The following is a 57,671-nucleotide window of genomic DNA, read 5'->3' on the forward strand; positions in this document are numbered from 1 at the left end:
GCTGATATCTCATCGCTTTATTAAATCATTAACAGTAAAAAGCCGCCATCGACTCAATTCGATAGCGGCTTTTTTAGTGCTTTAAAAACGATGTTAATCTTGCTGCAGTCGATTTCTCGCCTTTTGATAGAAGTAAGAAACAGTCAGCAAAATGACTCCGATCAGCATAAAGGCAATCACCTTTTGTACTAGCTCGAAGGACGCCATATCCAGTAATAGCACCTTGAGCGTCGATAAGGTAAATAGCCCTGCGGCGAGGCGGATCATATCGGCATTTTGTGGTTTTAAGCTGATAAACATCAACACACTGCCATGGATAACCAATAAAATCGCGCTGAGTGGGGCGGCAATAATGTTATCGAAGCTATAACTCCACATGAAGTAACTTAAGGCGAGTAACAGATGCCAACCCCACTTAAGTCCTTGTAAAGGTAAGATCCGTCTATGCAAGCGTATTGCTGCACCGTGCTGCAAGATAAGCCTTGCTAGGAGTGCCAGTGATAAAAACTCGATTAACATAAACGAGGCATTATCACGATTAAGCCCGAGTGTTAGTTCAAAATGGAACATGATGGGCAACAGGGCTAAGCCTAAAGTGAGACCATAGGCGAGATGGTAGCTTTCCTTTATTGCGGCCTGGATTTCGGCTGCGAGGGTTAACTTCATGCTATGTGAGGCTTGGCTTACACCTCTTTGGATTAGCAATGCAAAATAACCACTTAAGGCTAATGCTGTCATGGCTATTCCTACTAGCTCAGAATGATTAAAACCATAAACGATCACGGCCAATACCAGTGCAAAGTAATAAGGGCTCAATTGCCATTGTAGTTGCAGCAAGGGGCGCCATGTCTCGGGTAACTGGCGGTAGCGGAGCAGGGTGAAGCCCATAAACAGGGCGCCAACGGCTAGCGCCGCGAGTCCTTGCCAAGCGTGAATAAGGCATTGCGAGGCTGTCATCAGAACCGCTAGCCAAGTGAGGATTTTGGCTTCTATGTTCAAACTCTTATGTTTAACAAAGTAGGCTAAACCTAGGCTCATAAAGGTGCTCAGCCAGAGTGCAATAGCGGTATATTCCCAATGGTTGCGGATGACTTTGGGCAGCAGAATAAGCGGCAGCAGCAAATAGCAGAAGATTTGCATCGTATAAGCGGCTTTGGCAAATAAGGCATCTTTATAGTGGCGACGATACCAATAATGGGCCAAGAGTAGGGCGATAAATAACTCAAACCGTGCCAGTTTTGCTATAAGCGGCTGGGCACTAAAGCTAAAACTGCCTGTGAGCGTTATGCCTTCAACAACCTTAAACAGCAGCGGCAATAGTAAGAGCCAAGCAGCAAACTCGCTGAGAACGAGTCTGTCCTTTGCGCTTAAATACAGCAGTAATAGGCTGACCAGTGGCAAGATGGCGAGGTAGTAATCGCTGCTCAGAAGATAAGCCGCGAGGATAATTGTCCCTACATAAAAACCGCTTAATAGCTCTTTTAACACTCTGTTTAGCTGACTTTCTAGGGTCGAAAGTAACGTATGATGGAGTGTTAATAGCCGAATCACTAAGACTAAGGCGGCGCAACTTAAGGCCAGTGCTAACAGTGGAAAGCCAAAAGCTGACAAGGGAGAAATTGGCGCCCCATCGATAAAGCTTGATTCTAAAAGGCTCATGCCCGTCAGTACACTAGACGCATTGAGCCCTAATCCCATCAGCAGCAATACATAGGCTTCGGCGCGAACGGATATCAGTTCTTCTTTGGTGCCAATCCACAACAGTAATAAGGCTTCGAGCAGTAAGACTAATCCGAGGAAATCGTGGCTGAGTAAATACAGTGCGGCAAATCCCGCAAAACTCCCTGCAAAGACTAACAATAAGCCGCTGCGGGCTTTTTCTAGATTGCCTGTGCGCTTCCAATAGAGGGCTGCGCAAATCAGTGCGTTCGCCGCAAAGATTTCCCCTGCGAACTCAGTAAATTGTGTCAACTCTAATAACACAAAGGCGAGCAATGCTATCGGTAGGGGGAGTATGCGATGGCTCAGTGCATTATGTTTTTCATCCTGATGGGTAAACGGTTTGGTAAATAGTAGGCCTGTGATGCCGTAGAGATAAAAGAACGCATTAATACTGATAAGCGCGAGCAGACTGACGCCGCCAACGTCGCTGAGTGGCAATTCAATGAAATGGCTAAAAGTTTCGATGCAGCCTATGTGCAACAGGGCGGTGATTTCCAGTAGCAGCGGCCACTTAAGTTTGCGACTCTGGGCAAGGGCGCCTGCACCAATAAGCAGTAAATAAGGCAGATACAATAGCGGCGCATAGCTTTGGGATAACAGCATCATAGGCGCGGTTGAGCCACCGACTAAGGCGATCACGGCGATCACTTTGGCATCTAAGCGCATCGACAGGCCATAACCCGCCAAAGTGATCAATAACAGTAAGATAAAACTCGCGCTATTGGGTATTAACTCAAAATACGGCCCAATAAAGTACGCGCAGAGATAATTAAGTATGAGTCCGAGTCCGACAATACCTGAGCCAAAATCCGCCATGCCCGCGCGTTTTTGGCGAATAAAAATCCCGCCGGCTATGATAGCGTTCGCGCTGGCAAACCCGAGTAGCGCTTTGCCAAGTTCTGAAAACCAATGGTTGATTGAATATTGCAGTAAATAACCAAAGCCTAAGGTCAGGGTGATGATCCCTGCGACAGTCATTAAAAAGACAGGTCCTAATCCCTTAGCCTGATAATGATGGTAGAAAGATTTGACTTGCTCGTTGACTGCCGCAAAGGGTGCCATGACGGCCGCGAGTCCTTGGGATAACAACTCATCAAATTGACTCGCCGCTTGCACGCTTGCCTGCAATTTGACTTCATCACTCAGCTGTTGATTTTGCGCTTGAGAAAGGTGTTCGGTTTTAGTGGCTTGTTCCGTCGGGGTATTTTTCGTTTTTCTTTGCCAAGGGTCTTCTTGCCAAGATTCTGTTGGTATAGGGCCTTGCTGCCATGGGTTGGGTTCTGCTGGGGCTGGCTCTACGGGAGTGGACTCAAGGGTTGATATTTGTGCCGCATAGGTTAATGTAGGCGCGTTATCGGCGGCGGTGAGCACAGATGCAATCGATGAAGCACTCGCTGCCATATTCAGAGTGGTTTCAGCGGCGTCTTCAGCCGCAATTTGCTGACTTAAGGTCTCGAGCTTAGTGGAGAATTCTGCTAATTGACGACCGAGCGAAGATTGCTGCGATAAATGCAGCGATTGTAACTGTGCCAGCTCAGCTTTTAGTTGGGCAACGTCATCCTTTAACGGCATATCTCATTCCTAAGTGTTTAAGTGCTTAACTCATAAACCTTTGTCGGCAAGAAGTGTACTTGTATGTGTATTTTTCGGCTAGTTGTTGTTGATTTTTAGGAAATCTCCGACTGCTACTTTTCCAACATGTCATTGCTCAGCATAAAAAGATCCCTGTATAAAAAAGAGCCAAACATTGCTGGCTCTCATTTAACGTGTCAATTTCGATGAGGTTATTTTTTCTGTGCCTGCAGGATCACAAATTTACCGTTGGAGGCGACTGTGGTGCAGTTCTTAAATAAGCGCTGTAATTTTACATGGTAAGCCAGATGACGGTTACCGACGATATGTAAGATCCCCCCCTCTTTTAAGCGGCGGCGGGCATCTAAAAACATCTGCCACGCGATATGATCGGTAATGGCTTCACCTTGATGGAAGGGCGGATTACACAGCACCAGATCCGGTTGCACTTCTTCTGGCAGATGCGTCATGCAATCGTCCCAATAGAAGTGGCCTTTATCTGCAGGCAATTGGTTGCGTGCCCAGTTTGCCTTGGCTGATGCGACCGCCATTTCAGAATCGTCGATAAAGTGAATGTCAGCCTCTGGGAATAACTGGGCGGTGCGTAACCCCAGCACGCCATTGCCACAGCCGAGATCAACAATCGACTTAAAATCCCCTTTGGGCAGATTCTCTAGCATGATGCGTGCGCCAATATCGAGTTTGTTGGCGGCAAACACATTACTTAAATTGCTGATCTCAAGTTGATATTCGGGTACGGCCCAAGTCACTTCTTTGGCTAATGGTCTTGGTTTGCCATCACTGACACAGGTGATCACTCGGGTGTTTTTCCACGCTAAGCTAGCGCTTGCGGGGCCTAAATGCTTAGCAAAGATGTCGAGTAAGGCGCCATTAATCGATTTGGATTTGGCGGCCACTAATACACGAGTGCCTGCGGGTAACACTTGCGACAAGCGCGTTAGCTGGTGGGCAAAGTAGCTTAAGTTCTTAGGCAACTTCATCAATACTAAGGCTAAGTTTTCTGGCAAGGTATCGCGGCTTGTAAACCATTGCAGATTATCCATTGGCAACTGATTGCGGCCATGGTTTTGTTCTGTGCCTAAAAAGCTGGTTCTGGCATCGGTTTCAACACACAGTGGCCAACTTGGATTCAATTTAGATAAACCGCAGCTTAAGGCGCCGAAACTGTCGTTGATAATGGCGGTTGGCACGGCGGCTTGCTCTGATTCAATAAGGCTTTTGAGTAAGTGTTCATCGGCGGCATCCCAAGCTTGAAGATTAGATTCCTGCTGAGCCGGATACCGTAAGAGTTCGAGTTCAACACCCGCTACTGAAAATTGTGTTGTCATGTGCCACACTGCGCCAATAAATTTAAGGCGCAGATTATCGCAGATTTCATGGTTGAGTGCGACGGCTCGCATGGAGGACGTCAATGCAGCAAGGTAAGTTAGGGTTTGATACAGAGGGTGATGCTCAAATTAAACCGCCTATCACCTTAGTGCGGGGTTATCTTAATGCTGAGCAGCAAGCGGCGCTAATGAAAGAAGCGCTGACCTATCCCTTAAGTCGCCCTGAAATCCAAGTCTTTGGTCAGTTTCACGCGATTCCTCGCCAGCAAGTGTGGTTTGGCGATTTGGGCTGCGACTATTTATATTCAGGACTGTTTATCCGCGCCTTACCTTGGCCTAAATATGCTCACAAGTTGAGGGATAAGTTAGCGCGGGATTATGGTTTGGAGAGCAATGGGGTATTAGTGAATCGCTACGCCGATGGTAAAGATTGTATGGGCGCCCACAGTGATGATGAACCTGAAATAGCTCAAGGGAGTCATATTGCTTCTATTACCTTAGGCGCCACGCGGGATTTTGTGCTTAAGCATAAGCACAGTCAAACCAAGTACAGCATCAGTTTGCACAGTGGCGATCTACTGATCATGCACTGGCCTATGCAAAGTGACTGGTTACACAGTTTACCTAAACGTTTGAAAGTAAAAGAGCCGCGTTGGAACTATACCTTTAGACAACTCATCGTTAATTTCCATGGTTAATTGCCTCCCGCTAACTGCCTATGGTGAAGCACTGCGAAATATGACTGGATATAAAGTGGTGGGGCATCAACAAATTGAAAGCGTGAATTTGATCTTTTCAATTTGAAGCAGTACTCTGCGGCAACTGGATTTTCCCATTCTGAGACTCGAATATGTCCAATACTCATGTGCAGGGCACTGTGGCTAACACTATTTCGCAGAAATTAACCGAATGCTTCTCGCCGACCCATTTAGAAGTGATTAACGAAAGTAATCGTCACCATGTACCACCGAATTCAGAAACCCACTTTAAAGTTGTGCTGGTGAGCGAGCAGTTTGATGGCTTACGTTTATTAGCTCGTCATCGATTGGTCAACACTCACTTAGCCTATGAGTTAGCCAATGGCGTGCATGCTTTGTCTATTCATACTTTCACTCAAAATGAGTGGGATGCGAATGCACAAGTACCTAATACGCCAAATTGTCGTGGTTAATTAATCGCTCAGTAATACTGTTTAGCTTAGATTTCAAGGCCACTCCTCATCGAGTGGCTTTTTGTTTTAGGCCAACTTAAGACTATTTTTGAGTTTGCCGACCTTAGTTTCTAGTTTCCCTACCTTAGTTTCTGTGTTAACAATATGTTTTATTTTAAGAGGTTGGGTGGTGTGATTGTCGATACCCATCCTGAGTGGATTTCCATGTCAGTTGGATCCATGCGCTCGTTTGACATCAGGGAGACTATTAAAAATGCGTAAGTTAGGGAGTTTGTTTATCTCAGTGCTGCTGATGGGACTGAGCGGTTGTAACCCCGTCTCCAGTGATGCGCAAAGCGTAGCTGCCTCCCATGCCGCAACTGATGTTCCCCACGCTTTACCTGCTATTGAATGGCGTCTTGCGACCTCTTGGCCGAAAAACTTCCCCGGTTTAGGCATGGCTCCTGAGCGTTTTGCGCATTTAGTCGATGAAATGTCTAACGGTCGGTTAAAGATTAGCGTTTATGGTGCGGGTGAGTTGATGCCCGCTTTTGCCGTATTTGATGGTGTGAGTCAGGGTAAAATTCAAATGGCCCACTCCGCTTCTTTCTACTGGAGAGGAAAAGCACCCGCAGCGCAGTTTTTTTCATCGATCCCCTTTGGTATGACCGCGCAGGAAATAAATGGCTGGCTTCACTATGGCGGTGGTATGGAGCTGTGGACTGAAGTGTATCAACCCTTTGGTATTATTCCACTCGCGGGAGGCAATACTGGGATGCAGATGGGCGGCTGGTTTAATAAACCCATCAATACCATTGCTGATTTTAAGGGATTGAAGGTCCGCATGCCGGGCTTAGGTGGTGAAGTGTTGAAACGCGTTGGTGCTGTACCTGTAAATATGGCGGGGCGTGAACTTTATGGTGCATTGCAAACGGGGGCGATTGATGCCGCAGAGTGGGTAGGGCCAGTGAATGATCTTGCCTTCGGTTTACATAAAGTGGCTAAGTACTACTATTACCCTGGTTGGCATGAGCCAGGTTCAAATATGGAATTCTTGATTAATACCGCTGCCTTTGAGAGTTTACCTGAGGATTTACAGGCCATAATCAGAGTTGCTGCGAGAGCCATTAACCAAGATATGCTCGATGAATACACGACCCGTAACGTGACCGCCCTTGAAACGTTAGTGAAGGACGAAGGTGTGGAGCTTAAAGCGTTTCCACCGAACGTCTTGTTGGAGCTTGAGAAAATCTCTAAACAAGTGATTGAAGATCAAGCGAATCAAGATCCCTTAATGCGAAAGGTGTACGATGCCTATCACGCGTATGAGCAAGGCGTGCGCCAGTACCATAAAATATCTGAGGATGCTTACAGTCAACAGCGTCAACACTAAATGATGGTTTCTTTACTGCAAACTGTCACATTAGCATCTGATTTATATGAGATGATTTCATCTTAGATTATCTTGTTATCGGCGTAATTCATTTGGTGTTATGCTTGCAAGCCATAAATAGACAGTTACAGTGGCGTTGATGTCGCCCTGAGAATTTGGAGATCCCTATGCCATTACTTGATAGCTTTACCGTCGACCATACTCGGATGAATGCCCCTGCGGTTCGTATCGCTAAGCATATGAGCACGCCAAAGGGCGATGCCATTACGGTATTTGATTTACGTTTTTGCGCACCGAATAAAGAGATCCTCAGTGAGCGTGGTATTCATACTCTAGAGCATTTATTCGCGGGTTTTATGCGTGACCATTTAAATGGCAGCGATGTTGAGATCATTGATATTTCGCCAATGGGATGTCGTACCGGTTTTTATATGAGTTTGATTGGTGAACCCACAGAGCGCCAAGTGGCCGATGCGTGGTTAGCCGCGATGGAAGATGTGCTTAAAGTGGTTGAGCAGTCTGAAATCCCTGAGCTGAACGAATACCAATGTGGTACGTATGAGATGCATTCATTAGAGCAAGCACAAGATATCGCCCGTAATATTATTGCGGCTGGCGTAAGTGTTAATCGTAATGACGATCTAAAATTAAGCGATGAAATTCTAGGTAACCTGTAATTGTTCGCACTTTTATAGTATGAGAGTGCTTCTTTAGTAAATTCAGTTTCCTGAAGTAAATAAGAGAAAGCGACGAGAGTCGCTTTTTTTTTCATTCAAATTCAGTTATTTTACAAGTTAATAACAAAAACACCGTACGCTAACAAAGTTTTTGGGAGCTTGGTATGCCTAGTCGTTACTTCACTGTATCACTTTGTGCAATTTCTGTATCTCTTGCCTGTTCTAGCACAACGTTCGCCGATGATCTTCACAGTCAAATGCTTGAATTGAACAAGCTCAATGACACATTTCATTCAACGTCTAATCGTTTAGCGTTAGGTCAATTGACTGCTTTGACGGTTTTACCTGCGGATCTTAGTGGAAATCCCGCGAGCATCAGCATGCGTAGCGCGACTCAAGGTATTGCGGTATTACAAGATAGAGTGTATTTCTCCCCTGCGCCGTATTCTGCACCGCAATTACAACTCTTACCTAATCTGCTGCAACAACAGAGTGTTACTGCCACCCCGATGGCAAATATGGCTGTCGGTGGGCAAGGTGCGTTTGGGGTGGTGAGTTATCAAACCTTACCTGTTGCTGAGCAGACCGAGAATAGTAAGGCGACTCTCGAGGGCAATACCGATTCAGACTACAGTGTCGATATGAATTGGGGAGTGAAGCAAAAAGAGTATGGGATGATACTCGCGGTTAATTATGCAGATAATAGCGGCGCCGATCACTTGCTCAATGGTCAAGACACAGACCACCAAACGACAGACATCTTATTTAAAATCAACGCCGCGAGTTTACTCGGCGCCAGAAGTCCACAGGTGACTGAGTTTACCTATCAGTTTCTCGATGATGATAGTTATCGCTCTCAGCTTGGGTTAACACAGGCCGATTGGCAACAAGATCCTATGAGTTTGTATTCGGCCACTGCGGCGGATAAACATCAGGGGCGACATCATAAGTACCAACTGTCTCACCAAGTTACACTCAATGGTGGGCATAAGGTCACCACAGACTTTTACTACCAGTCTTATTCGCAGCAATTAAACCAACTCAATCAATTTGATGGGCAAATGCTCGATGCCCAGAGTCTTGCTGCGTTGGCCGCATTTGAACGTCAGCCGACAGTCGATGGCGTCGAACTGGCTTCTTTACAGCAAGACAATGATTTCAGCTCCTTTGGGGCACAAACTGAATCGGTGAATCAGTATGGTGCCCATCAAATTATCTATAGCGCCCGTTATCATACGGATAAAGCCGAGATGCACCTTGGCGATCAGCAGAGTCTATGGCAGCAGGACTTGAGTGTAGTGAGTGAAGCTCCCAATGCGCTGTTGGCTTATACCGATGATGCGACGGCATTCACTTCGGCCATCGATTCTTTGTTTAATTGGGACGGATTGCAGCTAAAGCTCGCGCTTGCCTATGAACAAGTGAGCGTCAATCGCAAGGTCAATTTAGCTTATGCCGGACTCGAAGCGGCAGATTTTTCCGACAGCGATTGGATGCCACAACTTGGCGTTTTATATCATGCTGGAGATTGGCGCTTTAGTACGGATATTCGACGCTCATGGACCGCCGCGAGTGCGGGTAATATTGAGCAAGAGGCGCAAGTGTCACTGCAATATCAAGTCAGCGCCCAATATGCCAGCGAGCGTTTTAGTGCAGACATCAAAACCTATGTCCAAGATTTTGATAATCTGCATGTCAATTGCGATGCGTATACCCAATGTGCCGACAGTCGATTGTGGGTTCAAGGCAATGTCGTGGATGTGCTGACCAAAGGGGTTGAGCTGAATCTTGGCTATCAGTGGGAACTGGGCAGCGTGCAGTTACCTTTAGCCTTGAATTATCAGTATTCAAATGCCGAGTATCAAACAAATAGCTGCAATGAAATCCAAGGCTGCGTCGTGGCTGGCGATAGGGTGGCTTGGTTACCTGAGCAGCAATTGCATTTTAGTGCTGGAATGAAATATGCCGAATATGAATTGAATGCAAATGTCTTTTATCAATCCGAGCGGGAAATGGGCCAATTTGGTGCTGAATTACAACCTATCGCAGTACAATGGCGGGTAGATTTAGCGGCGAATTATCATTTTAACCGTCACCATGAGATTTATTTTCGGATAGAAAATCTCTTAGATGAGTCATTAGTTACGACAGCATCAAATAGCGGAATTCGATCGGAAAATGGACGTATTAGCTATTTAGGTTATCAATGGCGCTTTTAAATTGAGTTTTATTTTGTTTGAATTTAAATCAATTGAAACAAATAAGATCGATTTCGGCTGCGTTTAGTGGACGTTTCGACTTTTTGCTAAATTAAATCTTTAATTATTAATGCTATAGTACCCAGTGGCCGTAATATTCTCTCTTTCTGATCAGTCACTAGGTCGGAAGGTGAACGCCGTAGCGCATGATTTTTTTCAATCCGTATTTTAGGTTTGAAATCACCTATAATTTTCGTGGCGATGCCAAGTCAATTGGGGTAAAATGCGCGCGACCAGCGTGATTGCGATCGCATTTCTGTGATAAATCTGCGCTAGCTCAATGCAGTAGGTTTTGTTTAAAACCTAAGTATTTAGCAGGAACGCGGCGCATTGTCTTTCCTTCAAACGTAGTGCTTGTGGATATGATTACAATTAAGAAAGGATTGGAACTGCCTATAGCAGGCGGACCAGAGCAAGTTATCCATAATGGCCCAGCCATTAAACATGTAGCTACTTTGGGTGAAGAGTATATTGGCTTACGTCCAACGATGAAGATCAAAGTGGGCGATAAAGTACAAAAAGGCCAAGTTCTTTTTGAAGATAAGAAGAATTTAGGCGTTAAATATACGGCTTTAGCCAGTGGTACTATATTAGACATTAACCGGGGCGCCCAGCGTGTTCTGCAGTCTGTTGTCATTGAAGTGGAAGGAAACGACAGCGTTGCCTTTGCTAAATATGATGCCACTGCACTCGATACGCTCGACTCGCAGTTAGTCCGTGACAATCTGATTGAATCAGGTTTATGGACTGCTTTGCGTACTCGTCCTTTTAGCAAAGTTCCTGCTGTAGACTCTTCTGCTGCTGGTATTTTTGTAACCGCAATAGATACTCAACCTCTTGCCGCTGATCCCGTTGTGGTGATCCGTGAGCATAAAGAAGATTTTGCTAATGGTCTTAAGGTCTTAGCAAGACTTACTGACGGTAAAGTTTACCTTTGTAAAGCGCCTGGCGCTGATATTCCTGCCGCAAACGCCCAAGTTGAAGAATTTGCCGGTGTGCACCCTGCAGGATTAGTCGGTACTCACATTCACTTCTTATTGTCTGCCTCTGCAAAACGTACCGTTTGGCATATTGGTTACCAAGATGTAATAGCAATTGGTCAGCTATTTACGACGGGTGAACTCAATACCGAACGTGTTATTGCGATCGCAGGCCCTAAAGCGGCTAAGCCAAGACTCGTACGCACTGTTGTGGGCGCGAGCATGACTGAATTAACCGCAGGTGAAGCCTTAGATGGCAATGTTCGTCTGATTTCAGGCTCTGTTCTGAATGGTCGTACAGCCGTTGGCCCACAAGGGTATTTAGGTCGTTACCATGTTCAAGTAAGTCTGTTAGAAGAAGGTACAGAGAAAGAATTTTTAGGCTGGGTATTACCAGGCTCAGACAAATATTCTATCACTCGTGCATTCTTAGGACATCTTGCTCCTTCTCGTCTGTTCAGCATGACGACCAGTACAGGTGGTTCAGACCGCGCTATGGTGCCAATTGGTAACTATGAGCGTGTAATGCCATTGGACATTCTTCCTACTATGTTGTTGCGTGACTTGATTTCAGGTGACTTTGACGGTGCTGCTACTTTAGGCGCGTTAGAGTTAGATGAAGAAGATCTCGCACTGTGTACGTTCGTATGTCCAGGCAAGTATGACTACGGTTCATATCTGCGTGACTGTCTAGATACGATCGAGAGGGAAGGCTAATGAGCTTGAAAGATTTTTTCGAACGTATTGAACCCGACTTTGAAAAAGGCGGTAAATACGAAAAGTTTTATGCCCTATTCGAAGCGGCATACACGATTTTTTATACCCCAGGTAAAGTGAACAAGGGCAAAACCCACGTTCGCGATAACCTCGACCTAAAACGTATGATGATTACGGTTTGGGCTTGTGCTTTCCCCGCGATGTTCGTGGGTATGTATAACGTAGGTTTACAAGCTCAATTAGCTTTAGTGGCTGGTTTTGCTACCCCTGACGTATGGCAAGTGAGCTTGTTCAGCATGTTCGGTACCGAACTGACGGCAAACTCTGGCTGGCCTGCGCTGATGTGGTATGGCGCCTGTTTCTTCCTACCTATCTACGCGGTGACCTTTGCCGTCGGTGGTATCTGGGAAGTGCTGTTCGCCTCTATCCGTGGTCATGAAGTCAACGAAGGTTTCTTCGTTACCTCTATCCTGTTTGCTTTAACGCTGCCAGCAACTATCCCATTATGGATGGTGGCGCTGGGTATCACCTTCGGTGTGGTCGTGGCGAAAGAAGTGTTCGGTGGTACAGGGCGTAACTTCTTAAACCCAGCACTAGCGGGTCGTGCCTTCTTGTTCTTCGCTTATCCGTTGAATATGTCAGGTGATACCTCATGGGTTGTGGCTGACGGTTACTCAGGTGCAACTGCACTGAGCCAAGCGGCGTCTGGCACTTTAGATTACGCAATTAACCAAAACTGGTGGGATGCGTTCTTCGGTTTCATTCCAGGTTCAGTGGGTGAAGTGTCTACATTAGCGATTCTGTTAGGTGGTTTGGTCATCATCTACACGCGTATCGCTTCATGGCGTATCGTTGGCGGTGTAATGGTGGGCATGATTGCCATTTCTACGCTGCTTAACGTTGTCGGTAGTGACACTAATCCAATGTTTGCAATGCCTTGGTACTGGCACTTAGTGTTAGGTGGTTTTGCGTTTGGCATGATGTTTATGGCGACAGACCCAGTGTCAGCGTCATTTACTAACCAAGCTAAATGGGCATACGGTATCTTGATCGGTGCAATGGCTGTGTTTATCCGCGTGATTAACCCTGCATTCCCTGAAGGCATGATGTTGGCAATTTTGTTTGCTAACTTGTTCGCGCCATTGTTCGACCACTTCGTGGTTCAGGCAAATATCAAGCGGAGGATTGCCCGTGGCTAGTAATAAAGATTCGTTCGGCAGAACCTTATTTATCGTCGTTGGCCTGTGTCTAATTTGTGCGATATTTGTGTCTACTGCAGCAGTGTTACTGAGACCGACTCAAGCAGAAAATAAACTGCTTGATAAGCAAAAGTACATTCTGGAAGCCGCTGGTCTTATCGATACTAAAGCTGGCAAAGTGACCAAAGCGCAAATTCTGGATACATACGGCAAACACATCGAAGCTAAACTGGTCGATTTGAAAACGGGTGCTTGGGTTGAGGGTGTTGATGCTGACACTTATGATCAACGTAAAGCGTCTCGTGATGTGAAAACCTCATTTGTACCTGAGAATGACATCGCTTCAGTGAAACGTGTTGCTGATAAGGCTGTAGTTTATCTTGTTCGTGACGGCCAAGGTAAATTAACCAGTGTCATTCTGCCAATCCATGGTTATGGCCTATGGTCTACTATGTATGCCTTCCTTGCTATGGATGCTGACCTAAACACAGTGCAAAGTTTAGTCTACTACGAGCACGGCGAAACGCCGGGCTTAGGTGGCGAAGTGCAAAATGCTCAGTGGAAAGCGAAATGGCATGGCAAAAAGTTATTTGATGAGCAAGGTAAACTCGCTATCAGCGTAACGAAAAACCCAACTGTTGCTAGCACTGAGTACGGTGTAGATGCATTATCTGGCGCAACCTTAACGAGTAACGGTGTACAACATTCACTGACATTCTGGTTGGGTAAAGAAGGTTTTGCGAGTTTCATTGAAAAAGCACGCAATGGAGGTCTCAACTAATGTCTGACGCTAAAGAACTGAAACAGGTTCTGACCGGACCTATAGTCAACAACAACCCGATTGCTTTACAAGTACTTGGTGTATGTAGTGCATTAGCGGTAACGAGTAAGCTCGAAACTGCACTGGTAATGGCGTTGGCGTTAACTGCGGTAACTGCGTTTTCGAACCTGTTTATCTCAATGATCCGTAATCATATTCCAAGCAGTGTGCGTATTATCGTACAGATGACCATTATTGCCTCTTTGGTAATCGTGGTTGACCAATTGCTGCAGGCTTATGCTTATCAGATCTCTAAGCAGCTGTCGGTATTCGTCGGTCTGATTATTACGAACTGTATCGTAATGGGTCGTGCCGAAGCCTACGCGATGAAAACACCGCCAATGATGAGCTTTATGGATGGTATCGGTAACGGTTTAGGTTACGGTGCGATTCTGTTAGCTGTTGGCTTCGTACGTGAACTGTTTGGTAACGGTTCTCTGTTCGGTGTTGAAATCCTGCACAAGATCTCTGATGGCGGCTGGTACCAACCAAACGGTCTGCTACTACTGCCTCCGAGTGCGTTCTTCCTGATCGGTGTTTTGATTTGGATTATTCGTACCTATAAGCCAGAGCAAGTTGAAGCAAAAGGGTAAGTGCGATGGAACATTATATTAGCCTGTTAATTCGCTCTGTTTTCATTGAAAACATGGCACTGGCCTTCTTCCTAGGTATGTGTACTTTCTTGGCTGTGTCTAAGAAAGTCACTACAGCCATGGGCCTAGGGATTGCGGTAGTTGTAGTGTTAACTATCTCTGTCCCTGCAAACCAAGTTATCTATCAAGGGCTGCTAGCTCCTGGTGCACTTGCTTGGGCTGGCGCACCTGAAGCTGACTTAAGCTTCTTGAAATTCATTACCTTTATCGGTGTGATTGCGGCTTTGGTTCAAATTCTGGAAATGGCACTGGACAAGTACTTTCCACCTTTGTACAACGCATTAGGTATTTTCTTACCTTTGATCACAGTGAACTGCGCGATTTTCGGTGCGGTATCATTCATGGTTGAGCGTGACTACAAGCTAGGCGAGAGTGTGGTGTTTGGTTTCGGCTCAGGAGTGGGTTGGGCATTAGCTATCGTATTGATGGCCGGTATCCGTGAGAAGCTGAAGTATGCCGACGTGCCTAACGGCCTACGTGGTTTAGGGATTACCTTTATCACCGCTGGTTTGATGGCCTTAGGTTTCATGTCGTTTTCAGGTGTGTCTCTGTAAGAGACACATAACGGCTTCTTGAATTGGACCTTCTAAGGATAAGTTAATGGATATTCTTGGTATTTTTAAATCTACTCCGCTCGAGGTTTACCTCGGTGTGAGTATGTTTACTGCTATCGTCCTCATCTTGGTATTAGTGATTTTATTCGCTAAGTCTAAGTTAGTGGCTAGTGGTGACATCACGATCGGCATTAATGACGATCCTGAAAAAGCGATTACAACCGGTGCGGGCGGTAAGTTGTTAGGCGTTTTGGCTAACAGCGGTATCTTCGTATCGAGTGCGTGTGGTGGCGGTGGCTCATGTGGCCAATGTCGCGTGGTGATTAAGTCTGGCGGCGGCGATATTCTGCCAACGGAACTTGACCACATCAGCAAAGGTGATGCCCGTAAAGGTTGTCGTCTTTCTTGTCAGGTTAACGTTAAGAACGATATGGAAATCGAGCTTGACGAAGAAATCTTCGGTATCAAGAAATGGGAATGTGAAGTTATCTCTAACGATAACAAAGCCACTTTCATTAAAGAACTGAAGCTGCAAATTCCTGATGGCGAGTCTGTACCATTCCGTGCTGGCGGTTATATTCAAATCGAAGCACCTGCTCATCATATTAAATATGCAGATTTTGATGTACCTGCACAATACCGTGGCGACTGGGAACACTTCGGTTTCTTCAATCTTGAATCTAAGGTTGATGAAGAAACTATCCGTGCATACTCAATGGCTAACTACCCAGAAGAGTTCGGTATTATTATGCTGAACGTGCGTATTGCTACGCCTCCACCACGTAACTTGACTCTGCCTTGCGGTAAGATGTCATCTTACATTTGGAGCTTAAAAGCTGGCGATAAAGTGACAATTTCTGGCCCATTCGGTGAATTCTTCGCGAAAGATACCGATGCAGAAATGGTGTTTATCGGCGGTGGTGCGGGTATGGCGCCAATGCGTTCACATATCTTCGACCAACTGAAGCGTCTTCAGTCTAAACGTAAGATGAGCTTCTGGTACGGTGCACGTTCTAAGCGTGAAATGTTCTACGTAGAAGATTTCGACGGCCTAGCGGCTGAGAATGATAACTTCGTATGGCATGTGGCACTTTCAGATCCTCAACCAGAGGACAACTGGGATGGTTACACAGGTTTTATTCATAACGTATTGTATGAAAACTATCTGAAAAACCATGATGCTCCAGAAGATTGTGAGTTCTACATGTGTGGACCTCCAATGATGAACGCCGCCGTCATTGGTATGTTGAAAAATCTTGGTGTCGAAGACGAAAACATCCTGTTGGATGACTTCGGCGGCTAATGTTCATTAGTCCTAGATAGAAAAGTTGCAGATGTTGAGGTTAACCTTTCATCTGCAACTTTTGCATTTAAGGGCCCAAATAAGAGTAGTAGGTCACTATGTTTCAGACCTTAAAGATCAATACCTCAGCGTTAAAGTATTCATTTAACTGGCTAGTCCTCGTGGGACTGGCCTTTTTTGTTTCAGCCTGTTCTAAGCAAAACGAAGTCATTTCGTTGGCCGGCAGCACTATGGGCACGACTTATCACATTAAAGTCGTTCCGAATGAGCAGATGCCGACGGCGCAGTTACTTCAAGCGGAGATTGATTTAGCCCTTGAGCTAGTCAATGACCAGATGTCGACCTATCGGCCTAATTCAGAATTATCCCGTTTCAACCAATTGCCATTGGAGCAAAGTGTTGAAGTCTCACCGGATACCATAAAAGTGGTGCAAGAGGGAATACGTTTATATCAAGTGACGGATAAGGCACTTGATATTACCTTAGGTCCTTTAGTTAATCTGTGGGGTTTTGGACCTGATAAGCGTCCAACGAAAGTTCCGACACAGGCTGATATTGATGCGGCTAAAGCCAAAACAGGGATTAGTGAACTTTCCATTGAAGGCAACCGTCTAAGTAAGCACAACACCTATTTATATGTAGATTTATCATCAATCGCGAAGGGATTTGGGGTTGATAAGATCGCTTCCATTCTTGATAAATACCACGCGACAGGGTATTTAGTTGAAATCGGTGGCGAACTGAGTATCAAAGGTGCCAAAGGTGATGGAAGCTCTTGGCGTGTTGCTATAGAGCAACCGACCAATGATGGCTCTGAAGCCGTACAGCAGGTTATTGCACCTGGTACTATGGCGATGGCGACCTCTGGCGACTATCGTAATTATTATGAAGAAGACGGCCAACGTTTTACGCATATAATCGATCCGCGTACTGGTTTGCCGATAAATCATAAGTTAGCATCCGTGACTGTATTGCATCAAAATTGTATGACGGCCGACGGTTTTGCGACGGCCATGATGGTTTTGGGCACAGAAGCATCATTGGAGCTTGCCAAGAAGGAACACTTGGCGATAATGCTAATCGAAAAGCAAGGCGACGGATTTAAGGTCTATTACAGCGACGCCTTCAAGCCTTTCCTTATTTAGTTTTTGGAGTAAACCATGACCTCTTTTATCGCGGCATTTGTGATCTTGTTAGTCTTCTTTTTGCTCATGTCGATTGGTTATCTCATCAAGCGCAAAGCCGTTGAAGGAAGTTGTGGCGGTTTAGGTGTTCTAGGGATTGAAAAAGCGTGTGATTGTGATGACCCTTGTGACAAACGTAAACGTCGTATGGCCGCTGAAGAAGCACGTCGTGAGAAGTTAACGAAAGACCGCATTATCTAAATAGTCTTGATTCGATCATAGCCTCCGATTTAGGGGGCTATTTTTTGCCTCGTATTTTCTTACACGGGTTAATCATTTGAGATTTATCCTTGGGATTAGAGTGGGATAGCAAGTTAATCTAAGCAGGAATGAGAATGCTTTTCATCATTAAGTGAGTGAAATATAAAGATAATTTGAGTTGGTCGATAAATTGTACTAGGCTAGAAGCTTGATTTAGATCAATCTTTTCACGCTTACCAAGGATAGTAACTTATGAAAGGTCATCCTAAAGTGGTTGGGCAACTGAATCGGGTGCTTACCTGTGAGTTGACCGCCATCAATCAATATTTCCTCCATGCCCGCATGTTTAAACATTGGGGCTTAGAGAAGTTAAACCACGTCGAATACAAAAAATCCATCCAAGATATGAAGCATGCCGATAAGCTCATCGAGCGAGTGCTGTTTTTGGAAGGTCTGCCTAATCTGCAACAACTCGAAAAACTTCGCATTGGTGAACATAGCCAAGAGATGCTCGATTGCGATCTGGCCATGGTGCAAGAGCAGCTTACATTGCTGCGTGATGCGATCAGCTTGTGTGAAGCTGAACAGGACTATGTGAGCCGCGATCTGCTGGAAGATATTCTCGAAGACGAAGAAGAGCACTTAGATTGGCTTGAGTCGCAGCAAGAGCTCATTACGCTAACCGGTATTCAAAATTATCTACAATCGCAAATTAGCGACCAATAGGAGCAAAATATGAAAGGCGATAAAGACGTCCTCGATGCGTTAAATCGACTCCTAACGGGAGAACTCTCGGCAATGGATCAGTATTTTGTCCATGCCCATATGTACGAAGATTGGGGCCTGAAAGAACTCTATGAGCGTATCGCCCATGAGTCAGATGATGAGAAAGCCCATGCAGCCAAATTAGTGCAGCGCATTTTATTCCTCGAAGGTACACCCAATGTTGCCGCCCGTGAGGCATTGAACATAGGTAAAGATGTAGAAGAAATGCTACGTAATGATCTCGCCTATGAATACAAGGTCGCGGACGATTTGCGCAAAGTGATTGCACTGTGTGAGCAGAAGCAAGATTACCAGACCCGCGAAATCCTTGAAGTATTACTCGACGATACAGAGTCTGACCATATGTATTGGCTCGAAAAACAACTTGGGCTTATTGACCGTGTTGGATTGCAAAACTACCTGCAAACTAAGATGTGAGCCTTAGATTGTTAGGTTGAGTAAATACCTAGGTCACTGAGTGTAATGGCCTAGGAAACTCAGTTATTAAGCATGTCTGTTGTTCCTCACACTTGTCTTGTTCTCTTTTCCAGCGCTAGGCCACATCTTATTGGCCCAAATCTATCAGGAATACTTGATTACTGTTTTTATATACAGTATTTTGGCGTTGGAGGAATTCAACGTGCGAAAAATTATTCATATCGATATGGACTGCTATTTTGCTGCAGTGGAAATGCGCGACTTTCCTGAGTACCGTGGCAAGCCTTTAGCCGTAGGCGGCAGTAGCGACCGTCGCGGTGTTATCAGTACTTGTAGTTACGAGGCACGTAAATTCGGTGTACGTTCAGCAATGGCAACGGCTTATGCCTTTAAGTTGTGCCCTGAGCTGATTTTAGTACCAGGCCGGATGCAGGTTTACAAAGAAGTGTCGCTACAAATTCGTGAAATATTTTCCAGATATACCCAATTAATTGAGCCGCTTTCCTTAGATGAAGCTTATTTGGATGTGAGTGAGTGCCAACAATATAAGGGCTCTGCGACCTTGATTGCGCAGGCCATTCGTCGCGATATCTTAGCCGAAACGGGTTTAACCGCATCGGCGGGTATCGCGCCAGTAAAATTTTTAGCTAAGGTCGCCTCGGATCTGAACAAGCCAAACGGCCAATATGTCATTACGCCAGAGACGCTTTCTGAGTTTGTTAAGACCTTAACGCTGCGTAAAATTCCCGGTGTTGGTAAAGTCACCGCCGAAAAGCTCTCTTCGCTCGGGCTCAATACCTGTGGTGATGTGCAAGCTTATTCTAAACCTGAGCTCTTAGCGCGATTCGGTAAGTTTGGTGGCGTGTTGATTGAGCGTTCCCAAGGCATAGATGAACGGGGGATTTCTGCCGACAGAGAGCGCAAATCAGTGGGTGTTGAAACCACATTAGCGAAGGATATTTATAGTTTAGAGCAGTGCCAGCAGGTGATGCCGAGTTTGATCCAAGAACTGTCCTTGCGTTTAAGTCGCAGTGCTAAGGAACGCAAAATACATAAACAGGTGGTCAAACTTAAGTTTAACGATTTCAAGCAGACTACAATTGAGCACCGGAGCGATGAAGTCTCAATTGTAATGTTCTATGAGCTACTCGCACAGGCTATGGAAAGGCAAGAAGGCCGTGGCATTCGTCTATTGGGTATTTCGGTCGGCCTCGCCGATTCTACTCTTGTCGTCGCCACAAGCTTAAACGGCCAGACTCAGTTGGATTTAGCACTCTAGCCGTTTATTGAGTCGATAAGCCGCAGACTCATGCCTGCATTGGCTCAATAAGCCTCGGGTGGATTCGCCAACATAAAATCAATTAACAGTCTGACTCGTAAGGGCAGGTTGTCTCGATCGCGATACATTAAGTAGGCGGTACGCGGAATACCTTGCCACTCGGGCAGTATTTGAATGAGTTTGCCACTTCGTATCTGTTCACTCGCCATGCTGATGGGTATGAGTCCAATCCCAAGCCCCGCCACCACGGCCTGACAGGCAATCGCCATATCATCGACGGCTAATTTGATATTCCCCCTTGGTTCAAACTCGACATTTTGCCCTGTGCTATTGTGCTGTAAACGCCACGTTTTTGTGGGCTTGGCGATGATAACCGGATGCTGATCCAGCTCTTCAATGGATTGCAGCGCATGCCACTGCGTTGCCGATGTGCTGGTGCAAAGTACAAAGCTAATCGTGGTAAGTGGCCTTGCAATCCAATCGGGATCTTTAGGTTCGCCCACTCGAAAGGCGATATCGATGGCGTTTTCACTGACATCGATATTCATGTTCGACAGACTTAAATCGATATCAATATTGGGATAATGCCGTTGGAAGGCGTTGAGTGATTCACCCAGCCAGCGATAGGTTGTATTGATGGGCGCCGAGATCCGCAATTTGCCAACCGCTTGATGTTTATCCGCATGCAACTCACCAGATACCTGGTTTAACTCGATAAATAGCGGGCCGCAGCGTTCGAGATACCGCTGACCTGTGGCGGTAAGATTGACTCTATGGGCGTCTCTGTGCAGTAAACGCAGGCCTAAGGATTGTTCTAACAGATTGATTCGACGGCTTAAGGTTGAAGGTGGAATGCCTAAGTGCTGCGCCGCGAGCTTAAAACTCCCTTGCTGTGCCACTACCCAAAATAAGCGCATATCGTCTAAGGAATAATTAAGTTTCATATTTGGAATTTAAGCTCTCAATCTTGTTGGTTTTAATAATATATGAAACTTATAAACTAAGCTCAATCCCAATTACCTCCCTAGAGTCCGATATGAAATCCCATACACCTTACATGACATTCGTTTGTCTACTGATTTGCGTTTTTAGCTGGGGCAGTGTGTTTCCGATTGCTAAGCGAGTGCTGGAGGAGATGTCAGGAGAATCCCTCGTCTTTTGGCGTTTTACTATTGCGGCTGTGACTCTAGCGTTATATATCGTTTTTACTCGTCAGGCTTGGCCCAAATTGAGTTTGGTGCAATATATTGTCATAGCGTTAGTGGGTGTGATTGGTGTGGGCGGCTTAAATCTGGCGTTATTTAATGGCCTGCAGCATACCTCTGCTGCCAATGGTGCCTTGATTATGGCGCTCAGCCCGCTAGTGACTTCAATCGTCAATGCGCTATTACAACTTGAATGGCTCAGCAGACAACAAGTGTTTAGCTTAGTGGGCGGATTGGCGGGCGTACTGCTAGTGATCACCAACGGTAGTGTGGAGCAGTTGCTCAACTTTAGTTTTAACCAAGGTGATGTGATGATTGCCGCCGGCATGTTGGCGTGGAGTGGTTATACCATTTGTTCGCAACGGGTCGGCCATTGGTTGCCAGTGTTGCCATTTACCTTGCTGAGTATGATAGCTGCCAGTGTGTCTATGTCCGTGGTTGGGCTTGGCCGAGGTGAGTTTCACCCTTGGCTGGAGTTGATGGAACTGTCGGCAACGGCTTTTTCTAGCGTACTCTACATAGGTTTGTTCGCCACTGTGCTCGGTTATCTGTTTTGGATTAACGGTGTTAAGGCGCTTGGCCCCGCTAAGGCATCGATCTTTTTTAATCTCGTGCCCGTTTTTGCAGCATTAACGGCGTTAGCCATGGGGCAGGCGGTGACGGAAATTCAGTTGGTAGGGATGCTGATAGTGATCCTTGCGTTGATGTTACCTATGTTAGTCAACATACGCGCGGCAAGAGGCTTAGTGGTTAAGCGCTGCTAATCTGTGCTAGCTTTGCTGTTTAAATATAAGGGAGCACCTGAATTCAGATAATCACTGCGACAGGTTTATGCTCCCTTATTCGTTTGAGGGGACCTTTCAAACATCACTGATTTACAAAAGGTAACTTATATAAAAGCTTTCACCCTCAAAAATTACAGTTTAAAGCGGCTGACCAGCGCCGTGAGGTTACTCGCCATTGACGAGAGTTGTACGCTTGCTGCGTAGATTTCATCAGTGGTTCGTAGACTCTCCTCCGACTGTTCGGCAATGTGTTGAATATTTTGATGACTCTCGTTGGCCATAGTGGTTTGCGCTTTAGCTGCAAGGGCGATTTGATTATTCATCTCACTAATTTGGCTGACCATTTCTGCAATATGCGCTAAGGCTTCACCGGCATTACTGGCGGCTTCTACGCTTGAGATAGCCTTTTCATTACCGATATTAATCGCTGCCACAGCACTTTGAGTGCCATTTTGCACATTGGCGATCATTAATTTAATTTCTTCGGTGGATTGGTGAGTCTTAGAGGCAAGGGATCGCACTTCATCGGCAACCACTGCAAAGCCGCGTCCTTGTTCGCCCGCGCGCGCCGCTTCAATTGCGGCGTTAAGGGCTAATAGATTCGTCTGTTCGGCAATGGCTTGAATCACCTCAAGCACGCGGCCGATATGTTGGCCTTCCTGTTCGAGTTTATTGATCTGCATTTCTGCCGTGCCCACATCTCCCGCAAGTTCACGAATCACATTGATGGTTTTTTTCACTCTTGCCTGACCGTCGGCGGTAAATACGTCGGCTTGTTTAGCGGCATCGGCGGCATGACTGGCACTGACTGATACTTCTTGCACGGATGCGGCAATATGATCGCTGGCATCGGCGATTCTGTGGGTTGCAGCTTGTTGATCCATCAAGGTATGTTTTGCTGATGCGCTGGTTTTGGCTAGACCTTCGGCAGCGGAGTTGAGCTCTGATGTAGACTGTTTAAATTGCGAGATAATACCGTGTAAGTTATCGAGAAAATGATTGAATGCCTTGGCGAGATCACCAAGCTCGTCTTTAGAGGTTAAGTGGACTCGTTCGGTCAAATCGCCATCACCATCGGTAATGTCGTGGATTTTTGCGAGTAAAACCGCCAGCGGTTTGCTGATGAGTTTAGGCAGTGCAACGATAAAGAGTATACAGATCAAGAGACTGATGGCTAAGGCAATTAACTGCATCTGTTGTCCATGATTGGCATCATCATCTACTTGGGCTATCGCTGCGGTAGTATTACTATTTAAATCATTGATTAAATGATTAATGTTCTGGTGTAGTTGCTCGAATTGCGTTGCTGCTTGACCGAAACTAAGATCAATCGCCGTCGTTCTACCGTTACGGCCATTTTGGGTGCGTTGATTACTGATTTCTGTGGTTGTCGCTCGCCAAGTATCGAAACTGTGATTCAATTCATTGAGCTTATCTTTAGCGAGGGGACTTGTGGTCACATCGGCAAACTTATCAATATGTTCTTTAACCAGAGAGATACTATTAGTGTGCTGCTTTAAAAGGTCGTTGTAAGAGTCTGTGCCCACGTTAACAAACATCAGGCTGCGCTCGGCCACTTGAGCTTGATAAAGCGCTTTATCGGCCTGTAGGAGTTCAGATTGGCTAGGTAAGTATTCAAGCGCGAGTGTATTCGCGCTGTGATTTAAGGCTTTGAGTCCTAAAATACCAGTTGAAGAGGCGAAGATGACTACGCCAGCGAGTAGCAGACTCGGATAAGTCAGTTTCTGATTAACGGATAGATCTTTATACCATTCCATAGTCACGCCCTCCTTGATTGATACACTGAAAAGGTGAGAGCCGCAATAACCTCTGTGGTAAGAGGATGCAGCCCATCACTGGCGTTCTCTGGTAATTAGAGTCCAAATTGATCTAGGTTGATCCCAATCGTGATAGCACCAATTGCAGCATCGCCATCCATCACTGGAATAGAAATTTGTACTAGATAGGCTTGGGAGCTCTCGTCAAATTTGACCGGACCTATGTGTTTATCGCCTTTGCCATTGGCGAATGATTTTTGCCATTTATCCTCATCACCCTGCCAATAATCTGAAGTTTTACTGATCATGGCGACGTTCGCGCCTTGATTGTCCATGAGGAAAATTTCTTGGTAGTAAGGTTTGCTGGCTTCGAAGGTCGTGAGAAACTTGGCCGCTTCGTTGTTCATCAGGGATGACATAAAGTCATCAATACCTGCGGTGGCAATCCATTTTTCATCTAATGTTTTGATTGAATCTAAGCTTTTGCCTTGGGCATTTTGCGCTTTAACGGCATTCACCAGTACCACTTCTCTGCCTAATGGCATCAGTGAATCGGCTAGGTCTATAACGGCTTTGGGGACTTCTTCGGCGAAACTGAGGTTACTGCTGAGCAGTAGTGCAGCGGCTGACAAGATTTTACCAAATTTCATGATCTCTATTCCTTAAGGTCACAGTATTGAAGGGGAAAGCGGTTATCTCTAAAAGCGCGATAAGCAAAAATACGTTAGGGTCAGACAGAACAACTATAGTAGAAAATTCAAGTTATTCAGTTCTTTCATAAAAATTTTATCGATGGCATTTCTACACAAATAGAATCCGCGGTAAAAAATAAGGCCACATCTGACTTGAGCAGATGTGGCCTTGAATTGAGTGAGCTTGGGTAAGGTTAGAACATTAAGCCTTGACTGGAATGCGCTCGAGTACGGCTAATAATAATGTCCAATATTGGCCGACTGTGGTGATGTTTACCATTTCGTCTGGACCGTGTGGATAGCGAATGGTGGGGCCAATCGAGACCATGTCCATGTCTGGATAGGGTTTCTTGAATAGGCCGCACTCAAGACCCGCATGGATCACCATGATCACTGGCTCTTTGTGGTAAATGTCTTGATAGGTTTCGCGCACTATCGCCATTACAGGTGAGCTGTTATCTGGCTTCCAGCCTGGGTAAGCACCGCTTAAATCGATATCGGCTCCGGCTAAGTTGGTCAGCGCAGTTAACATGCCTTCGACTTGAGTACGGCCAGAATCGATCAGCGAGCGGATAAGGCACAGGATAGTGACTTCTTCATCGTTAGTGCTGATAACGCCAACGTTGAGCGAAGTTTCAGTCACACCTTCGACTTCATCACTCATGCGGATCACGCCGTTCGGGCACACATGCAGCAAATCGATCAGGGTATTTTGGCTGTTTTCGCTCATCACACGTTTTGGCGTGGGGATAGTGTTTAACACTAAACGCATATCGGGATCGGCAATGGCGAGTTCGGTGCGGATAAGCGCTTCAAACTCAGCGACTTTTTCGTTTAAGGCGCTGACGTTTTCTTCTGGCAACATAAAGCTGATGTTGGCTTCACGTGGGATCGCATTACGCAGTGAACCGCCGCTAAATTGGGTCAACTCCAACGCTAAATCATCTGCGTTTTCAAAGAGGAAACGCGCCAATAGCTTGTTGGCATTACCACGACCTAAGTGAATGTTCACACCAGAGTGACCCCCTTTTAAGCCAGATAAGTGCAGGCTAAAGGCTGAGTAACTTTGCTCAGAGGCTTGCCACACCATAGGCAGGGTGATTTGAGCATCAACGCCACCGGCGCAGCCCATGTAGATTTCACCTTCTTGCTCTGAGTCGGTATTGATCAGAATATCAGCGTCTAACATGCCAGCCTGTAAACCGAAGGCGCCTGTCATGCCCGCTTCTTCATCTATCGTCAGCAGCACTTCTAATGGACCGTGCTTGATATCATCAGAGCCTAAAATGGCTAAAGCCGATGCCATGCCAATACCGTTATCTGAACCTAAGGTTGTACCCTTGGCTTTAACCCAATCGCCATCGACATAAGCTTCGATAGGATCTTTAGTAAAATCATGCACTTTATCGGCATTTTTTTGTGGCACCATATCGATATGAGCTTGAATAACCACTATTTTACGATCTTCCATACCCGGCGTCGCAGGTTTACGGATGATCAAGTTGCCAACGGCATCCTCAACGACGGCAAGTTGTTTGCTTTTAGCCCACGCTTGAATGTGCTGGCTTAAGGCTTGCTCATGCTTAGATGGATGGGGAATCGCGCAAATTTGTTCGAACCATTGCCATAATGGCTGCGGGTATAACTGACTTAAGGCTGTCACTTGAGTGTCCCTCATAAGGTCTTGTGGGTATAGGGCAAATTTGCGGCCATTCTACCACATTCTGTGCAGCCAAATAATCTCAGCGTCACAGGCTTTTGGTGAGCTGGCAGCCAAAGTTTCCAGTTCGATTTTTTCTGGGAGTGTCGGTACCACTTTTAGATTGGTAATTAAGCGATAGAGCGGGAATAATGCAGGCACAATAATGAAAAAGGATGGGTCATGTTTCAAGTTAACTTCGTTGATGTAAAAGCAGAAAATGCCATTTTTGATGGTGAAGGCTGGGATGCGGTTGTGGTGGTGACGCCCGATCTGGATTCTATCGGTTTTGATGAGATAGGTTTATTGGCTCAGCACGGTGCCCACGTGGATAAGCGCGTGGGTAAGAGCCCGACATTACTGTTTGCCCCAGGGCTTGCGGGAGGGCGTTTGATCATTGCCCCTGTCACCCAAGTGAATGACGAGTATGTGGACGTGCGAGTCTATGCCAATGCTGCAAGGGCGGCGATTGCCATTGCAAAAGACGCAGGTGCAAAACGTCCATTGTTATATGTAGTGCCATCGAAGGACTCACGTTTTAGTTTTGCCTCTGAAGTCGCAGCATTAGCCTGCGGTCAAGAACTGTGGCAAACCTTAGAGCTGCGTGAAGCGACTGGCTTAACGCCTGCATTTGAGGCCATAGGGTTATTATCTTCATCAACCCATAACAGCAATTTGCTCAATGCCTTAGAAGCGGGCCGCGTATTAGCGCGGGATTTGTGTGGTACTGAACCTGAGCGCATGTCGGCTAAAGCCTTTGCCGATTATTGTCTGCAATCCTTAGCGGGCAGCGTGATCAAAACCGCAGTGGTAGAAGACAGAGATATTTTAGAGCGTGATTATCCGCTACTCAGCGCCGTGGCGCGTTCTTCTTTTGCCGTCGGTCGTCATCAGCCTCGCGTGGTGAAACTAGAGTATCTGCCAGAGGGTCAAGTGACTCGCACTTTCCTGTTTGCGGGTAAGGGCGTGATTTACGATACCGGCGGCGCCGATCTGAAAGTCGGCGGCGCTATGGCGGGTATGAGTCGTGATAAAGGTGGCGCTTCTGCCGTGGCGGGTTTATTTAAAACTCTGTCAATGCTCAAGCCTAAAGGTATTCGAGTGATTGCCGAGTTAGGTTTAGTGCGTAACAGCATAGGCAGCGAAGCCTTCGTGACCGATGAAATTATTACGAGCCATGCGGGTGTGAGGGTACGAATTGGTAATACGGATGCCGAAGGGCGCTTAGTGCTGGCGGATTTACTGAGCCATTTACGTATCAAAGCCGTGTCAGCGGTGAAGCCTGAGATGTTTTCGGTAGCAACACTCACAGGTCATGTCGTACGTTGTTATGGCAGTTATCCTGCGGCGGTGGAAAACTCAGTAGCGAGTTCACAGCAATGCGCTGTCACTTTACAGCAGCAGGCGACTCAATGGGGTGAGCCCTTTGAAGTGTCTACATTACGCCCTGAAGACTTCGCTAAGATCCGCGATGTGTCAGGCGCTGCTGAAATATTATCTTCCAATAATGCGCCATCATCGATTACCGCCCGTGGACATCAATATCCCGCGGCATTTTTACTGAAAGCATCGGGGCTATTTGACCATGGTGTAACAGCCCCTATTCCCTTGGCTTACACACACTTAGATATTGCAGGCAGTGCAACAGAAGGTGATCCGCTCTACGGCAAACCTACAGCGAGTCCGCTGGTGGGCTTGTATCAATATCTGATCAATCGCTAACGATTTGTGGTAACAAATAGAAATAATTCTGTAATATCTTATTTATTAGATATTTACAGGGTTATTTCTGTTTTTCTGTGAAGCAGGTCGCCATTAACCTCACTATAATTGTGTAATTTAATTACATTAAAAAGCCTTAATCAAAAAAAATACAAATAAAGGTTGTAATAAAACTACAAATCCATATAATTGCTTTCGTGGATTAGGCACTATGCCTTTCCTCTCTAGTCTATCCAGGATGGATATTTTTCTCCAAGGACCTGAGTGACAAGTCGTCTCAACGGATATGAGAATCTCTAGTTCCAAGGAACCGAGCCAAGCTTCACTAGAGTACTTAATCACAACTAATTTAGGAGTATTGACTATGTCTTATACAGGCAACAACCATATTTATTGGCAAAACACTTGGTTTAACACTGATGTTTTGCGTGGCGGTTTATTCGCCATGAGCTTTAAGGCCTAACCCTCCTTAAAGTTTAAGTTTCCATCATCCATCAACCTTTGTATCGCCTTTTTTGGCGTGTTTAGACTCAAGTAGCATGTTGATGTTTTGCATGAATATGCCAGGTTTTTCCCGCTAGCGCGGTAATGTACTTCCCCGAAAGGGACGCTTGAAATATGTCTTTGCCTGCTCATTGAGCAGGCTTTTTTTTGTCTTTTTTTTGCTTAAGCGTTTAACGGTTTTGCCTGATGGTAATGAGCGTAAATGGTTCGTGTTAGAAGTGATGCGGTATGGACAACAAATGGATATGGGGTTCAATATACAAGCTATCGGCTTATCGCTTGTGATACTTGTTACTCAGGGACTGTTTATGGACACTAAGCTGTTTTTTCAAAATGGTAAGTTAACACTGGATATCAACCCCAGTGAGATGCGAATGTCGCATTGGGTTTATGCGCCTGTGTTAATCAATACTGAAACGGCGGAAGTGCTTTTTGATTTATCAGGGAAGGGCTGGGATTTTCGGTCTGCAGAAGAAAATGGTGATGACATCATTTTAAAGCTTGCCCGTTATCCTGATGCGAACAATGTATTTAGGCTCGTTCTGAATATATCAAAAGACCGAGCAAGCCTTAACGGTAATATTTTTTCAATTAATGATGTATGTAAGGTATTAGAGGATATTGTCTAACAAGTGATATATAGATGTTTTAATTTTTATATATAAATCATAGTCTTTAATCTGCAAAGATATATGCGGCAAACCCTACCCAACTTAGTAGTAAAAGCGTTATGGCAATCCAAGTCGCGGTGGTGAACTGACGTTGAGATTCGAATAATGCGTCTGAATCCTCTAGTTCATCAGTGTCATTAACTGTGCGAGATTTTGCTCTCAACTGTTGTTTACGTGCTTTATCCCGTTCGCGAGCTTTGGCTTTTTGCAGCTTTTTATATTCAGCTATGCCTTTTTCTATCCCTTGGGCAATGAGTTTAGTTTGCTCTTTGGTTTGGCCCGGCTTTTGGGTGGCTTTGGCTGCGACCAGTGCTTCTTGTTGAGTTTCTGTTGAGATAGTGGGTTTCATCTGGGCTCTGCCTAAATTAATGCGGCTGCGGCTAAAAGGTGATAGCTAAAAGTGTAAACGCAGCGATTATACCCACATCAGACCTCAAAAATGTAAGATGAATATCTTCTTTCCATTAAAAAATCAGTGGATGTCCACCCTGTGGGGCGGGGATATATACGGGCTCGTAGTCCCATACTTCCCTAATGGTATCAACCGACAGAGCATCGGATGGCGTGCCTTCACTGACGATTCGCCCTTGTTTTAACACAATTAATTGATCGCTATAGCGCGCGGCTTGGTTTAAGTCATGTAGTACCACTATTACAGTGTAGCCTTGTTGGTGAGCTAAGTTTTGGGCTAACTCAAGTACTCTGTGCTGCTGGGCAAGATCTAACGCCGATGTTGGTTCATCCAGTAATAGTACGGGCGGAAACGGCGATTGCCTGAGTTGAGTCAAGACTCTGGCGAGTTGGACTCGCTGTTTCTCGCCGCCAGAGAGGGTTGGATAGCTGCGCTTAGCCAGATGGGTTAAGCCCACTTGCGCCAGTTGCTCTGCAACTAACGCATCACCTTCTATCTTACTGATGGTTAAGGGATATAAACCCATTGCTACGACTTCTGACACAGTGAATGGAAAGGTGAGGCTGGCGTGTTGCGGCAGTACAGCTAAGGATTTTGCCAGCTCTCTCCTAGGCCAATCCGCCAGCTGGCTATGGCCTAGCCGTATACTTTGCCTTGGTGTGCTGATTTCTTGGCAAAGGGCTTTAAGCAGGGTGGATTTACCCGCACCATTTGGGCCGAGTAGGGCGGTTACTGCACCCGATTGAAACTGTACATTAATATTACTGAGCACGGTTTTTGGACCGATGCTGACATCGAGCTGACAAATGCTGAGCTCGGTGCGATCAAATTGCGCCTTGGCTGAATAAGTTGTCGATTGTGATGGTTGATTTGCAAAGGATGTTGCAGCCATAAAAACTCGCTTAGATTAGCTTACTGCGTTGTTGCAGTAGTAAAAAGATGAAGAAAGGCGCACCGATGAGCGCGGTGACGAGTCCAACGGGTAACTCGGCAGGCGGTAAAAAAGCGCGCGCGCCGATATCGGCCAATGCCAATAGGGCTGCACCTAAAAGTGCGCTGATGGGCAGCAGTTGGCGATGATCTGGCCCTAACATCATGCGCACTAAATGCGGCACGACGAGGCCGATAAAGCCGATAATTCCTGTTGCAGCTACACTTACGCCAACCCCTAAGGCGCAAAGCAAAATAAGCCTAAGTTTGAGCCTATCGACATCTATCCCTAAGTGGCGTGCTTCGGATTCGCCAAGCAGCAAGGCATTGAGTGCCGCCGCATTTTGGTGAAATCGCCAACTCAGTAGCGCTAAGGTCACAAGACACAGACTGACATATAGCCACTGCGCACCTGCAATCGATCCCATTTGCCATAGGGTTAAGTCACGTAGCGCCATGTCGTTGGCAAGATATGTGAGAACACCTATTCCTGCGCCTGCCAGCGCAGCTATGGCAACACCCGACAAAAGTAATAATACGACCGATGTACCTGTTGGGCTGCTGGCGAGTCGGTAGACGATAAGGGTGGTCACTAATCCCGATGCAAACGCACTGATGGGGATCATCAACGGATTTGTGTTGGGTAGCAGCACGATACAGATGGCTGCGCCAAGTGCTGCGCCGGATGACACTCCGATAATACCTGGATCCGCTAAGGGATTGCGAAAAAGCCCCTGCATTACCGCGCCGCACTGTGCGAGCGTAGCGCCTACTGCTAACGCCAGTAATGTCCGTGGTAAGCGCACATTGTTGATTACCAGTTGCTCGTGGGGCGCAATATTGCCGATATTTTGCTGGGTAGCCCAATTGAACACTGCATTTAGGGCGTCGACAAAGCTGATGCTAACAGGGCCAGTGCTGACCGAGAGTAAGCCGCTGAGGGCTAACAGTGTGACTAGACTCGGCCAGAGCCAGCGGTTGAGGAACATCTCAAATATCCTTTCTATTTTTATATGGGGTTAATTAGTGCTAACTGTACTCATCGCTGCGTTTGTGAATGGTTTTGCTTGAGCAATGTGCTGGCGAGCGTATCCGCGGCGCTTATGGCACTGATGCCTAAACCACCGAGAAGGGCTTGCGGTGCTAGTGTTTGAATATGGCCGTTTTTCCCTGCTGGGGTATGGGCGAGTAGTGGCATCTCTTTCAACAGTTCTTGGGCAATTTGTGCATTGGTTTGATCTGTGGGTTTATCGCTACGCTTTGACAGCAAAATAATGTCGGGCTGCAAGGACAGAATCCCTTCTTGAGACATGCTTTTGTAGCCATCAAACTCGGCGATATTTTGTGCCCCAGACAGCTCGATAATAGTATCTGCGGCTGTGCCTTTACCGCCAACACGTGCACCGCGGCCTTCTTGTAACAGCATGAAGAGAATTTTGGGCTGAGAGCCAGCATCGCGCACTTGTTGTTTTTTACCCGCTAAGCTTTGCAGTTGTTGATGTAAATCTTGTTTTAATTTAACCGCATGTTCTTGGCGATTGAGTAAGTGACCTAAGGTATCCACATTGTTCATCAGTTGTGGTTCATCATTTGTTGCGGGTAATTGCACAACTTGGATATTCGCCTGTTTTAATACCTTTAGTGTGGTTTCTGGTCCCATCACATCTGAACCGACAACCAGCGTAGGGGAGAGGGCAATAATGCCTTCGGCGGAGAGCATTCTGTGATAACCAAGCTTAGCCACATGGCTCAAACTTTCAGGCACATAGCTGGTGGAGTCGATGGCGACTAGCTCATTGCCTGCGTCGAGGGCGAGCACGAGTTCTGTAACTCCCGTACCTGCACTCACGAGTCTTATCTCTGGCTCGGCACTCAGTTCAGCGCTAAAAACGCTTGAGGATAGTAAGGCCGTAAGTGCTGATGTGAAAAACATCAAATTTTTTAATGTCTTATATGTGCGCTTATGTTGATAACGCTGAACTCTGGGACCTTTTTTTACTGGTATTTTAGTTGCTTGAAACAACATGGTTAAACTCCTAATACAACTTGTTCGCCACAGGATTAGATGCCGTTTTTTGATATCAGACTTTTGCTTTCTCGTTTAAATGGCGGGTTCGGATACGCTAATGCTCCATCAAAATTTGGGTCTGACTGATGGACTGCGTCTGTAACAGTGCAAGCAGTTGCATCAAAGGTTCCACTGGCGCGGCTTTGTCGGCGGCAATGACAACCGTCGCCTTCGGCATAGTCTGAAAATATGCAGTAAATTCAGTGGTAAAAGTGGCTAAATCATCAAACTCTTTGCCATCAATAGCCCAATAAGGCGCTGTTGCCATGATATTGATGGCAATTGTTTGTTTGTTGTCGATTGCCGTGATGGCCGAGCTTGGGCTTTGTGGCACATCTACCGGCAAACTCAATAATTGGCTATTTGCCGTCAGCAGTAAAAACACCAGCACGATAAAAATAATGTCGATTAACGCGGTTAAATCTAGGCTCGGAAGTTGCTCAGGCGAAGCAATGCCAGCCTGCGATAAGAATGGTTTCTCTGCACTTATCATGTCTGTGGCTCAATTTGAGAATGGGGCTTGGATGCTAATTTTTGCTCGACGCTGGTTTTACTGACTCGGGTGAATGCTTGGTAATGATTGGCATCAATTGAAATATCTTCGATACCCGCTAACCAGAGATTGAGTTGATTGAGCACATGCCCAGCGCGCAGGCATTGGCCTTGAGCCCAGATCCCAAAAAGATGGGCGGCGGTAATGGCGGGCACGGCGATCATGAGTCCGGCAGCTGTGGTGTTCATCGCAAGGCCCAGTCCAGCACTGAGTTGTGCTGGAGTGACGGGGCCTTGTGATTGCCCGAGTTGGGCAAACATTTCGATGAGTCCCAATACTGTGCCGAGCAAACCGAGTAGTGGACTAATGATGCCAATCACTTGTAAAACCTTGAGTCCGGCTTGCAAGTCGCGTTGTTGCTTATTGAGCCACAGACTGAGTAATTCTTCCCTTAGCACTTTTGGCTGGTGGACTTGTTTGAGTAACAAGGTCGCGCCACGGGCGAGTAAATCTTGCTGTGCGCTGGTTTGCGCTAGCAGCGCGCTGACGTTTTCAGTGGTTGCCGCTGAGCTTGATTGACGCAATGCTTTTACCCAGGCCTGTTTTTTGGGCCAGATTGATAGCAAAGTTTGATGCAAAAACAAGGCGCTACGTTCAAGGCAGATCATCAAAGCTAAAAAAGCACATAACAACAAGGGCCAAGTCAGCACGCCAAGCTGAGTCTGTAGGGTTGAAAAATCAGTTACGGGCATTAAGCCTCTCCAATCTATTGAAAAAAGTAGTTTTATATGTAAGTTAGTAAAACAAAAATCAGGCTAGTTGTGCGGTGGCTAACACTCGACGAGCTAACTTCCCACGAGCTAACTTTTCAGTGGCAACATTGGGCCTGTTAGTTGAGCGCGAAGCGAATAGGCACTCTGACCTTATAATGACTCGCTAGCCTTTGCGCTGGCGCCGCAAATTGCCAGTTTTCAACTGCATCTAACGCGGCTTGATCTAACAGACTGAACCCTGAGCTTTTTACTAACGTCAGTGCCAGTTGCTCACCAAGTTCGTTAAACATCACTTCTATGGTTGCGGTGCCTTCTAGCCCTTTTTTACGCGCTATCTTTGGATAAGTCGGTTGCGGTGGTGCTGCAGCGAACAGCGGTTTGGCTAATTCCACTATGTTAGTTTGGGCACTGTCAGTTGTTGCACTGGCTACATTTGGGGTCGCTTTTGCATCAACTTTGGCTGCGTTAGCGATTAAATCCATTTGTGCTGTTTTTGGTTCTGTTTGTTGTTCAACTTGTTCAAGTCGCTTATGTGCTAAAGCACTTGGTTCTAAAGCGTTCGTCGTTAAAGGATCAGTATCCGGATGATTGTTAGCCGTGGGTTTTGTTGCTGAAGATTTTTTGGCGAGTTGGCTGTCAATTCGCTGATCAGCTTTAGTTTTTTCTATTGTCGGGATAACCGCCTTATCGACAGATTCTGCTGTTGATACTTTTTGCGCTGTACTGTTTTTTTGCATTGTACTGTTCACTGTTGCTACTTTGGCGTCTGTTTGCTTGATGGGCTCTGCACTCGTGTTGCTTGTAGCGCTAGTCGCGGTAGAAAAATTAAGGGTGACAGTATTTGCGCTGGGAGTGAGTGATGCTTGGTTTACGCTCGATGATTGGGCGCTTGGCTGCATAGTCATAGCGGGTTGGGAGGCGATAACACCCGTCTGGATGGCAACCGTTAACGCGCCAAAGGCAAGATATCGTTTTGGTGTCACAGCAACCTCTTTTTCCAATGAAAGCCATTTTCCTAATTAAGATATCTCAATATAAACAAGATCGCAAATGATAATGATTTGCATTTGATCTATTTTATTATCTCAGGTAGAGTGCCTGCAATAGCTCGAATGAGCGCTTTAAAAAGCAGCTAAACCGACAATTTATCCTACTTTATGGGGACTGATTGCCTTGGGCTCGATCTGGAAGAGGCTCAATCTCGAAAGAGCCAAATCTGGAATGGAGCATCTGGAACAGACTCAATCTCGAAAGGATTGGCGTCTGGAAGAGAGTCTAGGCTCAGTAATAAATTGTACGGAAACAGCTGAATATCACTTGAGGATGAAGAGATGAAAAAAAAGCCGTTAGTGATCGCCATGGCGATAGCACTGAGTGGTACGGCCCTAAGTTTTACGTTAGCGGCAGAGGAAAGTGTTAAGCCCGTTGTTCAACAGGATGCGAATAAAAAACTGGTCACGACTGAATTTGATGAAGTATTGGTGAGTGCAACACGCATCAGTGAAAAAGCCTCCGAAACCAGCCGTAGCGTGGCAGTGGTGGATGAAGAGCAACTTACGGTCGCCCAAGCATCATCAGTTGCCAATGCCCTTAAAAATGAGGCAAATATTACGTTGACTAATGGCCCAAGAGCTTCATCTCAAGGGGTTGAAATCCGTGGTTTAAGTGGCGATCGTGTGTTGCAAACAATTGACGGCGCAAGACAAAATACCAGCTCTGGTCACAGAGGTACCTACTTTATGGACCCAGAGTTGCTCAAATCCATCGAAGTGCTGCGCGGCCCTGCCAGTAGCTTGTGGGGCAGTGGTGCCCTCGGTGGTGTCGTAGCGCAGAATACTAAGTCGGCACAAGATTTTTTAGCACCAGACGAGACCTTTGGTGGCTATTTCAAACAAGGTTATGAGACCAATGGCTCCCGCACTAAAACCAGTGGCGCTATCTATGGTCAACAAGACAGCATCGATTGGTTACTCAATGGTGCCTATTACGATTCAAACAATATAAAAACTGGTAATGACGAAACTCTAAACAACAGTGCATCCCAAGGCAGCAGTGGTTTAGCTAAATTCGGTTGGCAAGCCGACGAGGCATCACGGTTAGAGTTATCTGCAAGAGCTAGCAAAAACAATGAATTAGTACCGAGTAATCCTTCTGCTGCTGTGAGTAGTTCAGTGCCTTTGGTGCGCCGCAAGACTGACGATCAAAACCTCACCCTAAGCTACAGTCTCAATCCTGCTAATAACCCGTATCTGGATACTAAGATGCAAGTGTATTGGAACAGTACCGACTACGATGAAGACCGTATTACGAAAGGTCAGCAAGACAGTACTGAGTTCCGCACTGTGGGGATTAACCTTAATAACAGTTCGCGTTTAGGCAATACTCTGTTGACCTACGGGGTCGATGGTTTTCGCGATACCATAGAAACGACGCGTGATGATTCGGGCCAAGTGGGCCAGCGTCCAGAGAATATCGATGGCGAAACCACAGTATGGGGCGCTTTTACGCGTGCGGATATCGAGTTGACTCAGACGTTAAATCTTGATGCGGGTCTGCGTTATGACAGCTTTAAAAATGACAGCCATAATCTCAACTTATCCTCAGATGACAATGAGTTATCACCATCGCTTGGCTTGGTGTGGCAGACTCAGCCTTGGTTGACCTTGAGCGCACGTTACGATCAAGCCTTCCGAGCACCTACGGTAGAGGAAATGTTCTCCAGCGGTACCCACTATTGCATCCCGCCAATCCCCGGATTTTTACCCCAAGGTTTATGTAACACCTTCGCGGTGAATTCAGATCTAAAAGCAGAGACTTCGCGCAATAAAGAAATCAAAGCGGACTTACGTTTCAGTGAGTTAGCGGGTGATGATGAACTGGCGCTAACGTTTAACGTTTTCCGTAACGATGTGGACGATTTTATCGTGCAGCAAGTGTCTAATCCTTGGCGTGGCATTCCTGGATTCGAGCAAACGACCTCATGGAATAACGTTGAAGATGCACGTTTAACAGGTTTTGAAATTAGCGGTCGTTACCGTATTGGCCAAACTCGCTTAGCGATGAATTACGGCCAAACCCATGGCGAAGATCGTCAAACGGGCGATGACATAGAAGGTATACCCGCCAATAAGTTCAATGTCGATTTATCCCAAGGCATTATGGAAGGCAACATGAAACTCGGCACTCGCGTCAATTATGTGGCGACGCAGTCGAATACGCCTGACGGCTTTAAAGTGGCGAAATACGACGATTACACCCTATGGGATGTGTATGTTGCGTGGGAGCCGACTATGGGCGCGATGGCAGGCGTGAGAGTGGATTTCGCAATCGAAAATATCGGTGATGAGAAGTATCAACAGGCGTGGCAAACCTTGTATCAACCGGGTCGTAATATGAAGTTATCGGCGCGCTATATGTTCTAAGCCACTCAATAGTCACTACCGCTGGAGACAGTAAAATGAAGATGACACTCGATACCGAGCTCGATGTCGCGCCAGATTTAAGCTCTGAGCAACGTCAGCTAAGTGAGCAACAGGCGCAATTGCGACAACGATTTGAACAACAAGCTGATTTAATGCCAGCACAGCTCGCCAGTGAATTAGGCATTGCCGAGCTCGAAGTGGTCGCTGCATTGCCGCCCGAACAAGTGGTGTTTGTTCCGTTAACTCAGCTCGATACATTACTGCAAGCCTTACCCGAATGGGGAAAATTAACCACTATTGTGATGTTATCTGGCAGCGTATTTGAATTTAAAGGGGATTTCCCCGAGGGAAAATACGCCCACGGTTATTACAACCTCTACAGCAAGGGCGACGGTTTGCATGGTCATCTCAAATTAGATGCTATGCGCGGCATCGCCTTGATCAGCAGACCTTTTAGAGGCAGCGAGAGCCATTCGATTAACTTTTTCGGCAGTGAAGGTGAGGTAGTGTTCAAAGTGTATTTAGGCCGTGATAAACAAAGAGCACTGTTTCCTGAGCAAGTTCGCCAATTTAAAGCGCTCGCGACAGCCTTTGCCTCGGTGCAATCACACCTCTGAATTGCAGCATTAACAAAAGTATTAAGGAAAACAGCAAATGAAGCCTGAAATTACCGAACAAGAACAACGTTTAAGAGACAAACTCTTACCCGAAATCGAAGCCTTTAAACAGCAGCGCGAGACCTTACAACTGGCCACCATTGGTACAGATGGCCAGCCGAATGCGAGCTATGCGCCCTTCGCACTGGCTGATGATGGTTTTTATATTTTGGTGAGTGACTTAGCCCGTCACGGTCATAATTTAAAGCACTCATCTAAGGTCTCTGTGATGTTAGTTGAAGACGAAACTGCGGCCAAATCGGTTTTTGCCCGCAAGCGTTTAACCTTCGATGCGATTGCCGAGGCAGTGCCCCGCGATACGCCCGCCTTCAGTAAAGGTGTTGGTGTGTTGTCGGCCCGTTTTGGCGAAATGTCCGATAACCTTGCGGCATTAACCGATTTTAACTTATACAAGCTCGCGCCCCATCAAGGTCTTTACGTGAAAGGTTTTGGCCAAGCATTTAGCCTGAGCGGCGCTGAGTTGTTAGATGTGGATTGGAAACGCGATGGCCACCACGGCACGCCAAAAACGCCGGAAAACAAGCAAGTCGCTTAAGCCGCGTCAAGCTATTGCAATAAAACAAACCCGCACTCGCTGCGGGTTTGTTTTATGCTTTTCTTTTGAGTAAAACCACACAGCCCTTGAATTCCACTGCAAGAGGTAGCATCTCACTTATATGCTTTAAGTCATGCTGCGCGGTTAACGGCTGCAGATGATCCCATTCATGCTGATGTTATATTTGAATTGCCTTACCTACCTCAAGGATGCCACCCGTGACTGAGCCGACACACGAACTCGCCAAATCTTCCGAACCCATTAAAGCGGGGGCTGAGCCATTGCCCGAAAAGTTAATTCCAGTCACGCCTACAACAAGCGCTGATGCATCAAAGGCTAAATGGACCTCGGCGCAGCAAAGATCGGTATTGCCTTGGATTATGGGTTTTCTTAAACCCTACAAACTGAAAGTTGTCGCGGCGATTATCTGCTTGATGATAGGGTCGCTCGCTTGGTTATCATTGGGCCAAGGTGTGCGCTTGATGGTCGATGAAGGCTTTGTAAGGGATAATGCGCAGCGGCTGAATGAAATCATACTGTTAGTGCTCGGAATTACCGCCGTCAGTGGCACAGCGGTGTTTTGCCGCTTCTACTTGATGACTTGGCTTGGCGAGCGGGTCAGCGCCGATATTCGTCTCACTGTTTACAATCAACTGCTTAAACTTTCTCCCGCCTTTTACGCTAAGGTGCGCACCGGTGAAGTGATCTCCCGTTTTACCGCCGATTCTACTTTGCTACAAACTGTGGTGGGTTCAAGTCTTTCCATGGCGCTGCGCTCTAGCGTAACTGTTCTTGGTGGTTTAGTCATGATGGGTATCACTAGCGTTAAGATGACATTGCTGGTGTTGTTGGCGGTGCCCTTAGTGTTAGGGCCGGTGATCTTTTTTGGTCGCAAAGTACGTGTGTTAGCACGGGAAAGCCAAGATAGGGTTGCTGATCTCGGCGCTTATGTTGATGAAACACTTCATGAAATTCATACGGTACAAGCCTATGGGCATGAAGATAAAGACCGTAGCTTGTTCAATCGCCGCGTCGAAGATGTCATGTCTGCGGCCAGTGGCCGGATCCGTTACCGTGCCTTATTGATCTCAACCGTGATGTTTTTAAGTATCGCCGCAATTGCTATGGTGACTTGGGTCGGTGCCCACGATGTGATGGCGGGTAAGATGACGGGCGGTGAGTTATCTGCCTTTATGTTTTACGCTGTGATGGTTGCGGGCGCAGTAGCGACCATTAGCGAAGTGATAGGGGAAATTCAGCGGGCTTCTGGCGCCGCCGAACGTTTAATTGAACTGGCTGAAACGCAAGTGGATATTCCCGTTGCAACTCATCCTGTGACTTTGCCCGCCAAGGTCAGTGGCGAGTTAATGATTGAAGGACTCAATTTTGCCTATCCAGAGCATGATGCCTTAGTGCTAAAACAGCTCAATATGGCTATTGCCGCGGGTGAGCGGGTTGCCTTAGTCGGGCCAAGTGGCGCAGGTAAAAGTACCTTGTTCCAGTTGTTGCAACGCTTTTATGTGCCTAGCGCTGGCAGTATTCGACTGGAAGGTATTGATATTGCCAATCTTCTGCCACAGGAGTTGCGGTCGCAGTTTGCTCTAGTGCCGCAGGACTCGGTGATTTTTGCGACTAGCGTACTTGAAAACGTGCGTTATGGTCGAGTCGATGCCACCGAGCAAGAAGTGATAGATGCCTGTATTGCAGCCCGTGCCCACGAGTTTATTAGCGAGTTTACTGAAGGTTATCAAACCTATTTAGGTGAGCGTGGTGTGCGGCTTTCTGGTGGACAAAAACAACGTATTGCCATTGCGCGGGCGATTTTAGCCAACAGACCGATATTGTTACTCGATGAAGCGACCAGCGCCTTAGATGCGGTGAGCGAGCAGAAAGTGAAGCAAGCGCTGGATGTATTGATGGCGGGTAAAACGACTTTGATTATTGCTCACCGTCTATCGACAGTAATCAATGCCGATAGGATTTTTGTGTTTGATAAGGGCGAGATTGTCGCCTGCGGTCGCCACCAAGAGTTGATGCAATCTAATGCGTTATATCGTGAATTTGCCAGTCTGCAATTGTTAACCGAAGAGGCCAATGCCAGCGCCTTGAATGAGACCGTGTAGGTAAAATAAAACCCAGTTGCTAGCTAAAAAGCTTAAGCTAGCTCACTGGGTTAGCTTTGTCTTTAAATGCGTTTTTTAAGCTTTATCTTTTAGCTCGCGGCGCAGAATTTTACCTACGGTACTTTTAGGTAATTGCGCCATAAATTCAATGATTTTTGGCAATTTATAGGCGGTTAACTGCTCGCGGCAATAGGTTAGAATGGCCTCTTTAGCCTGTTGATGATCTTGGCTATCATCCTTTAGCACGATAAAGGCTTTAACCGCTTCGCCCGAGTGTTCATCTTTTACTCCCACCACTGCGCATTCGATCACATTAGGGTGGCTCGCCAGCAAGTTTTCCACCTCGTTGGGATAGACATTAAAACCTGAGACTATGATCATATCTTTTTTACGATCAACTATTTGGTGGAAACCTTCCTCCGTTGCTATGGCAATATCCCCAGTTTTGAAGAAGCCATCTTGAGTCATAGCATTGGCGGTTTCCTGCGGATTATTCCAATATCCCCGCATGACTTGTGGGCCGCGTGCGGCTAATTCTCCGGCCTTACCTAAGGGCACTTCAATGTCGTTTTCATCTAAGAGTTTAACCTCTGTGCCAATCACCGGTTTACCAATAGTGCCTAGTTTTTGATAACCGGGTGCATTGAGTGAAATCACCGGCGAAGTTTCAGATAACCCATAACCTTCGCTGATCATGTTGCCTGTTGTCTGTTGCCAAATGTTGGCCGCGGCGGCCGTCAGTGCTGTGCCGCCAGAGATGGTGATTTTTAAATGGCTAAAGTCGAGTGCTTTAAACTCGGGTTGATGGCATAGGGCGACAAACAGAGTATTGAGTCCTGCAAATCCAGTGAAGGGATATTTGGCGAGTGTCTTAATTAAGCCGCTAATATCCCGTGGATTTGGAATTAATACCGAGCAGCCGCCACACTCGAAATACAGCACTAAGTTCACCATAAACGCATAAATATGGTAAATCGGTAGCGGTGCAACGAAGATATCTTCCCCTTCGGTGATCACGCTCGCGATGCGGGATTTTACCTGCGCCGCATTAGCGAGCATATTGCCGTGGGTCAACATGGCACCTTTAGATAATCCAGTGGTGCCGCCCGTATATTGCAACGCCGAGAGGTCGTCGAGATTTGAGATAAATCGGCTAAAGGGGAGTTCTGCGCCTTGTTTTAAAATTTGGCAAAACTCCACATTCTTCAGGCCTGTCTTAGGCTGTACGTGCGGATCGATCAAATCTAAAGGGTGGGTTGAAATGACATATTCTATTTTGGTGCTGTCGATGACTTTGGCTAAGGTCGGTAATAGATCGGATAACACCACGATCGCTTTGGCACCAGAATCATTGAACTGATGGATGAGCTCACGCTCGGTATATAGGGGATTAGTGTTAACTAAGATAAGCCCAGCCCTGATTGCGCCGTAGGCCGCGATGACAAATTGGGTGATATTAGGCAATTGAATGGCGATGCGATCGCCCGGTTTGAGTGTGGTCTTATTTTGTAAATAGGCGGCAAAGTAACGAGAATCGCGTTCTATCTCGTTAAAACTGCTGGTTTTACCGAGACAGGCATAGGCGGGTTTATCACCGTAACGCAGGCTGGTTTTCTCGATCAGATCGACCAGTGATGAGTAGTTTAGTTTGAGTTGAGAGTCTTGATCGTATGCCATGCTGAACTACCTCAAAGATGATGTTTATTAGTTGTTATTATTTTGGAGTTAAACAGGTGTTTAGATTAGAGGGTGTTAGCACTAGAGGTCAATGCTTATTGCGAAAAACATCTTTATGCCAATAACGGTATCTTTATGTAACAAATAGTATTTTTACTCTAAAGCTGAGTGCTTAACTATAGCTTAGTTATTTTAGAAGCTTAGTTATCCAATGAACCACAAAACCTAAATAAGAGTTGAAGGAAAGACAATTTAAAATTTGTAACCGTTATGTTTCTAAGGATTAAGATTGAATGTGCTCAATTTGCTTTGTCTATGCGCCGTTTAACGGGGAAATTTTCAGCTTTGTAGGTGTTTAAGGTTTGATTCCGATGTATGAGACGTTAAAGATCAGGTTGTCATTTGGGGATGAATTTCTGCCTTTAACCGGCGCTTGAGTTGATTCCTCAAGCGCCGATTGGCTAGTTAATTTGATGATGACCAATGTTACGGTAACTCATATTAAGCGCTAAAAGCTTAGTGCTAAGGACTGAAGAATCCGGTTTCTTGGCTTACTTGTTGTGTTGGCTGTTTAACATCCGTCACCGAGAATTGGATAATTTTGCGCCCCGAGGGGATGGCATCCTTATCGGCTAATACTGTGACGGGATAGTCCACTTGTTCACCCGCTGCCAAGGTAATAATAGGATCGGCAATCAAGCTAAAGGGCATTTCACTGTCGACGGCGAGTTGATATTGCTTAGTATCTTGTGTCTTGTTGCGGATCTTCAGCTGATAGGTATTTTCAACTTTATTATCCGAGGTTTCACGGTACAAGCTTTGGCGATCACGGATCACGTTAAGCTGGATCTCGCTGCGGCTATTTAAGTCTAACCCTATGACGATAAACATGATAATGACCGCTGCACCGTAGCCTAAGAAACGCGGCGAGCGCCAATAGGAGTAATTCACTCCCTTAAGATCATTTTCACTCATATAACCGATAAGATTCTGCTTGTAATCGAACTTCAACATAGTCTCATTACAGGCATCGACACAGGCGCCGCAGTTGATGCACTCATATTGCAAGCCGTTACGAATATCTATCCCTGTTGGGCAAACTTCGACACACAAATTACAGTCAACACAGTCACCTAAAGTATGGTTATCTTGATTGTTCTCTTGTTTACGTTTGCGAGGGCCACGGGCTTCACCGCGCTGTGCATCATAGGTCACGGTTTTAGTGTTGGCATCGAACATCACAGCTTGGAAACGTGAATAGGGGCAGCAATGTAAGCACATTTGCTCGCGCATCCAGCCCGCATTGAGATAAGTACAAATGGCGAAAAACCACACCCAGCTTGTCACCCAGAAGCTGGCATTACCCGTCAAGATGTCCACATAAAGTTCGCGGGCGGGAATAAAATAACCGATAAAACCACAGCCAGTGAGCAGAGCTGTTAGACCCCAAAGTAAGTGCTTTGCACTTCTTTTACCGATTTTACTGCTAGTCCAAGGGGCTTTATCGAGCTGCTTACGTTTATTACTGCTGCCTTCGATGCGCGTTTCTATCCACACATAGATAAAGGTCCACGCTGTTTGTGGGCAAAGGTAACCGCACCAAACACGGCCCCAAAATACGGTAATGAAAAACAGACCGAAGGCGGCGGCGATAAAAATCCATGCCAGCAAGGTAAAGTCCTGTGGCCAGAGCGTGATACCAAAGAAGAAAAACTGTTGTTGGCTGATATCTAACAGTATTGCTTGGCGGCCATCAATAGAGATAAACGGCAGGGCGAAAAACATCACGATCAATAGGCTATTCATCATGGTTCGCAGGCGCTGAAAATCACCTTTTTGCTCACGGAAATGGATATTGCCAGAGGGGAGACGACTTTTTGTTGCGGTTTCAGTAGAGAGGTTTTTAACCGGAATGTGTAGCTCTACTGAGGCAGGTTTTGCGCCCACACTCTTATTTACACTTGGAGAATTTGGGGTAACTTCGCTCTTGGGCATAAAGGGTCCTAACGGCTTAAATAAGATTCGCCTCCCTATAGCAAGCACTAGGCCAAGTTTTAATTGGCTCAACATCATGATATTTATAATTATTTTGTGATTGTAACTAGATGCGGATCACGATATATCACACATTGGCGATATATCGCGTTTTTAGTGTGCTCGTTTTGAATTAGATTTCACTCGATTGACGCTGGATCCCCAGTTTTTTCATTCGCGATCTCAGTGTACTTGCGGGCACACCGAGGACATTCGCTGCGCCGAGAGGGCCGGATATGCGCCAGTTTAAGCGTTTAAGGGTTTGTTCTATATGCAGCGCTTCCGCTTCCGCTAAGGTTTGCCCTTGGGTTTGAGCTAAGGGATTATTGCTCGGCATCGCATGGATCTGCAGAATATCTCCTTGTGATAGAATGGCTTCGCGTTCGAGGATATTTTGCAGTTCGCGCACATTGCCGGGCCAAGTATAAGCCATGAGTTTTTGTAGCCCTTTTTGGCTCACTCCACGAATTTTTTTACCTAACTTACGATTCAAGTTGTGCAGAATATGGCTGACGAGTTCGGGAATATCTTCGATTCTTGCGCGCAGTGGTGGTACTTGAATAGGGAATACATTCAAACGGTAATAGAGATCCATCCTAAATAATCCCTGTTCGACTCGCTTGAGTAAATCGTGGTGACTGGCGGCGACTAAGCGAATATCCACTTGAATGGTTTCGCTGCCACCGAGACGTTCGAAGGATTGTTCTTGGATGACTCGTAGTAGTTTTGATTGGGCTTCTAAACTGAGTTCAGCGACTTCGTCGAGGAACAGTGTGCCTTGATGAGCAAGTTCGAAGCGACCTTTACGGCGGCTTGTGGCGCCAGTAAATGCCCCCTTCTCATGACCAAAGAGTTCACTTTCTAGTAAAGATGCCGAAAACGCGGCACAGTTGACACTGATCATGGGTTTATCTTTGCGGCGACTGAGCTGATGTAAGTTACGGGCAACGAGTTCTTTTCCTGTGCCATTTTCACCACAAATGAGCACAGTACTGTCGGTATTGGCCACCATGTGCAATTGCTGGATCATATGGCGGATCACTGTACTGGCACCCGAAATATCCACATCACCCGTTTTGTCTGCCAACTCTGCCTGTAGATAATGATTTTCAGAGGCGAGTCGCTCCGAGAGTGCTTGTACTTGAGCTAGGGCTTGGCGTAATGACTGCTCTGTTTGTTTTTGAATACTAATGTCGCGAAATATCGCGACTACGCCAATCAGTTGATTGTCACGGTAAACAGGGGTGGAACTGTAATGAACGGGGAAGCTACTGCCATCTTTACGCCAAAATACATCGTGAGTGATTTCTCGGGTGATCCCATCCTTTAAGGTGTTGTAAATTGGACAATCCTCTTGGGGATAATGACTGCCATCTGCATGGCTGTGATGATGACAGTTATGGATGTTTTTACCGAGTAGCTCTTCATTCTTCCAACCCGTCATGCGTTCGGCTGCCGGATTGATAAACACCGCATTACCGCTTAAATCAAATCCATAAATACCTTCGCCGACAGCGTTGAGCAATAACTGGTTTTCCGGTAAGAAATGCTTATCTATCGATTTTTCATTATTGACTGAAATCTTATTGGTCATCTGTCTTACTCTGGTTTTGGCGGTATTTTCTGAGTATACCTTAAGTACTGTGACGCGATATATCGTGTTTTTGATTATGCCCTTTAAGCATTTTTTCTTTGGTGATTTTTCTGCTCACACTTTTTGCCGTTCGAGTACATTTTACTTGGTGCCATACTCTAAAAAATATTTTCATCTAAGAAATTGATATAAAAGATAAATGACTAATATTCATTCAAAAGTCTGATTTAACATTGGATATTGTTTAATTTGTGTTATAAAAATGTTTGTGCAATGTGATTTTGTGTTGGCCGTGGTAGCAAGGTTTAGGGACGAGAATCGCACAAAGCAGGTCAGGTATTCTAAAAATAATAAGCAGTTGGGATGAATATGATGACCTCAAAGAAGCAGAAGTTTGGATTAAGTGCAGTGAGTTTGGCGATTACTCTAGCCTTGTCTGGTAGTTTAATCAGTCCGCAGGCAATAGCAGAAGAAGATGAGACGGCTGTTAAAAATGAGAACGTTGAAAAAATTGCAGTTGTAGGGTCCCGTGCTGCGCCACGCTCAATCGGCGATTCCCCCGTTCCTATTGATATTATTAGTAGTGACGACCTTAAAAAGAATGGTTCGACTGACATGATTGATATGTTAGTGACTTCGGTGCCATCGTTTAACTCACGCGCTCAACCCATTAGTGATGCAGCAACCTTAGTTCGTCCCGTTAATTTACGGGGTTTGCCATCAGACAGTACGCTAGTGCTAGTCAACGGTAAGCGTCGTCACCGTGCATCTGTGATTGCGTTCCAAGGTGGTGGTATTAACGATGGCGCTCAAGGTCCTGATATCTCAGTTATTCCTGGTTCTGCATTAAAGCAAGTTGAAGTATTGCGCGACGGCGCTGCGGCGCTGCGGCGCAGTATGGGTCGGATGCGATTGCCGGAGTCATGAACTTTGTTTTAAAAGATAATTCCGAGGGTGGTTCCATCACTGTGACCCAAGGAGAATATTACGAGGGTGATGGTGCTACAACTACGGTCGAAGGTGATGTCGGTTTACCTGTGACTGAAAATGGCTTCGTCAATTTAAGCTTCCAGTATAAAAATGCTGACTCCACTAGCCGTAGTGTGCAGCGTCCTGATGCGGCTAACTTAGCCGAGCAGGGTAATACCGCGATTAATGACCCCGCACAAGTGTGGGGTAATCCTGAAATTAATGATGACTATTCAGTGTTCATCAACTCAGGCTTAGACATTAATGCCAACATGCATGCCTATGCCTTTGGTAATCTGTCTTCCCGCGATGCCGTGGGAGGCTTCTATTATCGTTACCCGCAAAATCGTAGCAACGTGTATTCCAATGACGAGGGTCAGAATTTACTCGTGGGCGCGGTTAATGGTGATAAAACGACTTGTGCGGCAGTGCCTATTCCTAAAATTGATACAAATAACGACGGTATTCCTGATAGTGACGGCAACGTACTCGACACTGATGCATACAAGGCGATGGTTGCCGACCCAAATTGCTTTGCTATGAACCAGATATTTCCAGGTGGCTATACGCCACAGTTCACCGGCACCATTGAAGATATGTCCTTCTTCGCAGGTGTAAAAGGCGATATCGGTGAATGGAATTATGATTTCAGTGCTGGTACGGGGGCGAACAAAGCCAGTTTTGGTCTTAAAAATTCGTTGAATCCATCACTGGGATTAGATACCCCGACGGATTTCGATACGGGTGCTTATGAGCAAGTTGAAACTACCGTTAACCTCGATTTCTCGCGCTTCATAACCTTAGGAGGCATTGAAGACATTAGTTTTGCTTCTGGTTTTGAATGGCGAAATGAGTCGTTTGAGATTTCTCAAGGTGATGAAGCCTCGTGGATTGCTGGCCCTTATGCTAGTCAAGGTTTCAACATTGGTGCGCATGGTTTTAAAGGCTTTGGCCCAGAGTCTGCGGGTAAAAACTCACGTCATAACATAGGTATTTATACTGATTTAGAAGCTTATTTAAGTGATGACTGGTTACTCGGTTTAGCACTGCGCTACGAAGACTTTTCAACCTTTGGTGATACGTTAAATTACAAATTGACGTTGCAGTATTCTGCAACGGATGAATTGTCGTTCCGCGCCTCACACAGCACCGGCTTTCGTGCTCCAACGGTTGGCCAAGAAAACGTGGTGAATACCCAGACATCGATCATCGATGGTGAATTGATCCAGACCTTTATTGCCCCCCCAACCGATCCGCTTGCGGCATTTTACGGTGGTGAAGTGTTAAAGCCAGAAGAGTCGATTAGTTATGCGATTGGGGCTGTATATGAGTACGAAAGCTTCTTCTTAACGGTCGATTACTACAACATTGGCGTAGAGGGCCGTATTGCACAGTCGAGTAAGATTGATGTTGAGGCTACAGATTATGATGCGCTACGTGCCGCTGGGGTTGAGTTCCCTGAGTTGATCCAAGGCGTGAGTTATTACACCAACGACTTTGATACTACCACTCAAGGTATCGATATCGTCGCTTCCTATGATGCGGAAATCCTATCGGGTAATGCTAAGTTCAGTCTTGCCTATGGTTGGACCGATACCAGCGTTGATAAGTTTGATCTTAAAACGACCGATGCGGGTAAAGTTCGTCGATTAGAAGATGGTATCCCAGCGCACCGTGCCACCTTAACTTGGGCACAGTCATGGGACAAGGTAACCCTGTCACTACGTGGTAACTATTTTGGTGAGTACTATGCGACTCACGCTGATGATACCTCTGACTGGGGCTCTGAAATGGCTGATGCTGCAGTGACCGTCGATCTTGAAATGAGCTATCAATTACTTGATGGCTTAACCCTGGCGGTGGGGGCTAATAATCTATTTGATCAAGAAGCGCAAAAGCTGAAAGAAGGGACCTTGGGTGAACTCGGTGGCGTTTATTATGAAAGTGGGCCATTCGATTACAACGGCGGTTTTTACTATGGTCGAGTGAATTACCGTTTTTAATGAGTAAGCCAATTTATAGAAGCGATTTCTAACCCACCTTTCAAGAAATTTGGCTTTTATAAATAGAAGTGAAGTAAGCAAAAAGGCTGCAATGCAGCCTTTTTTATTCGTATTTGACTCGTCCTAAATATGGTTTAGTGCTTAGTTACGATTCGTTTGCGCGGCAGCTAAACCATTTAACACATCACTCATACTGAGCTTTGATGGCAAGAGAATTCCATTGGGAGCGCTTGGACCATAAATTTTATTGTAGGGCGTGCCGGGCACTCCTTCGTGGCGCATATAGGTTTCAATCGTTTTATTCGCCTCACTCCAGTTTCCTTGCATCAGAATGATATTGTCGGCCATCAAGGCATTTACAATTTGCTCCCTGTGGGTGACTTCCGCTTTATTCGTTTGGCAGATGGTGCACCAATCAGAGGTAATATCGACAAAGACGGTATAGCCTTGGGCAACCAGAGGCGCGATTTTCTCTGGGGCTAAGGTGTGCCATTGTAGTTTTTGATAGGCTTGGTAATCCTCGCTTTTGTGCACAAATCCAATAATAGCACTGAGTCCTAAGGCGAAAAATCCCAGCACAAAAATCACCGTCAGCGGTATGGTTTTACCTTTTTGTCTTTGCCAAAGCAGCAATAAGATCGCACCTATTAATAGGCAAAGAATAAAAATACTGGTCAGCGTTATAGTGTTCATAAAATTTCCTGATTGAGAATCGCCTTTGTGATAATAGCGATGAAGGCTTAGGTATTAAGGTTTGGCTATAAAGACTTAGGTTAGCGCTAATCTTAGCGGTTAACGGCTTAAATCAGTGTGAATTTATGGGATTATCGCATTTGGGGTTCTCTTAAATAACTGTTCATTTATTGAAAATGGATTTATTAGCGTTAACGCCTTGATGGCGCGATGTTAGAATAGCAAGCAAGTTTAAGGCCCAGCAGTGGGCTTTTTTATTCGGCGAAAGGTGTCATCAATGAGTTGGAGTACTTGGTTAGGTTTATTGGCTATTTGTTGTTTGGGGGCTATGTCGCCGGGCCCAAGTTTGACTATGGTAGTACGTCATACTTTAGGTGGTGGGCGGGGAAAGGGGATCGTCTGTGCTTGGGCACACTCGATAGGGATTGGGATCTATGCGCTGGTGACGTTACTGGGCTTAGCCGTAGTCCTTAAAAAGGCGCCCTTAGTCTTTAATGGCATTGCGATTCTCGGTGCCTTATACCTTGCTTGGATGGGAGTTCAAGCGCTGCGTTCTAATGGCGGTATGCAAGCTAAATTGGCTGCAGGGGAGGCGACGGATACCTTAACTGCCGCCCGTGATGGTATCGCCATTTCTTTATTCAACCCTAAGATAATGCTATTTTTTCTTGCGTTATTCAGCCAATTTGTGATGGTCGCCGACAGCATGACGGCTAAAGCATTAATTGTCTTTACACCGTTAGTGGTCGATGGTCTTTGGTACACTTTGATAGCCTTATTGCTATCCCACTCGAGTGTGTTGCCTAAGTTGAGAGAAAAAGCGGGGTTAATTGATAAGTTGTCTGGCGTAGTATTAATATTGCTGGCGATCCGTGTGGTGTACACGCTTTAGTGATCTATCTAAAATCATTGGTTTTAAATAACAAACACGCCATCAATCGATGGCGTGTTTGTTTATGGCTATGCATTTAAATCAAGGCGTGATTAGCCTTTAAACATTTGCACAGAATTATCAGCTTCTTCTGCCACACTTTCTTGGATAATGGGTGGATTGGCAATGTGGTCGTCTAAGTTGTCACTCAGCATTTCTTTGAATTCACTGCTAAACCATTCTAATGCGCTCTCTTTTTCTGCACCGAGATCCGCTGATTTAATCGCGGCTTCGAAGGCATTAAAACGTGCTGCGGCAAAACGGAGTGCTGTGCCAACTTTACCTACATCTGCTTCTTGTTGGCTTAGCTGATTGGCTAAGGCAATAAACTGATCGGCAAGTTCGTAAATGGTGGTGCTGCTCGTGTCGGTCATGGCGTTCACTCTAAAAAAGTAACAGATTAAAGTTCGATTCTAACTTAATTGGTGTAAGAAGGAATCGTCAGGCATTAACTATTGGGATCTGTGTCGGTAATGACGACTCCTGTATGGGAGTCATAATTAATCGACAGTTTATCGTTTGTTCGATACAAATAAGTGCACTGGCCAGGATCGGTATAACTGGCTTTATAGTCGGTTTCAGTCGCATCAATATTCAAGCGCGAGACACTTGGCTGGGCATTTTGAAATAATACTTCCCATACCGATATACAGTCTTCGACATTATCGAGTGCCGGAGAGGCCTCATTACCATGGATATAGTGTTGTGCTGGCCAACCGAAGGCGTTGAAATCTATTTGTTCGGATTGTGCCGTACCAAATACGGGTAAATCCTCTTTTGGACCTGAGCCCACTTTTACAGCCCATACGGAACGTGCCAGATTGATGGCTGATTTAAAGCCTCCGCCTGCCGCTTTAACTGTTGCAATTTGAGCATCTTGTTGCACATTGATAAATTTTGGCAGGGCCACTACGGCTAAAATACCGAGCACTATGATGACCACCACAAGTTCAATTAAGGTGAAACCCGTTTGATGTCTTTGAATTGATTTATCAGAATGTTGGATCATCATTACGTATCAGAGTGTGCGAGAATGGGCGCACTATATCACTTAATTTCGAATGTTTTAAATTGAAAGTCTTAACGTGAGACCTAGCAGGTTTAGTGGTATTACTTAGCGGCAGGTAAGGTCTGCAAACTTGCCATACTACTACAGGACTTTTAAGCTAACCCGATTATAGAATTGAGGAAGTAAAATAGTGACTCAGGCGACATGGCAAACATTTATCGATGAGCAAAGAGCTTTGCCTTATTTTCAGCAACTAAGCGCATTTGTTGACAATGAACGCAGGGCTGGGAAAGTAGTTTATCCACCCGAAGTTGATGTTTTCAATGCTTTTAGTATGACGCCCCTTGAACAAGTCAGAGTGGTTTTGATTGGCCAAGATCCCTATCACGGCCCAGATCAAGCCCATGGTTTATGTTTTTCGGTTAAATGCGGGATAAAACCACCGCCATCTTTAGCCAATATGTACAAAGAATTAGCGACGGATATTGACGGTTTTGTTGTGCCATCCCATGGCGATTTATCCGCATGGGCGGAGCAGGGGATATTGATGCTCAATACGGTGCTGACCGTTGAGCAAGGCAAGGCGCATTCCCATGCCAAAGCCGGGTGGGAAGTCTTTACGACTGCGGTGCTGGAATTATTAAATCGGCAGACTCAGCCGATTATTTTCGTGCTTTGGGGTAGTCATGCCATTAAAAAGGGTCAAGTCGTTAACGCACCGCAACATCAAGTGCTCACAGGACCACATCCTTCACCTTTATCGGCTTATCGCGGTTTTTTTGGTTGTGGGCATTTCTCTCAAGTGAATCAATTATTGCTTGAGCGAGGCGAAACGCCGATCCTTTGGCAGGTTTGATTTTAGGATTGCGGTTAAAGCAATAAAAAAGGTCTTACTGAGTAAGACCTTATTTTTGGGGCGAAATTACATTAGTTAGCAATCAGTGGTTTCTGTCGACCGAAATCTTAGCTAGCGTTACTAAGGCTTGCTTATAGTCGCTATCGGGTAAAGCAGATAATGCCGCGATGGCTTTCTCTGATTCTTCAATTGCTTTTTGTTGGGTGTAGTTTAACGCGCCGCAATGGTGCAGTGCTGCTACGATTTTATCTATGGCCTGAGTACCATCACCTTGCTCAATTGCTTGACGTATGAGCTGTTTCTCTTCGTCTGTGCCATGGGCAATGGCATAGATGAGTGGCAGCGTCGGTTTACCTTCGGCAAGGTCATCGCCAATATTCTTTCCTAGCTCGTCACTGTCGGCGGTATAGTCGAGTAAGTCGTCGGTAAGCTGAAAGGCGGTGCCGAGATACTTACCATAGTTGCCTAAGGCGGTTTCTTGCTCAGGCGTTGCACCTGCTAGCACGCCCGCGAGTAGCGTAGCGGCTTCAAATAACTTGGCAGTTTTGCAATAAATGACCCGCATATAGCTTTCTTCAGTGGTGTCTGGGTCATTGCAATTCATCAGCTGTAAGACTTCACCCTCGGCCAACACGTTAGTCGTATCAGCTAACACTCTGAGCACTTTCATGTTGTCAAGTTCAGTCATCATCTGGAATGAGCGGGTATAAAGGAAATCCCCGACTAGCACACTGGCACTATTGCCAAACAGTGCATTGGCGGTTTCTCGTCCGCGGCGTAACGTCGATTCATCAACTACATCATCATGGAGCAATGAGGCTGTATGGATAAACTCAATAATCGCCGCTAGCTTAAGATGTGCTTCGCCTTCGTAGCTCACCGCACGTGCGGCTAGAACCGACAGCAGAGGACGAAGACGTTTACCACCACCATTAATAATGTAAAAACCTAATTGATTAATTAGGGCGACATCTGATTCAAGCTGTTTATATATCAGCTGATTGACTGCTTGCATATCAGTGTCAGCCAGTTGACGAATAGCGTTTAAATCCATAATAGACTCTGGTTGTGGGGTCATTACGTACCCGGCCCCTGTTTAGGCTCACGTGTTATAATGAAATGAATTTTACCTAAAATTCTGACATATGACAGCACTAGCTCAACTAATGTGAGAGTTAATCCGGTCTTTTTTTATTCTTTCCTAATTAGGGCTTGCCAGAGTTGTATTCTTCGCGTAAACTCCGCGCCCATTGTCAATAAAGTTTTTGTAGCACCCTGCCTCATCCAAGAATGAGCCGGCGTGTTAGGAATTGGAGTAAAATAGCTATGTACGCTGTTTTTCAAAGTGGTGGTAAACAACACCGTGTAGCTGAAGGCCACACAGTACGTTTAGAAAAGTTAGAAGTTGCAACTGGCGAAACTATCGAGTTCGATCAAGTTCTTTTGATCGCTGATGGCGAAACAGTGCATGTTGGTGCTCCTTTAGTAGCTGGCGGTAAAGTCGTTGCTGAAGTTGTAAGTCACGGTCGTGGCGATAAAGTTACTATCGTTAAGTTCCGTCGTCGTAAGCACCACGACAAGAAAATGGGCCACCGTCAGTGGTTCACTGAAGTTAAAATTACTGCTATCAACGCATAATAGGAGTCTAACTCATGGCACATAAAAAAGCTGGCGGTTCTACTCGTAACGGCCGCGATTCAGAAAGTAAACGTCTAGGTGTTAAGCGCTTTGGCGGTGAATCAGTTCTAGCTGGTAACATTATTGTTCGTCAACGTGGTACTAAATTCCACGCTGGTGTAAACGTAGGTATTGGTCGTGACCATACTCTGTTTGCTCTGACTGACGGTAAAGTTAAATTCGAAGTTAAAGGCGCTAATAACCGTAAGTTTATTAGCATCGAAGCTTAACTTTCGAACCTAGCTTATACTGTTAAAGCCCCGCCATTGGTGGGGCTTTCTGTTTTTTGTGCTTCTATTTACGCCGTGTAGATGCTTGAGTTGGTAAATGATTACCAAGAATGAGCATTGACAGGTAAGATTGGGAGCAAAGTATCTCGAGTTTTTTGGCGACCAATGAAGTTAGACGGTATAATTGCTTCATTCAGTGGTGCCAGGAGTAAGTATGAAGTTTGTCGATGAGGCAGTAATTAGGGTCGAAGCAGGCGACGGCGGTAGCGGTTGTGTTAGCTTTAGGCGCGAAAAGTATGTACCTGATGGTGGTCCTGATGGTGGTGATGGTGGCGACGGTGGCAGTGTTTTTCTGCAGGCTGACGAAAACTTCAACACTTTGATCGAGTTCCGTTTTGAACGTTTTCACATGGCTGAACGTGGCGAAAATGGTCGTGGCCGTGATTGTACTGGTCATAGCGGTAAAGATCTGATCTTAAAAGTTCCTGTTGGTACTCGCGCGGTCGATCATGATACTGAAGAAGTCCTTGGGGATTTAACAACCCACGGTCAAAAGCTATTGGTTGCCAAAGGTGGTTTCCATGGTTTAGGTAACACCCGTTTTAAGAGCAGTACTAACCGTGCCCCACGTCAAAAGACGTTAGGGACACCCGGTGAAGTTCGTAGCCTTAAATTAGAGTTGTTACTGCTGGCTGACGTTGGTTTGCTTGGCATGCCTAACGCGGGTAAGTCGACATTCATTCGTGCGGTTTCCCGTGCAACGCCGAAAGTGGCTGATTATCCGTTTACAACACTGGTGCCTAACTTAGGTGTGGTTAATCCACGTCCTGGGCAAAGCTTTGTGATTGCGGATATTCCTGGTCTCATCGAAGGCGCTGCCGATGGTGCGGGTTTAGGTATTCGCTTCTTAAAGCATCTTGAGCGTTGCCGTATTCTGCTGCATATCATAGATATTGAGCCGATTGACGGAACCGATCCGGTTGAGTCTGCGCGCGCTATCGTAGGTGAGCTTGAGAAATATTCTCCAAAGTTGGCGAGTAAGCCGCGTTGGTTAGTCTTTAACAAAACCGATCTGCTGCTTGAAGAAGAGCTGCAAGAGAAGGTTGATCGTATCGTTAAAGAAATGGGTTGGGAAGGCGATGTTTATACTATCTCCGCCTATAACCGCGACGGTACCAGTGAGTTGGCATTAAAACTCCTCGATTACATTGCGAGTCTTCCACCTGAAGACAATGAAGTCGACCCAGATAGTGAAGTTGAGTTCAAGTGGGATAATTATCATCAAGCAAACCTTGATTCATTGAATGAAGATTATGTTGATGAAGATGATGACGACGACTTTGATGATGACGACTACGACGTAGAAGTTATTTACCAAAGATAATAGTAATCTTTGAGTTTTGAGAGTTCTGTGTACGCTGATACTCAAAATGATATTACTCGGCAAGTTGTGCGTGCTGCACAATTGCTACTGGCCTACGGCGCGGAATCTGATTTAGTTGAAGAAATCAGCCAGCGTCTAGGTCAGGCTTTAGGTCTTGCCAGCGTAGAGCTCTCTATTTCCTCCAATTCCCTCGTGTTAACCAGTTTGGTTCATGGTCGCTGTATCACAACTACTCGTCGTATTCGTGAGCATGGCATTAACATGACAGTCGTCTGTGAATTGCAACGTATCTGTTTACTCGCGGAAAAGGGGCTGTATGGCCCAAATGAAGTGCGTAAACGCTTGGCGCGGATTGAACCTAAAACCTATCCTCCAAGCTTAGTGGTATTCATGATTGGCCTGTCGTGCGCTAGCTTCTGTCATTTATTTAATGGCGATCTCACTGCATGCGTGATTACTTTTTTTGCCGCGGCAGTAGGTATGTCGGTACGTTTAGCAATTGCTAAGCGGCATTTTAATTTATTAGTCAATTTTGCCATCACTGCTTTCGTCACCAGTATGCTGGCTCAAACGGGTTATTTGTTTGAGTTAAGTGAAACTCCTAAGGCTGCAATGGCCGCGAGTGTGCTGATGTTAGTGCCGGGTTTTCCGATGATTAATGCGATTTCCGACATGGTAAAAGGGCACATGAATGTCGGTATATCACGCTGGGGTCATGCTACTTTGCTGACCGTTTCTTCTGTGATTGGCATTACGATTGCGATGCAGATCGGTGGAATTTTCCTATGATGGAATTACTGATAACGCTGCTGCACGATGCATTTTTCTCTGCCATCCCCGCCGTAGGATTTGCTATGGTATTTAATGTTCCTAAACGATTTCTTCCTTACTGCGCTTTAGCGGGAGCCATTGGCCATAGTTCCCGTACTTTAATGTTACAGTTTGGTCTGCCAATCGAGTGGGCAACCTTCGCCGCCGCGGCATTAGTAGGGATTATTACCATAGGGTTTGGTAAGCGCCACTTAGCGCCACCTTTAATGTATGCTGTCGCCGCGATTATTCCTATGATCCCAGGCACTTATGCATTTAATACTGTGATTGCCTTAGTGCAATTGACCGCTCAATCTCAAGTCAGTCCTGAACTGACGGGGCAAGTGATTAGTAATGGCCTCAAAACCGTCTTTATTCTAGGGGCGTTAGCCGTGGGTTTGGCCATGCCGAGTTTGCTGTATTTCAGGACCCGCCCCGTCATTCAATAATTCTATTTCCATAAAACAGGAGTGAGCATGCGCATTGCTATGATAGCCGCGATGGCAAACAATCGAGTCATCGGAAAAGATAATAAAATGCCATGGCATCTTCCAGAAGATCTACGTCATTTTAAAGCGATGACCCTAGGCAAGCCTGTTGTGATGGGACGTAAGACCTTTGAGTCAATCGGTAGGCCCCTTCCTGGTCGACATAACATAGTGATTTCACGCCAAACGGATCTTGTGATTGAGGGCGTGACCTGTGTGACCTCATTTGATGCAGCCAAACAAGCTGCTGGTGAATGTGAAGAGTTAGTGGTTATAGGTGGTGGCCAGCTTTATGCCGAGTTATTGCCCTGCGCCGATATCTTATATTTGACGCAAATCAATCTTGAGGTGGAAGGCGATACATTTTTCCCCCACTGGGACGATGGGACTTGGAAGGAAACTGAATCTTTGGCGAGTATAAATGCTGCTGGTTTGGAATATCGCTTTATCAATTTGGTAAAAAAATGTTAAATTGCAGATTCTGTTGTGTACCCTGTGTGTATGGGGCGTCAGTTTATCTAACGTATTGCATCATATCGGACATTTAGTTTTCACGGAAAGAGATAGCCTATTTCGTTATCCTAGATTTCGAACGAGAGCTAAAGCCAAGAGG

General features: G+C 45.9%; 52 protein-coding genes and 1 pseudogene. 32 read left to right on the top strand and 21 right to left on the bottom strand.

What is annotated here, in order from left to right:
- Positions 1-93 precede the first annotated feature (93 nt).
- Both L5M11_RS10100 and L5M11_RS10105 read right to left on the bottom strand, forming a co-directional pair.
- The gene (locus tag L5M11_RS10100; protein WP_263192017.1) at positions 94-3,294 is read right to left on the bottom strand and encodes a DUF2339 domain-containing protein; all 3,201 of its coding nucleotides are present in this window, start codon (positions 3,292-3,294) and stop codon (positions 94-96) included.
- Between the two features lie 212 nt (positions 3,295-3,506).
- Entirely contained in the window at positions 3,507-4,643 is a 1,137-nt protein-coding gene (locus L5M11_RS10105; protein ID WP_263185536.1) for a methyltransferase, read from the bottom strand.
- An 83-nt stretch (positions 4,644-4,726) separates the two neighbouring features.
- Between L5M11_RS10105 and L5M11_RS10110 the strand changes: the two genes are divergently transcribed.
- The 16 genes from L5M11_RS10110 (at position 4,727) to dinB (ending at position 20,214) form a co-directional block, all read left to right on the top strand.
- A complete protein-coding gene (locus L5M11_RS10110) occupies positions 4,727-5,341 on the top strand; it encodes an alpha-ketoglutarate-dependent dioxygenase AlkB family protein (RefSeq protein ID WP_263185491.1) in 615 nt (204 codons plus the stop codon).
- Positions 5,342-5,493: 152 nt separating this feature from the next.
- Positions 5,494-5,814, top strand: a complete 321-nt coding sequence (locus L5M11_RS10115; protein WP_173246445.1) for a BolA family protein — start codon at positions 5,494-5,496, stop codon at positions 5,812-5,814.
- A 253-nt stretch (positions 5,815-6,067) separates the two neighbouring features.
- Positions 6,068-7,186 (top strand): TRAP transporter substrate-binding protein, encoded by a 1,119-nt coding sequence (locus L5M11_RS10120; protein ID WP_131523871.1) that lies wholly within the window; start codon positions 6,068-6,070, stop codon positions 7,184-7,186.
- A gap of 167 nt (positions 7,187-7,353) precedes the next feature.
- The gene (luxS, locus tag L5M11_RS10125; protein ID WP_028761570.1) at positions 7,354-7,863 is read left to right on the top strand and encodes an S-ribosylhomocysteine lyase; all 510 of its coding nucleotides are present in this window, start codon (positions 7,354-7,356) and stop codon (positions 7,861-7,863) included.
- A gap of 164 nt (positions 7,864-8,027) precedes the next feature.
- Positions 8,028-10,082 carry a TonB-dependent receptor domain-containing protein gene (locus L5M11_RS10130; protein ID WP_263185492.1) on the top strand — a complete coding sequence of 685 codons (2,055 nt, stop codon included), beginning with the start codon at positions 8,028-8,030 and terminating at the stop codon, positions 10,080-10,082.
- 401 nt (positions 10,083-10,483) lie between these two features.
- A complete protein-coding gene (locus L5M11_RS10135) occupies positions 10,484-11,818 on the top strand; it encodes a Na(+)-translocating NADH-quinone reductase subunit A (RefSeq protein ID WP_028761568.1) in 1,335 nt (444 codons plus the stop codon).
- On the top strand, positions 11,818-13,017 hold the full coding sequence (locus tag L5M11_RS10140) for an NADH:ubiquinone reductase (Na(+)-transporting) subunit B (RefSeq protein WP_105250021.1): 1,200 nt from the start codon (positions 11,818-11,820) through the stop codon (positions 13,015-13,017). The genes L5M11_RS10135 and L5M11_RS10140 overlap by 1 nt, the downstream gene beginning before the upstream one ends.
- Entirely contained in the window at positions 13,010-13,798 is a 789-nt protein-coding gene (locus tag L5M11_RS10145) for a Na(+)-translocating NADH-quinone reductase subunit C (protein ID WP_028761566.1), read from the top strand. The genes L5M11_RS10140 and L5M11_RS10145 overlap by 8 nt, the downstream gene beginning before the upstream one ends.
- The gene (locus L5M11_RS10150) at positions 13,798-14,430 is read left to right on the top strand and encodes an NADH:ubiquinone reductase (Na(+)-transporting) subunit D (protein ID WP_006080467.1); all 633 of its coding nucleotides are present in this window, start codon (positions 13,798-13,800) and stop codon (positions 14,428-14,430) included. Before L5M11_RS10145 ends, L5M11_RS10150 begins: the two co-directional genes overlap by 1 nt.
- Positions 14,431-14,435: 5 nt before the next feature.
- Positions 14,436-15,044 (top strand): NADH:ubiquinone reductase (Na(+)-transporting) subunit E, encoded by a 609-nt coding sequence (nqrE, locus tag L5M11_RS10155; protein ID WP_006080469.1) that lies wholly within the window; start codon positions 14,436-14,438, stop codon positions 15,042-15,044.
- Between the two features lie 46 nt (positions 15,045-15,090).
- Positions 15,091-16,347, top strand: coding sequence for an NADH:ubiquinone reductase (Na(+)-transporting) subunit F (gene nqrF / locus L5M11_RS10160; RefSeq protein WP_028761565.1), 1,257 nt, complete (start codon positions 15,091-15,093; stop codon positions 16,345-16,347).
- Positions 16,348-16,445: 98 nt separating this feature from the next.
- Positions 16,446-17,492 (top strand): FAD:protein FMN transferase, encoded by a 1,047-nt coding sequence (locus tag L5M11_RS10165; protein ID WP_113939874.1) that lies wholly within the window; start codon positions 16,446-16,448, stop codon positions 17,490-17,492.
- 15 nt (positions 17,493-17,507) lie between these two features.
- On the top strand, positions 17,508-17,732 hold the full coding sequence (nqrM, locus tag L5M11_RS10170; RefSeq protein ID WP_105250019.1) for a (Na+)-NQR maturation NqrM: 225 nt from the start codon (positions 17,508-17,510) through the stop codon (positions 17,730-17,732).
- A gap of 252 nt (positions 17,733-17,984) precedes the next feature.
- Positions 17,985-18,458 carry a bacterioferritin gene (bfr, locus tag L5M11_RS10175; RefSeq protein WP_006080475.1) on the top strand — a complete coding sequence of 158 codons (474 nt, stop codon included), beginning with the start codon at positions 17,985-17,987 and terminating at the stop codon, positions 18,456-18,458.
- Positions 18,459-18,467: 9 nt separating this feature from the next.
- On the top strand, positions 18,468-18,935 hold the full coding sequence (bfr, locus tag L5M11_RS10180) for a bacterioferritin (protein ID WP_263192018.1): 468 nt from the start codon (positions 18,468-18,470) through the stop codon (positions 18,933-18,935).
- A gap of 202 nt (positions 18,936-19,137) precedes the next feature.
- Complete coding sequence (gene dinB, locus L5M11_RS10185; protein WP_263192020.1) at positions 19,138-20,214, top strand: DNA polymerase IV; 1,077 nt, start codon at positions 19,138-19,140, stop codon at positions 20,212-20,214.
- 44 nt (positions 20,215-20,258) lie between these two features.
- Here the strand turns inward: dinB and L5M11_RS10190 are convergent, their stop codons facing one another.
- The gene (locus L5M11_RS10190) at positions 20,259-21,158 is read right to left on the bottom strand and encodes a LysR family transcriptional regulator (protein WP_028761561.1); all 900 of its coding nucleotides are present in this window, start codon (positions 21,156-21,158) and stop codon (positions 20,259-20,261) included.
- A 92-nt stretch (positions 21,159-21,250) separates the two neighbouring features.
- On the opposite strand from L5M11_RS10190, the gene L5M11_RS10195 reads away from it, so the two are divergent.
- The gene (locus L5M11_RS10195) at positions 21,251-22,183 is read left to right on the top strand and encodes a DMT family transporter (RefSeq protein WP_263192021.1); all 933 of its coding nucleotides are present in this window, start codon (positions 21,251-21,253) and stop codon (positions 22,181-22,183) included.
- A gap of 152 nt (positions 22,184-22,335) precedes the next feature.
- Here the strand turns inward: L5M11_RS10195 and L5M11_RS10200 are convergent, their stop codons facing one another.
- The 4 genes from L5M11_RS10200 to L5M11_RS10215 all read right to left on the bottom strand — a co-directional run bounded on the left by L5M11_RS10200 (position 22,336) and on the right by L5M11_RS10215 (position 26,565).
- Positions 22,336-23,982, bottom strand: a complete 1,647-nt coding sequence (locus L5M11_RS10200) for a methyl-accepting chemotaxis protein (protein WP_263192023.1) — start codon at positions 23,980-23,982, stop codon at positions 22,336-22,338.
- 95 nt (positions 23,983-24,077) lie between these two features.
- Positions 24,078-24,632 carry a cache domain-containing protein gene (locus tag L5M11_RS10205; protein WP_028761558.1) on the bottom strand — a complete coding sequence of 185 codons (555 nt, stop codon included), beginning with the start codon at positions 24,630-24,632 and terminating at the stop codon, positions 24,078-24,080.
- 244 nt (positions 24,633-24,876) lie between these two features.
- Positions 24,877-26,337, bottom strand: coding sequence for an aminoacyl-histidine dipeptidase (locus tag L5M11_RS10210; RefSeq protein ID WP_028761557.1), 1,461 nt, complete (start codon positions 26,335-26,337; stop codon positions 24,877-24,879).
- A gap of 51 nt (positions 26,338-26,388) precedes the next feature.
- Positions 26,389-26,565, bottom strand: a complete 177-nt coding sequence (locus tag L5M11_RS10215; protein WP_158682986.1) for a hypothetical protein — start codon at positions 26,563-26,565, stop codon at positions 26,389-26,391.
- Here L5M11_RS10215 and L5M11_RS10220 point away from each other — a divergent pair.
- Together L5M11_RS10220 and L5M11_RS10225 are read left to right on the top strand one after the other, a co-directional pair.
- Positions 26,557-28,095: a leucyl aminopeptidase family protein gene (locus L5M11_RS10220; protein ID WP_173246423.1), complete on the top strand. Its 1,539-nt coding sequence runs from the start codon at positions 26,557-26,559 to the stop codon at positions 28,093-28,095. The genes L5M11_RS10215 and L5M11_RS10220 overlap by 9 nt on opposite strands.
- Before the next feature lie 611 nt (positions 28,096-28,706).
- Positions 28,707-29,228, top strand: coding sequence for a hypothetical protein (locus L5M11_RS10225; RefSeq protein WP_231466260.1), 522 nt, complete (start codon positions 28,707-28,709; stop codon positions 29,226-29,228).
- 46 nt (positions 29,229-29,274) lie between these two features.
- Here the strand turns inward: L5M11_RS10225 and L5M11_RS10230 are convergent, their stop codons facing one another.
- From L5M11_RS10230 to L5M11_RS10260, 7 genes are all read right to left on the bottom strand, one after another.
- Positions 29,275-29,619 (bottom strand): DUF2956 domain-containing protein, encoded by a 345-nt coding sequence (locus L5M11_RS10230; protein ID WP_173246420.1) that lies wholly within the window; start codon positions 29,617-29,619, stop codon positions 29,275-29,277.
- Positions 29,620-29,734: 115 nt separating this feature from the next.
- Entirely contained in the window at positions 29,735-30,574 is an 840-nt protein-coding gene (locus L5M11_RS10235) for a heme ABC transporter ATP-binding protein (protein WP_263192026.1), read from the bottom strand.
- Positions 30,575-30,584: 10 nt separating this feature from the next.
- Positions 30,585-31,601, bottom strand: a complete 1,017-nt coding sequence (locus tag L5M11_RS10240) for a FecCD family ABC transporter permease (protein WP_263192027.1) — start codon at positions 31,599-31,601, stop codon at positions 30,585-30,587.
- Positions 31,602-31,651: 50 nt separating this feature from the next.
- Positions 31,652-32,545, bottom strand: a complete 894-nt coding sequence (locus L5M11_RS10245) for an ABC transporter substrate-binding protein (protein WP_411569288.1) — start codon at positions 32,543-32,545, stop codon at positions 31,652-31,654.
- A 190-nt stretch (positions 32,546-32,735) separates the two neighbouring features.
- On the bottom strand, positions 32,736-33,173 hold the full coding sequence (locus L5M11_RS10250) for an ExbD/TolR family protein (protein WP_263192029.1): 438 nt from the start codon (positions 33,171-33,173) through the stop codon (positions 32,736-32,738).
- Positions 33,170-33,925 carry a MotA/TolQ/ExbB proton channel family protein gene (locus L5M11_RS10255; protein ID WP_212600389.1) on the bottom strand — a complete coding sequence of 252 codons (756 nt, stop codon included), beginning with the start codon at positions 33,923-33,925 and terminating at the stop codon, positions 33,170-33,172. Before L5M11_RS10255 ends, L5M11_RS10250 begins: the two co-directional genes overlap by 4 nt.
- 137 nt (positions 33,926-34,062) lie before the next feature.
- Positions 34,063-34,929: an energy transducer TonB gene (locus L5M11_RS10260; RefSeq protein ID WP_263192031.1), complete on the bottom strand. Its 867-nt coding sequence runs from the start codon at positions 34,927-34,929 to the stop codon at positions 34,063-34,065.
- A gap of 348 nt (positions 34,930-35,277) precedes the next feature.
- Between L5M11_RS10260 and L5M11_RS10265 the strand changes: the two genes are divergently transcribed.
- The 4 genes from L5M11_RS10265 to L5M11_RS10280 all read left to right on the top strand — a co-directional run bounded on the left by L5M11_RS10265 (position 35,278) and on the right by L5M11_RS10280 (position 40,703).
- Positions 35,278-37,368, top strand: coding sequence for a TonB-dependent hemoglobin/transferrin/lactoferrin family receptor (locus L5M11_RS10265; RefSeq protein WP_263192032.1), 2,091 nt, complete (start codon positions 35,278-35,280; stop codon positions 37,366-37,368).
- A gap of 35 nt (positions 37,369-37,403) precedes the next feature.
- Positions 37,404-37,985: a heme utilization cystosolic carrier protein HutX gene (gene hutX / locus L5M11_RS10270; RefSeq protein WP_198555630.1), complete on the top strand. Its 582-nt coding sequence runs from the start codon at positions 37,404-37,406 to the stop codon at positions 37,983-37,985.
- Positions 37,986-38,022: 37 nt separating this feature from the next.
- Entirely contained in the window at positions 38,023-38,580 is a 558-nt protein-coding gene (gene hutZ / locus L5M11_RS10275; protein WP_028761546.1) for a heme utilization protein HutZ, read from the top strand.
- Positions 38,581-38,798: 218 nt separating this feature from the next.
- Complete coding sequence (locus L5M11_RS10280) at positions 38,799-40,703, top strand: ABC transporter transmembrane domain-containing protein (protein WP_263192033.1); 1,905 nt, start codon at positions 38,799-38,801, stop codon at positions 40,701-40,703.
- A 75-nt stretch (positions 40,704-40,778) separates the two neighbouring features.
- On the opposite strand, the gene L5M11_RS10285 is transcribed toward L5M11_RS10280, so the two are convergent.
- The 3 genes from L5M11_RS10285 to L5M11_RS10295 form a co-directional block, all read right to left on the bottom strand.
- Positions 40,779-42,380 (bottom strand): AMP-binding protein, encoded by a 1,602-nt coding sequence (locus L5M11_RS10285; protein ID WP_263192034.1) that lies wholly within the window; start codon positions 42,378-42,380, stop codon positions 40,779-40,781.
- Positions 42,381-42,902: 522 nt separating this feature from the next.
- Entirely contained in the window at positions 42,903-44,375 is a 1,473-nt protein-coding gene (gene ccoG, locus L5M11_RS10290; RefSeq protein ID WP_263192036.1) for a cytochrome c oxidase accessory protein CcoG, read from the bottom strand.
- Between the two features lie 172 nt (positions 44,376-44,547).
- Positions 44,548-46,008, bottom strand: coding sequence for a sigma-54 interaction domain-containing protein (locus tag L5M11_RS10295; RefSeq protein WP_105250005.1), 1,461 nt, complete (start codon positions 46,006-46,008; stop codon positions 44,548-44,550).
- Positions 46,009-46,377: 369 nt separating this feature from the next.
- Between L5M11_RS10295 and L5M11_RS10300 the strand changes: the two are divergent.
- Positions 46,378-48,980, top strand: a pseudogene (locus tag L5M11_RS10300) (TonB-dependent receptor plug domain-containing protein).
- A gap of 141 nt (positions 48,981-49,121) precedes the next feature.
- Here the strand turns inward: L5M11_RS10300 and L5M11_RS10305 are convergent.
- Complete coding sequence (locus tag L5M11_RS10305; protein ID WP_105250003.1) at positions 49,122-49,673, bottom strand: thioredoxin family protein; 552 nt, start codon at positions 49,671-49,673, stop codon at positions 49,122-49,124.
- Positions 49,674-49,950: 277 nt separating this feature from the next.
- Here L5M11_RS10305 and L5M11_RS10310 point away from each other — a divergent pair, with 277 nt between their 5' ends.
- Positions 49,951-50,565 (top strand): LysE family translocator, encoded by a 615-nt coding sequence (locus L5M11_RS10310; protein ID WP_105250002.1) that lies wholly within the window; start codon positions 49,951-49,953, stop codon positions 50,563-50,565.
- A gap of 92 nt (positions 50,566-50,657) precedes the next feature.
- On the opposite strand, the gene L5M11_RS10315 is transcribed toward L5M11_RS10310, so the two are convergent.
- Both L5M11_RS10315 and L5M11_RS10320 read right to left on the bottom strand, forming a co-directional pair.
- Positions 50,658-50,978, bottom strand: coding sequence for a DUF3144 domain-containing protein (locus L5M11_RS10315; protein WP_105250001.1), 321 nt, complete (start codon positions 50,976-50,978; stop codon positions 50,658-50,660).
- Between the two features lie 74 nt (positions 50,979-51,052).
- Positions 51,053-51,616, bottom strand: coding sequence for a Tfp pilus assembly protein FimT/FimU (locus tag L5M11_RS10320; protein ID WP_028761538.1), 564 nt, complete (start codon positions 51,614-51,616; stop codon positions 51,053-51,055).
- A gap of 187 nt (positions 51,617-51,803) precedes the next feature.
- Here L5M11_RS10320 and ung point away from each other — a divergent pair, with 187 nt between their 5' ends.
- On the top strand, positions 51,804-52,469 hold the full coding sequence (gene ung, locus L5M11_RS10325; protein ID WP_028761537.1) for a uracil-DNA glycosylase: 666 nt from the start codon (positions 51,804-51,806) through the stop codon (positions 52,467-52,469).
- An 82-nt stretch (positions 52,470-52,551) separates the two neighbouring features.
- Here the strand turns inward: ung and ispB are convergent, their stop codons facing one another.
- Positions 52,552-53,523, bottom strand: coding sequence for an octaprenyl diphosphate synthase (gene ispB, locus L5M11_RS10330; RefSeq protein ID WP_049821790.1), 972 nt, complete (start codon positions 53,521-53,523; stop codon positions 52,552-52,554).
- Positions 53,524-53,795: 272 nt separating this feature from the next.
- Between ispB and rplU the strand changes: the two genes are divergently transcribed.
- From rplU to folA, 6 genes are all read left to right on the top strand, one after another.
- Positions 53,796-54,107 (top strand): 50S ribosomal protein L21, encoded by a 312-nt coding sequence (rplU, locus tag L5M11_RS10335; protein WP_006080526.1) that lies wholly within the window; start codon positions 53,796-53,798, stop codon positions 54,105-54,107.
- Between the two features lie 14 nt (positions 54,108-54,121).
- Positions 54,122-54,376: a 50S ribosomal protein L27 gene (rpmA, locus tag L5M11_RS10340; protein WP_006080527.1), complete on the top strand. Its 255-nt coding sequence runs from the start codon at positions 54,122-54,124 to the stop codon at positions 54,374-54,376.
- 214 nt (positions 54,377-54,590) lie between these two features.
- The gene (gene cgtA / locus L5M11_RS10345) at positions 54,591-55,760 is read left to right on the top strand and encodes an Obg family GTPase CgtA (RefSeq protein WP_105250000.1); all 1,170 of its coding nucleotides are present in this window, start codon (positions 54,591-54,593) and stop codon (positions 55,758-55,760) included.
- A 27-nt stretch (positions 55,761-55,787) separates the two neighbouring features.
- Positions 55,788-56,549, top strand: a complete 762-nt coding sequence (locus L5M11_RS10350) for a threonine/serine exporter family protein (RefSeq protein WP_113939893.1) — start codon at positions 55,788-55,790, stop codon at positions 56,547-56,549.
- Positions 56,546-57,019 carry a threonine/serine exporter family protein gene (locus L5M11_RS10355; RefSeq protein ID WP_113939894.1) on the top strand — a complete coding sequence of 158 codons (474 nt, stop codon included), beginning with the start codon at positions 56,546-56,548 and terminating at the stop codon, positions 57,017-57,019. The genes L5M11_RS10350 and L5M11_RS10355 overlap by 4 nt, the downstream gene beginning before the upstream one ends.
- Positions 57,020-57,046: 27 nt before the next feature.
- Complete coding sequence (folA, locus tag L5M11_RS10360; RefSeq protein ID WP_028761532.1) at positions 57,047-57,529, top strand: type 3 dihydrofolate reductase; 483 nt, start codon at positions 57,047-57,049, stop codon at positions 57,527-57,529.
- The last annotated feature ends 142 nt before the right edge of the window (positions 57,530-57,671 follow it).

This window comes from Shewanella sp. SM87, from assembly GCF_025653705.1.
GTDB classification, from domain to species: Bacteria; Pseudomonadota; Gammaproteobacteria; order Enterobacterales; family Shewanellaceae; genus Shewanella; species Shewanella oncorhynchi.

What these genes read in the sequence shown, in the direction of transcription:
- L5M11_RS10100 (WP_263192017.1), bottom strand. Translation starts at nt 3,294, where the DNA reads ATGCCGTTAAAGGATGACGTTGCCCAACTAAAAGCTGAGCTGGCACAG.
- L5M11_RS10105 (WP_263185536.1), bottom strand. Translation starts at nt 4,643, where the DNA reads ATGACAACACAATTTTCAGTAGCGGGTGTTGAACTCGAACTCTTACGG.
- L5M11_RS10110 (WP_263185491.1), top strand. Translation starts at nt 4,727, where the DNA reads ATGCAGCAAGGTAAGTTAGGGTTTGATACAGAGGGTGATGCTCAAATT.
- L5M11_RS10115 (WP_173246445.1), top strand. Translation starts at nt 5,494, where the DNA reads ATGTCCAATACTCATGTGCAGGGCACTGTGGCTAACACTATTTCGCAG.
- L5M11_RS10120 (WP_131523871.1), top strand. Translation starts at nt 6,068, where the DNA reads ATGCGTAAGTTAGGGAGTTTGTTTATCTCAGTGCTGCTGATGGGACTG.
- luxS (WP_028761570.1), top strand. Translation starts at nt 7,354, where the DNA reads ATGCCATTACTTGATAGCTTTACCGTCGACCATACTCGGATGAATGCC.
- L5M11_RS10130 (WP_263185492.1), top strand. Translation starts at nt 8,028, where the DNA reads ATGCCTAGTCGTTACTTCACTGTATCACTTTGTGCAATTTCTGTATCT.
- L5M11_RS10135 (WP_028761568.1), top strand. Translation starts at nt 10,484, where the DNA reads ATGATTACAATTAAGAAAGGATTGGAACTGCCTATAGCAGGCGGACCA.
- L5M11_RS10140 (WP_105250021.1), top strand. Translation starts at nt 11,818, where the DNA reads ATGAGCTTGAAAGATTTTTTCGAACGTATTGAACCCGACTTTGAAAAA.
- L5M11_RS10150 (WP_006080467.1), top strand. Translation starts at nt 13,798, where the DNA reads ATGTCTGACGCTAAAGAACTGAAACAGGTTCTGACCGGACCTATAGTC.
- nqrE (WP_006080469.1), top strand. Translation starts at nt 14,436, where the DNA reads ATGGAACATTATATTAGCCTGTTAATTCGCTCTGTTTTCATTGAAAAC.
- nqrF (WP_028761565.1), top strand. Translation starts at nt 15,091, where the DNA reads ATGGATATTCTTGGTATTTTTAAATCTACTCCGCTCGAGGTTTACCTC.
- L5M11_RS10165 (WP_113939874.1), top strand. Translation starts at nt 16,446, where the DNA reads ATGTTTCAGACCTTAAAGATCAATACCTCAGCGTTAAAGTATTCATTT.
- nqrM (WP_105250019.1), top strand. Translation starts at nt 17,508, where the DNA reads ATGACCTCTTTTATCGCGGCATTTGTGATCTTGTTAGTCTTCTTTTTG.
- bfr (WP_006080475.1), top strand. Translation starts at nt 17,985, where the DNA reads ATGAAAGGTCATCCTAAAGTGGTTGGGCAACTGAATCGGGTGCTTACC.
- bfr (WP_263192018.1), top strand. Translation starts at nt 18,468, where the DNA reads ATGAAAGGCGATAAAGACGTCCTCGATGCGTTAAATCGACTCCTAACG.
- L5M11_RS10190 (WP_028761561.1), bottom strand. Translation starts at nt 21,158, where the DNA reads ATGAAACTTAATTATTCCTTAGACGATATGCGCTTATTTTGGGTAGTG.
- L5M11_RS10195 (WP_263192021.1), top strand. Translation starts at nt 21,251, where the DNA reads ATGAAATCCCATACACCTTACATGACATTCGTTTGTCTACTGATTTGC.
- L5M11_RS10200 (WP_263192023.1), bottom strand. Translation starts at nt 23,982, where the DNA reads ATGGAATGGTATAAAGATCTATCCGTTAATCAGAAACTGACTTATCCG.
- L5M11_RS10205 (WP_028761558.1), bottom strand. Translation starts at nt 24,632, where the DNA reads ATGAAATTTGGTAAAATCTTGTCAGCCGCTGCACTACTGCTCAGCAGT.
- L5M11_RS10220 (WP_173246423.1), top strand. Translation starts at nt 26,557, where the DNA reads ATGTTTCAAGTTAACTTCGTTGATGTAAAAGCAGAAAATGCCATTTTT.
- L5M11_RS10230 (WP_173246420.1), bottom strand. Translation starts at nt 29,619, where the DNA reads ATGAAACCCACTATCTCAACAGAAACTCAACAAGAAGCACTGGTCGCA.
- L5M11_RS10235 (WP_263192026.1), bottom strand. Translation starts at nt 30,574, where the DNA reads ATGGCTGCAACATCCTTTGCAAATCAACCATCACAATCGACAACTTAT.
- L5M11_RS10240 (WP_263192027.1), bottom strand. Translation starts at nt 31,601, where the DNA reads ATGTTCCTCAACCGCTGGCTCTGGCCGAGTCTAGTCACACTGTTAGCC.
- L5M11_RS10245 (WP_411569288.1), bottom strand. Translation starts at nt 32,545, where the DNA reads ATGTTTTTCACATCAGCACTTACGGCCTTACTATCCTCAAGCGTTTTT.
- L5M11_RS10250 (WP_263192029.1), bottom strand. Translation starts at nt 33,173, where the DNA reads ATGATAAGTGCAGAGAAACCATTCTTATCGCAGGCTGGCATTGCTTCG.
- L5M11_RS10255 (WP_212600389.1), bottom strand. Translation starts at nt 33,925, where the DNA reads ATGCCCGTAACTGATTTTTCAACCCTACAGACTCAGCTTGGCGTGCTG.
- L5M11_RS10265 (WP_263192032.1), top strand. Translation starts at nt 35,278, where the DNA reads ATGAAAAAAAAGCCGTTAGTGATCGCCATGGCGATAGCACTGAGTGGT.
- hutX (WP_198555630.1), top strand. Translation starts at nt 37,404, where the DNA reads ATGAAGATGACACTCGATACCGAGCTCGATGTCGCGCCAGATTTAAGC.
- hutZ (WP_028761546.1), top strand. Translation starts at nt 38,023, where the DNA reads ATGAAGCCTGAAATTACCGAACAAGAACAACGTTTAAGAGACAAACTC.
- L5M11_RS10285 (WP_263192034.1), bottom strand. Translation starts at nt 42,380, where the DNA reads ATGGCATACGATCAAGACTCTCAACTCAAACTAAACTACTCATCACTG.
- ccoG (WP_263192036.1), bottom strand. Translation starts at nt 44,375, where the DNA reads ATGCCCAAGAGCGAAGTTACCCCAAATTCTCCAAGTGTAAATAAGAGT.
- L5M11_RS10295 (WP_105250005.1), bottom strand. Translation starts at nt 46,008, where the DNA reads ATGACCAATAAGATTTCAGTCAATAATGAAAAATCGATAGATAAGCAT.
- L5M11_RS10305 (WP_105250003.1), bottom strand. Translation starts at nt 49,673, where the DNA reads ATGAACACTATAACGCTGACCAGTATTTTTATTCTTTGCCTATTAATA.
- L5M11_RS10310 (WP_105250002.1), top strand. Translation starts at nt 49,951, where the DNA reads ATGAGTTGGAGTACTTGGTTAGGTTTATTGGCTATTTGTTGTTTGGGG.
- L5M11_RS10315 (WP_105250001.1), bottom strand. Translation starts at nt 50,978, where the DNA reads ATGACCGACACGAGCAGCACCACCATTTACGAACTTGCCGATCAGTTT.
- L5M11_RS10320 (WP_028761538.1), bottom strand. Translation starts at nt 51,616, where the DNA reads ATGATGATCCAACATTCTGATAAATCAATTCAAAGACATCAAACGGGT.
- ispB (WP_049821790.1), bottom strand. Translation starts at nt 53,523, where the DNA reads ATGGATTTAAACGCTATTCGTCAACTGGCTGACACTGATATGCAAGCA.
- rplU (WP_006080526.1), top strand. Translation starts at nt 53,796, where the DNA reads ATGTACGCTGTTTTTCAAAGTGGTGGTAAACAACACCGTGTAGCTGAA.
- rpmA (WP_006080527.1), top strand. Translation starts at nt 54,122, where the DNA reads ATGGCACATAAAAAAGCTGGCGGTTCTACTCGTAACGGCCGCGATTCA.
- cgtA (WP_105250000.1), top strand. Translation starts at nt 54,591, where the DNA reads ATGAAGTTTGTCGATGAGGCAGTAATTAGGGTCGAAGCAGGCGACGGC.
- L5M11_RS10355 (WP_113939894.1), top strand. Translation starts at nt 56,546, where the DNA reads ATGATGGAATTACTGATAACGCTGCTGCACGATGCATTTTTCTCTGCC.
- folA (WP_028761532.1), top strand. Translation starts at nt 57,047, where the DNA reads ATGCGCATTGCTATGATAGCCGCGATGGCAAACAATCGAGTCATCGGA.